The sequence below is a fragment of the Campylobacter concisus genome (assembly GCF_002913545.1).
Classification (GTDB): Bacteria; Campylobacterota; Campylobacteria; order Campylobacterales; family Campylobacteraceae; genus Campylobacter_A; species Campylobacter_A concisus_AV.
In genome coordinates, this window is sequence record NZ_PPBR01000001.1 from 1 (window position 1) to 42140 (window position 42140).

At 39.8% G+C, this 42140-nt stretch carries 41 protein-coding genes; 7 read left to right on the top strand and 34 right to left on the bottom strand.

The genetic code is table 11. The features are described 5' to 3' along the window. Positions 1-428: 428 nt before the first annotated feature. The 10 genes from mog to CYP05_RS00050 form a co-directional block, all read right to left on the bottom strand. Positions 429-968, bottom strand: a complete 540-nt coding sequence (gene mog, locus CYP05_RS00005; RefSeq protein ID WP_002940911.1) for a molybdopterin adenylyltransferase — start codon at positions 966-968, stop codon at positions 429-431. Between the two features lie 13 nt (positions 969-981). Continuing rightward, positions 982-2634 carry an ATP-dependent metallopeptidase FtsH/Yme1/Tma family protein gene (locus tag CYP05_RS00010; RefSeq protein WP_103641639.1) on the bottom strand — a complete coding sequence of 551 codons (1653 nt, stop codon included), beginning with the start codon at positions 2632-2634 and terminating at the stop codon, positions 982-984. After that, positions 2621-3859 (bottom strand): tRNA (N(6)-L-threonylcarbamoyladenosine(37)-C(2))-methylthiotransferase MtaB, encoded by a 1239-nt coding sequence (gene mtaB, locus CYP05_RS00015; protein ID WP_103641615.1) that lies wholly within the window; start codon positions 3857-3859, stop codon positions 2621-2623. The genes CYP05_RS00010 and mtaB overlap by 14 nt, the downstream gene beginning before the upstream one ends. Beyond that, a complete protein-coding gene (locus tag CYP05_RS00020; RefSeq protein ID WP_103641616.1) occupies positions 3859-5448 on the bottom strand; it encodes a mechanosensitive ion channel domain-containing protein in 1590 nt (529 codons plus the stop codon). The genes mtaB and CYP05_RS00020 overlap by 1 nt, the downstream gene beginning before the upstream one ends. After that, complete coding sequence (gene aroB / locus CYP05_RS00025) at positions 5445-6482, bottom strand: 3-dehydroquinate synthase (protein ID WP_103641617.1); 1038 nt, start codon at positions 6480-6482, stop codon at positions 5445-5447. The genes CYP05_RS00020 and aroB overlap by 4 nt, the downstream gene beginning before the upstream one ends. A 3-nt stretch (positions 6483-6485) precedes the next feature. Beyond that, the gene (locus tag CYP05_RS00030) at positions 6486-7904 is read right to left on the bottom strand and encodes a COG3400 family protein (RefSeq protein WP_103641618.1); all 1419 of its coding nucleotides are present in this window, start codon (positions 7902-7904) and stop codon (positions 6486-6488) included. A 103-nt stretch (positions 7905-8007) separates the two neighbouring features. Continuing rightward, entirely contained in the window at positions 8008-8568 is a 561-nt protein-coding gene (locus CYP05_RS00035; protein WP_002940902.1) for an ABC-type transport auxiliary lipoprotein family protein, read from the bottom strand. Beyond that, a complete protein-coding gene (locus CYP05_RS00040) occupies positions 8565-9497 on the bottom strand; it encodes an MlaD family protein (RefSeq protein WP_103641619.1) in 933 nt (310 codons plus the stop codon). The genes CYP05_RS00035 and CYP05_RS00040 overlap by 4 nt, the downstream gene beginning before the upstream one ends. Then, complete coding sequence (locus tag CYP05_RS00045) at positions 9498-10238, bottom strand: ABC transporter ATP-binding protein (protein ID WP_103641620.1); 741 nt, start codon at positions 10236-10238, stop codon at positions 9498-9500. It lies immediately after the preceding gene. After that, complete coding sequence (locus CYP05_RS00050) at positions 10235-11341, bottom strand: MlaE family ABC transporter permease (protein ID WP_103641621.1); 1107 nt, start codon at positions 11339-11341, stop codon at positions 10235-10237. Before CYP05_RS00050 ends, CYP05_RS00045 begins: the two co-directional genes overlap by 4 nt. 79 nt (positions 11342-11420) lie before the next feature. Here CYP05_RS00050 and tgt point away from each other — a divergent pair, with 79 nt between their 5' ends. Together tgt and CYP05_RS00060 are read left to right on the top strand one after the other, a co-directional pair. Next, positions 11421-12551 carry a tRNA guanosine(34) transglycosylase Tgt gene (tgt, locus tag CYP05_RS00055; protein ID WP_103641622.1) on the top strand — a complete coding sequence of 377 codons (1131 nt, stop codon included), beginning with the start codon at positions 11421-11423 and terminating at the stop codon, positions 12549-12551. Continuing rightward, positions 12541-13239: a CorA family divalent cation transporter gene (locus CYP05_RS00060; RefSeq protein ID WP_103641623.1), complete on the top strand. Its 699-nt coding sequence runs from the start codon at positions 12541-12543 to the stop codon at positions 13237-13239. The genes tgt and CYP05_RS00060 overlap by 11 nt, the downstream gene beginning before the upstream one ends. A gap of 122 nt (positions 13240-13361) precedes the next feature. Here CYP05_RS00060 and lpxD read toward each other — a convergent pair whose 3' ends face one another. From lpxD to CYP05_RS00120, 12 genes are all read right to left on the bottom strand, one after another. Further along, positions 13362-14315 carry a UDP-3-O-(3-hydroxymyristoyl)glucosamine N-acyltransferase gene (gene lpxD, locus CYP05_RS00065; protein ID WP_103641624.1) on the bottom strand — a complete coding sequence of 318 codons (954 nt, stop codon included), beginning with the start codon at positions 14313-14315 and terminating at the stop codon, positions 13362-13364. After that, a complete protein-coding gene (gene ilvN / locus CYP05_RS00070; RefSeq protein WP_223227413.1) occupies positions 14315-14776 on the bottom strand; it encodes an acetolactate synthase small subunit in 462 nt (153 codons plus the stop codon). Before ilvN ends, lpxD begins: the two co-directional genes overlap by 1 nt. 2 nt (positions 14777-14778) lie before the next feature. Further along, on the bottom strand, positions 14779-16473 hold the full coding sequence (locus CYP05_RS00075; protein WP_258031479.1) for an acetolactate synthase large subunit: 1695 nt from the start codon (positions 16471-16473) through the stop codon (positions 14779-14781). 465 nt (positions 16474-16938) lie between these two features. After that, on the bottom strand, positions 16939-17946 hold the full coding sequence (gene mnmH, locus CYP05_RS00080; protein WP_103641626.1) for a tRNA 2-selenouridine(34) synthase MnmH: 1008 nt from the start codon (positions 17944-17946) through the stop codon (positions 16939-16941). Continuing rightward, positions 17933-18418 carry an HIT family protein gene (locus tag CYP05_RS00085; protein WP_103641640.1) on the bottom strand — a complete coding sequence of 162 codons (486 nt, stop codon included), beginning with the start codon at positions 18416-18418 and terminating at the stop codon, positions 17933-17935. The genes mnmH and CYP05_RS00085 overlap by 14 nt, the downstream gene beginning before the upstream one ends. Further along, positions 18418-19203, bottom strand: a complete 786-nt coding sequence (trpC, locus tag CYP05_RS00090; protein ID WP_103641627.1) for an indole-3-glycerol phosphate synthase TrpC — start codon at positions 19201-19203, stop codon at positions 18418-18420. The genes CYP05_RS00085 and trpC overlap by 1 nt, the downstream gene beginning before the upstream one ends. Continuing rightward, positions 19200-20462, bottom strand: a complete 1263-nt coding sequence (locus CYP05_RS00095; RefSeq protein ID WP_087582166.1) for a tetratricopeptide repeat protein — start codon at positions 20460-20462, stop codon at positions 19200-19202. The genes trpC and CYP05_RS00095 overlap by 4 nt, the downstream gene beginning before the upstream one ends. Then, entirely contained in the window at positions 20441-20806 is a 366-nt protein-coding gene (locus CYP05_RS00100) for a YkgJ family cysteine cluster protein (RefSeq protein WP_103571887.1), read from the bottom strand. Before CYP05_RS00100 ends, CYP05_RS00095 begins: the two co-directional genes overlap by 22 nt. Then, entirely contained in the window at positions 20803-21510 is a 708-nt protein-coding gene (locus CYP05_RS00105; RefSeq protein ID WP_103641628.1) for a tRNA1(Val) (adenine(37)-N6)-methyltransferase, read from the bottom strand. Before CYP05_RS00105 ends, CYP05_RS00100 begins: the two co-directional genes overlap by 4 nt. Then, the gene (locus tag CYP05_RS00110) at positions 21507-23759 is read right to left on the bottom strand and encodes a vesicular transport factor Uso1p (protein WP_103641629.1); all 2253 of its coding nucleotides are present in this window, start codon (positions 23757-23759) and stop codon (positions 21507-21509) included. The genes CYP05_RS00105 and CYP05_RS00110 overlap by 4 nt, the downstream gene beginning before the upstream one ends. Continuing rightward, positions 23756-24718, bottom strand: a complete 963-nt coding sequence (locus CYP05_RS00115) for an NAD(P)/FAD-dependent oxidoreductase (protein WP_103581023.1) — start codon at positions 24716-24718, stop codon at positions 23756-23758. The genes CYP05_RS00110 and CYP05_RS00115 overlap by 4 nt, the downstream gene beginning before the upstream one ends. Positions 24719-24742: 24 nt before the next feature. After that, a complete protein-coding gene (locus CYP05_RS00120) occupies positions 24743-26083 on the bottom strand; it encodes a class II 3-deoxy-7-phosphoheptulonate synthase (RefSeq protein WP_103641630.1) in 1341 nt (446 codons plus the stop codon). Between the two features lie 143 nt (positions 26084-26226). Between CYP05_RS00120 and rarD (CYP05_RS00125) the strand changes: the two genes are divergently transcribed. Genes rarD (CYP05_RS00125) through CYP05_RS00145 form a run of 5 tightly spaced genes read left to right on the top strand, consistent with a single transcriptional unit; the run spans position 26227 to position 31383 of the window. Then, a complete protein-coding gene (rarD, locus tag CYP05_RS00125) occupies positions 26227-27114 on the top strand; it encodes an EamA family transporter RarD (protein WP_103602710.1) in 888 nt (295 codons plus the stop codon). A 16-nt stretch (positions 27115-27130) separates the two neighbouring features. Continuing rightward, positions 27131-27985, top strand: a complete 855-nt coding sequence (rarD, locus tag CYP05_RS00130; protein ID WP_258031480.1) for an EamA family transporter RarD — start codon at positions 27131-27133, stop codon at positions 27983-27985. Further along, complete coding sequence (locus CYP05_RS00135; RefSeq protein WP_103641632.1) at positions 27978-28430, top strand: aryl-sulfate sulfotransferase; 453 nt, start codon at positions 27978-27980, stop codon at positions 28428-28430. Before rarD (CYP05_RS00130) ends, CYP05_RS00135 begins: the two co-directional genes overlap by 8 nt. A 39-nt stretch (positions 28431-28469) precedes the next feature. Then, entirely contained in the window at positions 28470-30218 is a 1749-nt protein-coding gene (locus tag CYP05_RS10080) for an AAA family ATPase (RefSeq protein ID WP_258031478.1), read from the top strand. Further along, positions 30190-31383: an McrC family protein gene (locus CYP05_RS00145; RefSeq protein ID WP_103641633.1), complete on the top strand. Its 1194-nt coding sequence runs from the start codon at positions 30190-30192 to the stop codon at positions 31381-31383. Before CYP05_RS10080 ends, CYP05_RS00145 begins: the two co-directional genes overlap by 29 nt. Before the next feature lie 17 nt (positions 31384-31400). On the opposite strand, the gene CYP05_RS00150 is transcribed toward CYP05_RS00145, so the two are convergent. The 12 genes from CYP05_RS00150 to CYP05_RS00205 form a co-directional block, all read right to left on the bottom strand. After that, positions 31401-32456 (bottom strand): glycoside hydrolase family 3 N-terminal domain-containing protein, encoded by a 1056-nt coding sequence (locus tag CYP05_RS00150; RefSeq protein ID WP_103641634.1) that lies wholly within the window; start codon positions 32454-32456, stop codon positions 31401-31403. Beyond that, positions 32453-33343: an NAD(P)H-dependent glycerol-3-phosphate dehydrogenase gene (locus CYP05_RS00155; protein ID WP_103641635.1), complete on the bottom strand. Its 891-nt coding sequence runs from the start codon at positions 33341-33343 to the stop codon at positions 32453-32455. Before CYP05_RS00155 ends, CYP05_RS00150 begins: the two co-directional genes overlap by 4 nt. Before the next feature lie 12 nt (positions 33344-33355). Further along, positions 33356-34777, bottom strand: a complete 1422-nt coding sequence (gene gatB / locus CYP05_RS00160) for an Asp-tRNA(Asn)/Glu-tRNA(Gln) amidotransferase subunit GatB (RefSeq protein ID WP_103641636.1) — start codon at positions 34775-34777, stop codon at positions 33356-33358. A 163-nt stretch (positions 34778-34940) separates the two neighbouring features. Beyond that, the gene (locus CYP05_RS00165) at positions 34941-35624 is read right to left on the bottom strand and encodes a F0F1 ATP synthase subunit A (RefSeq protein WP_002942300.1); all 684 of its coding nucleotides are present in this window, start codon (positions 35622-35624) and stop codon (positions 34941-34943) included. A gap of 65 nt (positions 35625-35689) precedes the next feature. After that, positions 35690-36451 carry a TSUP family transporter gene (locus CYP05_RS00170; RefSeq protein WP_103641637.1) on the bottom strand — a complete coding sequence of 254 codons (762 nt, stop codon included), beginning with the start codon at positions 36449-36451 and terminating at the stop codon, positions 35690-35692. 145 nt (positions 36452-36596) lie between these two features. Next, a complete protein-coding gene (locus tag CYP05_RS00175; RefSeq protein ID WP_002942317.1) occupies positions 36597-37133 on the bottom strand; it encodes a superoxide dismutase family protein in 537 nt (178 codons plus the stop codon). A 66-nt stretch (positions 37134-37199) separates the two neighbouring features. Next, a complete protein-coding gene (locus CYP05_RS00180; protein WP_103641638.1) occupies positions 37200-37967 on the bottom strand; it encodes a TIGR02757 family protein in 768 nt (255 codons plus the stop codon). Then, on the bottom strand, positions 37964-39835 hold the full coding sequence (gene flgK, locus CYP05_RS00185) for a flagellar hook-associated protein FlgK (RefSeq protein WP_002942291.1): 1872 nt from the start codon (positions 39833-39835) through the stop codon (positions 37964-37966). The genes CYP05_RS00180 and flgK overlap by 4 nt, the downstream gene beginning before the upstream one ends. 3 nt (positions 39836-39838) lie before the next feature. Continuing rightward, positions 39839-40270 carry a flagellar export chaperone FlgN gene (locus tag CYP05_RS00190; protein WP_012001657.1) on the bottom strand — a complete coding sequence of 144 codons (432 nt, stop codon included), beginning with the start codon at positions 40268-40270 and terminating at the stop codon, positions 39839-39841. A 16-nt stretch (positions 40271-40286) separates the two neighbouring features. After that, on the bottom strand, positions 40287-40490 hold the full coding sequence (locus CYP05_RS00195; RefSeq protein WP_035142939.1) for a flagellar biosynthesis anti-sigma factor FlgM: 204 nt from the start codon (positions 40488-40490) through the stop codon (positions 40287-40289). 58 nt (positions 40491-40548) lie between these two features. Continuing rightward, positions 40549-40848, bottom strand: coding sequence for a rod-binding protein (locus tag CYP05_RS00200; RefSeq protein ID WP_002942304.1), 300 nt, complete (start codon positions 40846-40848; stop codon positions 40549-40551). Continuing rightward, entirely contained in the window at positions 40848-41900 is a 1053-nt protein-coding gene (locus CYP05_RS00205; protein ID WP_002942326.1) for a flagellar basal body P-ring protein FlgI, read from the bottom strand. Before CYP05_RS00205 ends, CYP05_RS00200 begins: the two co-directional genes overlap by 1 nt. Positions 41901-42140 lie beyond the last annotated feature (240 nt).

The window sequence follows — 42140 nt, forward strand, 5'->3', positions numbered from 1 at the left end:
TTATTAAGTTTATAAAGCATTGTTTTCCTAGCTCTAGCTTATTTCATCATCTTTTTTGTATAAATTTTAGAGTTTAAATTTACTCTGAAATTTTATAACTTTTGCCACAAAAAACCTGCCTTATTTTGCAAAATTTGACATTATCCAAAGGGCAAATAGCAAATTAAGATACATATATTATTTGCCAAATTTGATTTTTGTGTGGCACGATCTATTTTGTTAAAAACACTTATATAAAATTTACTAATAAAATATAGCTTTTACCACTCGGTGCGCCAGCCAACCAAACATCGGTTATTATAAAATTACTAAATTTTATTGATTGCAGTCAAATTTAAATATATAAATTTAAAATAGTAAGCAAAAACCTAAATTTAGCCGCCACCAAAGATGGCTAGCTTAAATTTAGGCTCTATCGTGAATTAAATTTAAGAAATTTTCTTTTGTTTTGGGCGGAAAACTTTCATCACGTTTTCATCAGTCTCGATAAATGCACCCTCTATAAGATCGATGCAGTATGGCACTGCTGGAAATACCGGCTCTAAGCACTCTTTTATCGCTTTTGGCTGACCTGGTAAATTTATGATTAGCGCATGGCCTCTTATGCCTGCTGTTTGGCGTGATAGGATCGCTGTTGGGACGTATTGCAAGCTTGCAGCTCTCATTAGCTCACCAAAGCCTGGCATCATCTTCTCGCAAACTGCCTCAGTAGCCTCTGGGGTGACATCTCTCACTGCTGGTCCTGTGCCTCCAGTAGTTAGCACAAGGTCGCATCCTAGCACATCTATCATGTGCACGAGCCTCTCTTTTATGAGATCAAGCTCATCAGGGATCACCTCGTAAAAATACTCTCTCTCGCTTACTATCCAGCCGTCAAGCACCTCTTTAATCGCTGGTCCTGATTTATCCTCGTATGTGCCTTCGCTTGCGCGATCTGACATAGTTAGAATTCCTATTTTTGCTTTCATTTTTTCTCCTTTATTAGTAGTTTTCATTTAAAATTTTAGCAAGCGTCTCTTTATCTACGCTCTCATAAGCAAGCAGATATGAGCTTATCCTTGCGATCTGCTCGTTCGTGCCCTTTAAAAATGAGATTATCTCATCTTTTGCTTGTTTTAAAATTTCTTCCACATCGTTTGGATTTGGCACGAAAGAATTTCCCATGCCATACTCATAAACCATCTTTGAAGCGATCTCTTTTGCTAAATTTAGATCGTTGCTTGAGTTTGAAAAGATGTCGTTCTCATCTATCTCGAGCTTACACATGCCAGAGATTAAAACCTTTATGCGTGAGAGCATCTGTGACTTTGACTCGATCTCTTGCTCAGTCGCCATAAAGCGGTCTTCAATGAGCGAAATTTTTTCAAATTTCACATCAAACCAGTAAGCACTTAGCGCCTTTGCGCCTTGATAGATGGCTTGAATTTTCTTCTCGCTCTCGCTGTAGCTTAGCACCTTTTTCTTGCCGAGCAAGACCTTGTTTAAAACAGCCTCAAAGTCCCTCATCCTAAGCACGCTTTCGCCGTTTCTCAGGGCATTTATCGCTGCTTCATTTACAAGCGTGCTAAGTGCCGCACCAGAAAAGCCAACACTCATCCTAGCGATATCCTCGGCTGACACTTCGCAGTTTTTATCTCTTAGATATGTGTTTAGGATCGCCACCCTGTCGTTAAAATCAGGCATTGATAAAAATATACGCCTATCAAAGCGCCCTGATCTAAGCAGCGCCTCGTCGATCATCTCGATCCTGTTTGTTGCAGCTATGACGATGACGCCTGAGTTATCTTCAAAGCCGTCCATCTCGGTTAGCAGCTGATTAAGCGTGGCTTCTCGCTCGTCGTTTCTAGTGCCACCCCTGCTCTTGCCAACGGCGTCTATCTCGTCGATAAAGATGATTGAAGGTGCGTAGGATTTGGCTCTGCTAAAGAGCTCTCTAACTCTTTTTGCGCCCATGCCGACGTAAATTTGCACAAAACTTGCGCCATTTTGGTAAAAAAACGGCACATTTGCCTCGCCAGCGACTGCCTTTGCCACAAGCGTCTTACCAACGCCTGGAGGGCCGATCATTAGCACGCCTTTTGGCATTTTGATACCAAAATTTCTATATTTTTGCGGATTTTTAAGAAAATCAACTATCTCACTAAGCTCGCTTTTGACCTCGCTAATGCCCGCTACATCGCTAAATCTCACATTCGAGATGACTGGCATCGCATTTTGATTTAGCACGCTTTCTATCTCAAAAGCGCCGTCTTTTTTGCTTAAAAGGCTCTCCTCTTTTTTCTTGATAGCCCGAAAAATATATGCATACCAAAGTACAAGACAAACAAAGATAATGCTTCCCCAAACCATGCCTGGCGTGATATACTGCACGCTTCGCTCGACTGGGACCTTTTTGATGAGCTCTTTTATGTCTATGCCCTCTTTTATGATGGCAAAGCGGTTATTTTGCGCATAGAGGATGACCTCATCTTCGTCGATGACCGCTTTATCGATGAAATTTCCATCCATTAGCTGCATATATTGCGAGTAGGTGATGTTTCGTGGCTCTTTGCTCACAGCAAAAAGTAGCGCTATTATCAGAGCCATAGCGGCTATTATCAGGATATTTTTCTTGTTAAATTTAAATTTTTGCATAATTGGCATCTGGCTTAATTTCATATTCGCTTACCTCCAACCACTCTTTTGTTATGTCATTTTGACTAGAAATTTTAGCTTTGTTGTAAAACTGATCAAAGCCCTCGTAAAAGTCGCCATTTTTTTGCTCGACTAAAATTTTTAAAGCACCGTTGTGTTTTTTTCTAAAATTTTCATTATTTTTAAAAGCAATGCCTTGTAAAACTTTCAGCCTTTCCTTTGCCACGTCGCCACTTACGTCGCTTTTTAGCGTCGCTGAGTGCGTATCTCGCCTTGGCGAATAGACAAAAGCGTGTAGATGTGTGATAGGAAATTTCTTGAAATTTTCCACCGCCTCTGCCCAAATTTCTTCACTCTCACCTGGATGACCCACGATATAGTCAGTCCCCAAAGCAAAGCCAAGTGAGCTTAGCTCATTAAAAAGCTCTAAGTCGCTAAATGCGTTGTTTCGCCTGCGCATGATCTTTAGCATCGCCTCGCTCGTATGCTGAAGTGCGATGTGAAGATGACGCTCCAGCCACTCCTCTTTTAAAATTTCTCTAAAGCTCTCATCTATCTGGCTTGGCTCGATACTGCCAAGTCTTATGCGTCTGATGCCTGAAATTTTGCCTAAATTTGCTAGCAATTTGCCAAGAGAGCTATTTGTATCCTTGCCGTAACTGCCTATGTTTGTGCCAGTTAGAACGAGCTCATTATAGCCATTTTGAGCTAAAATTCTAGCTTCTTTTAGTATCATCGCCTCATCCATACTCCTAGCTTTGCCACGCACTGATGGGATGATGCAGTAGCTGCAGTTAAAGTTGCAACCTTCTTGAATTTTTATAAAGGCCTTTGTGTGATTTTCGTAGTTTGTGACGATATTTTTATCGACTGAGTTTAAATTTCCAAGCTCAAAAAATGGCTTCTCTTGCTTTAAAAGCTCGTTTAGATCACTCTTTTTACTAGCTCCTAGCACGCCAAAGACGCCGCTATTAAACAGCTCTTTGCCCTTACTAACCGCGCCACATCCTGTTAGTATGACCTTTGCGCCACGTCTTTTTACGCCGTTTATATAGTTTCTAACGCCACTATCAGCCGAATTTGTCACGGTGCATGAGTTTATCACGACGATATCAGCGACCTCTTCGTCATTTGTGATCTCATAGTCTTTGATGTAGCTCTTTAAAAGCTCGGTGTCATAGATGTTTGTGCGGCATCCAAATGTCTTAAAAAATATCTTTTGCATTAGATATTTTCGCCCTCTTGCTCAGCGTGAGCTACGTGATCGCTTGGCGTTTCTTTCTTGCCTATAAACATAGTTTGTGTTGGGTAAGCTATCTTTATATCATCGTGAGCCAAAAATGCCTCTATGATCTCAGCGCTTATCGTGCTTCTAAGAGCGAGCGTGGCGTATGAGTTTGACATAAACCAGCATGAGATATTTATGCCGTAAGGCTCAAAAAATGTATAAATTCTTGGCTCTACGTTTGGATTTTTGATGCTGTACTGGCTTCTTAGCTTGTTCATCTGGCGTTTTGCGATGTCAGTGTAGCCTTTTGAATATTTTTTTACTATATTTTTTGCTAGATAGGCGGCTTTTTTGTGGTTACTATCAAAGCTTATCACGACATCTATGCCGTCCCAAACGGTCTTCATGCCGTAGTGCGAGTAGTTTGCGATGAGATCTGTAAAGATGTAGTTATTTGGCACAAAGATGATCCTACCTGCACGGCGGTTTGTCTTATAGGTCGAGTAGCTAACGTCTTCAAAGACGGTTAAGCGAAGCAGCGAAATGTCTATCACATCACCCACAAATTCGCTACCGTCGTGATAGACCCTGACGCGGTCGCCCACGTGGATCGTGCCACCAAACATGATAACCATCCAGCCAAGCATGCTCATAAACATATCTTTCATCGCGATGGCGATACCAGCTGAGGCAAAACCTAGCACGGTTACTAGATATGTGACGTTTTCGATGTATGAAAAGAGCAAAATTATGATGATAACGGTGATGTTTAGCACGTTTAAGAATTTATTGACCGTGTAAAATCTCTCGTTATCCGTGATCGTTCTTTTAACGATAAATTTAGCGATAAACGTTAGTCCGATCGTCAAAAGGATGACGATGGCTGTGTAGCCCATGCTTAAAAACTGAGCCTTGATGTCAGAAGTCGTCATATTTACCGCTTCATCTGCTCTTTTTTCATAGACGCTATAAGTAGTATCAGCAATCTGTTTTGCCGCTTTGAAGTCGCCTATCTCTTGCTTTGCAAGATTTAGACTTGCTCTATTTTGCTCGCTGTCATCTACTAAATTTAGTCTATTTAGCAAATTTTCTTTTGCTTCAAGCTTCTCAAGCAAGGAGTCAAGCTCTTTGATGTGCCTTTGGTACTCGATCTTGTCGCTTCTTATCTTTTTGATATATGAAAAGCCAGACACCAGCGCCACTGGGCTATTTATCCTAGGTGGTGTCTCCATTTCTGGGGCTGCTAGCATATTTGAAAATGGCGTTTTCTCATACTCTTTTAGCAAATTTATCTGCTCTTTTAGAGTTTGACTTCTCTTAATGAGATCGCCACCTCTTTTTGAGCCTTTATCGAGCTTTTTAAGCTCATTTTCATTTTGCTCTAGCTCATCAAGAAGCTTTTGATAGGTGTTGTAGTTGGCGTATCTTGTGATCCAGATGTTGTTTTTTAGGGAGTTATCTAGATTTGAAATTTCTTTTATAAGCTCGCTATTTTGTAAATTTTGTGAGACATTTTGCTCAAGTGTCGCGTTTTCTTCAGCGTAAAGCGCAAAGCAAAAAAGTAGAAAAATTAGGATCTTTTTCATTTAAATTCTCTCAAAGTTTCTAAAACGTCCTCTTTTTTGACGTCATTTTTGATGAACGCACTGCCGATTTTATCTGCGATTATGAAATTTATCTTATCACCTTTTGTCTTTTTATCCATAAAAAACGCCTCGTAAAATGCATATTCATTTTCTATTTTATAGCTTACAGGCAGATCAAATTTCACTAAGACCTGCTTGATCTCCTCTGCCTGCGCCTCGCTCATGAGACCCAGTCTAACACTTAGTCGATTTGCCATATTCATACCTATCGCCACCGCTTCGCCGTGTAAAAATTCTTTGTAGTTTGTCTCGTTTTCGATGACGTGAGCAAAGGTGTGTCCGTAGTTTAGGATAGCTCTTAGCCCCTTTTCTTTCTCATCTTGCTCGACCACTCTAGCCTTTAAATTTATCGACTTTTCAACTAGCTTTGCTAAATTTTCATCGTCTAAATTTACGCTCTTTAACCAGTCAAACATCTCTTTATCAAAGGTTATCGCCATCTTTAAAGCCTCGGCCACACCAGCTGCAAATTCTCTCTTTGGCAGTGTTTTTAAGAAATTTATCTCACAAAAAACTGCCTTTGGCTGATAAAATGAGCCAATTAAATTTTTTCCAAATTTGTTATTTACCCCAGTTTTTCCGCCCACACTAGCATCAACCTGCGCTAAAAGCGTGGTTGGGATATTAATAAAGCTTATCCCTCTTTCATATATGCTTGCCGCAAAGCCAGTCATATCGCTGATGACGCCACCACCAAGGGCTATGAGCGTAGATGAGCGGTCAAATTTACTAACAAAAAGCTGCTCTAAAATTTGCTCTATCGTCTCAAGGTTTTTATACTCTTCGCCGTCTGGCACGCTTATGATAAATTTCTCATCGCACTTTAAAACGCTAAGTAGCTTTTCAAGGTGAAGCCCCGCCACTTTGGCGTTTGTGACGATGCCAACCTTGCCCTTTAGCTCTAATCTCTCAAGCTCATTTATATAAATTTTATAACTTGACGCCTTTTCCTTAAGGTTTAAATTTATCTGCATTTTCTACTCACTTACTGGCACAAAAAGCTGTGCGTTTTGACTTAGTTTTTTATAAAGTCTATTTAAATTTGTCGATAAAAAGGCAAAAGCGCTGCCATTTGCCACGTTTTTAGTAAACATCACAAAATGAAGCAGATCATTTGTGCCCTTTAGCTTCACTAGCGGGTTTTTGAGGCTGTGATTTTCTATCTTTATGCGCTTTGAAAAGAGCGTGCTAATGCTCTCAAAGTGCTCTTTTAACGCCTCATCGTCGCTATGTTTGTTATCAAAATAGTAAAATCTCATCTCCAAATCAAGCTGCGCGCAGCAGTCTGTAATGACGGCTGATTGATTTTCTACTTCTTGGCTTTGATCGCCCAGTATCACGCCCTCTTTTATATTTGAGAGTAAAATTTTACCCGTTTTTAGCACTGGTATTTTCAGCTCGTAAAATAGCTTTTGAAATTTAAAAAAGTATCTATCGTCGCTTATGATCAGTCCGATATCGTGTTTTAAAACGTCATCTTTTATCGATTTATTGTCGCTGTTAAAATAATCCATCAAAACAAGGATATTTTTCTCTTTTATCGCCTTTAGCGTCTCTAAATTTTCGCCCAAAGTTGGGTTTATCACTCTAAAGATAAGGCGTTTGTTATTTAGCTTTGAATGCACATATAAGCTATCTTTTATGAGCTTGCTAACTCGCTCTTTGCTCATTGATCTCATATCAATTAGCGTGTAGATGTTGCTGCCAAACGGACTTGGAAACTGCCCACTTTCGCGTTTTATCGAGCGATAAACGTTTTGAAGCACGTTTGGATCGCCAACGATTAGCAAGATATCGCTTGGCTGGATCATTGTGTTTGGCTTTGGCAAGATGATCTCAGCGCCTCTATAAATAAGCGCTATCCGCCATCTTTTTTGAGCGATCGAGCTTACATGGCGATACATATATGAGCTGCCAATAGGCACCTTAACCTCCATGATCTCGCCCTCGCTAAAGCCGATATTATCAGCATATACAGGCATATCTGGCAGATAGTCCATAAGCCTTGAAGCTGCGATATCTCTTATATCAACTACGCTTAGATGCTTGTCGCTCGCGAAAGTCTCCTTGCACTTTTCATCTAGCTCCCACGAATTCATGAAAATGGTCTCAGTTTTTGTGCTGATCTGTCTTAAATTTTCATAAACAGCAACCGCTTCATTTTTGTTCTCACTCACGATACAAAACTGGCTAAAATAGCCATCACTTATGCTCTTTAGCTTTGAAAGACTGGTTGGATCAAACTGATAAAATGTGAAATTTTCGTAATTTGCCTTTTGGCTGTGATCTTCGTTTGAAACAACGATGTAGTGGTGTAAATTTGACTTTGCTCCAAGAAGTCTATCTAAAAAATTTCTTGCAAAAGCTCCACCAGCTATTATTAAAATTTTCTTCATTAATTCTCCGTATTTTAAAGCCGCATTATAACAAAAGGTCTTTAAAATAAGCTATTTTTGGCTGTAAATTTAAGCTTTCACAGCCAAAAAATTTAAGAAAATTTTAGTAGATTATTTCAGAGATTAAAGTATCGATAGCTGAGTTTGCAGCCTTGTTTATCGTCTCAAAAATGGTGCTTGAGCTTGGGTCTGGGCAGAAAATTTCTTTTGTGATCATGCCTGATTTTAGCGAGGTGTTTGCGTTAAATAGCTCATACGCTAGCGAAACTTCGGCCTTATCGCCTCTTATTTGCAGTGAGATGATGCTAACTTTTAGCCTAAGATCCTTTGCATTTGGCGAAAATATCGGCTTTGCAGCGCAGTTTGAGTAAAGCCCTTTTACGAGTGATTTATAGATCATCTCGCTTGGTTCAGATACAAATTTGGCGTCTGTCAAATATCTTATCTTATTGTTTTCAGCGACAATTAAAATTTTTCTGGTATCGACCATATCAAGGGCACTTACGTTTTCTATAAAGACATTTTTTAGCTCTTTTTGCTTGTTTTCAGCCGAGCACTCTTTGTTTGAGTAGTGAATTTCATACATAGTTGCCATTGGCACGTCGGTCTTTAGCGAGCAGCCAAAAAATAAAAATGCAGCCGCTAGAAAGATTAAATTTCTCATTTTTTATCTCCTTTGTCATTTGGCACTGGATTTGTGAAGAAAAACTCGTAAGGATTGTCCTCAAGTCTTTGAAGCGCGCCTCTAAACTCACGTAGCGTCTTGTCAAATCCATTTAAAAACTCACTAGCCTCTCTAAGAAGCGGAGAGACCGTGTTTCTAAGGTCATACTCGCCGTTTTTTACCTTTTGAGTGATGATATCTTGAAGCGAGCTATATCCAGTGACAGCCGAATTTGCTGATTTGAAAACTGAATTTGCACTTGCGATTAGCGTGTTTAAATTTTTAGCAAGCTCTTTTGTGTCTGTTTTGTTTAGGCTGTCGGTGAAATTTTTTACATTTTTAACGATGCTATCAACCTCGCTTAAGCCATTTTCATCGGTTAAAACCTGAGTAAATTTATCGATATTTCTTAGGATTGATTTGATGTGAGAGATATTTTCAGCTGAGAAAAAGCCATCAACTTTATCAAGGGTTTGATTTATCTTTAAAGTGATGTTCTCAGCGTTGTTTCCAAGCTTTGAAAGAAGGCTCTCTTCAAGCTTTAAGATAGGCTTATCGCCTGGTTTAAAATCCTTCGTGCCTCGGCTTATATTGATACTAGCCACACCGCTAATAGCCTGAACTTCGATGCTAGCCACGCTATCAGCCTTGATAGGCAGATCCTCTCTTATCTTCATTGTGATGTTTATAAGAGCGTTTTTGTCATCGACAAAATTTATATCACTAACGCTTCCAGCTGGCACACCGATAAATTTAACCGTAGAATCAACCTTTAGCCCGCTTGGCAGCTCGCTTGTGTGGATGTAATACTCTTTAAAATCAACCTTTGTGTTATTTTTGCTAGTCATCCACCAGATAAATATGGCAAACGCTGTAAGGCAGGCTATGAAAAACATGCCGACAATGGTATAAGAATTTCTATTTTCCATCTACTTTTTCCTCATTTTAAATAGCTCTTCAAGCGGGTTGTTTTCAAGATGCTCAAGCTCTTTTATATCTCCCTCAAAGGCTATCTTTTTGTTATCTATTATCAAAAATCTATCCAAAATATCAAAAATACTATCCGCATCATGCGTCACCATGACGACAGTTACGCCGATACTATCACGAAGCTCTTTTATGAGCGCGTCCATCTGACGTGAGCTAACAGGATCAAGTCCGCTGTTTGGCTCATCTAAAAATAGCACCCTAGGGCTTAGCACCAAGGCTCTTGCAAGTGCGGCTCTTTTTTTCATACCGCCACTTAGCTCGCTTGGATAGAGCATTGAGACCTCTTTTTTAAGCCCCACCTTTTGTATCCAAAACATCGCTATCTCATCGATCTGGCGCTTGTTAAATTTAGAGTACTCATGAAGCAAAACGCCCACGTTATCAAGGATCGTCATCGAGCTATAAAGCGCTCCAAACTGAAACATCGTCCCACTTTTTAGCTTTATATCTTGTTGTTCTTGTTGGCTACTTTTCCACATATTGACGCCGTCAAACGTTATATCGCCCTTATTTGGCTTTTTTAGATATATCATCGTCTTCATTAGCGTCGTTTTACCAGTGCCACTGCCGCCTAAGAAGCCGTAAATTTCAGCCTCTTTGACGCTCCAGCTCACATTATCGTGCATTATCTTATCGCCATAACTTGTCGTTATGTTTTTTCCAACTATTATCTCGTTCATATCTTTAGCCACATAAAAATTATCGCGAAAAATGCATCAAGTGCAATGACCCAAAATATCGCATTTACAACGCTAACGGTTGTCATCGCTCCAAGACTTTGGGCGTTTTGACTAACGCCAAATCCTCTCATGCACCCAATGATCGCTATCACCGCGCCAAAAAACGGAGCCTTTATCATACCAACAGCAAAGTGCCTAAGCTCGACCATCTCGCGAAATCTATTGAGATAGTCGCTAAAGCTGATATCAAGTATCGTTTGGCAAATGATCATCTGCCCTAAGATACTTATGCTATCAGCTATAAAGATGATGACAGGCACGCAAAGCACCATGGCGATGATGCGCGGCAGCACCAAGAAGTTAAATGGCTCAAAGCCCATCGTCTTCATCGCGTCTATCTCCTCGGTTAGCTTCATAGCGCCTATTTGCGCGGTAAAGCTAGAGGCCGACCTGCCTGCCACAACGATAGCAGCGATGAGCGGAGCGACCTCTCTAAGTGTTAGCATGCCCATGATCTCTACTATAAATATACTTGCCCCAAAGCTTGCAAGCATCGCACTGCCAAGATAAGCAAGCACGACGCCTATCAAAAAAGCGGTGAGCGATACGATGAAAACAGCATTTACGCCACCATCTTTTATGTAGTTGCTAAATTCTCTAAATCTTAAATTTGCAGGATTAAATAAAATCCTCACACTCTTTATCAAAAACTCGCCCAAAAACGAGCCAAACTCAAGCAAATTTACAAATCCCTCGCAAATTTTCTCACCAAGGCGCGAGAAGAAATTTAGGCTATTGTGCGGTGGCATGTAGTTAAAGTCGATCTTTTCGTCATTTAAAAGATCGCTCATCGCCTTTATCTTCTCATCATTTGTGATGATCTCAAATTTCTTGCCATTTAGCGTGTTTTTTAAAAGGATCAAAACAGCATAATCAATGCTCTTTAGCTCGCTAAAGTCAAATTTAACATTGCCGTTAAGCTTTTGGATTTTTTTAAAAATGCTTTGTAAATTTTTTGCGTCTTTGTAGCTAAACTCACCTGCAAATTTTATGGTCGCAGTGCCGTTTGCTTCGTTAAAAACGATGTCATTTCTCTTTTGCAAAAAGTTCCTTTGCCTTAAAATTTCTGGATTATATTATAAATTTTGTTAAAATAAAAAATCAAAAATTTTAAGGACTTAGATGAAATTTGAAGTTATAAAAAAAGATGGCAACGCAAGGCGCGGCGTCCTAACAACCGCTCACAGCGTGATACAAACGCCAGTCTTCATGCCAGTTGGCACGGTTGGCGCAGTTAAAAGCCTAGATGCCTTTGATATGAGTGAAATTTTAGACGCAAAGATAATCTTAGCAAACACCTATCACATGTATCTGCGCCCTGGCAGCAAGGTCGTGCGCGAGTTTGGCGGGCTTCACGGCTTTTCTAAATTTGATCGCTCGTTTTTAACTGATAGCGGCGGATTTCAGGCATTTTCGCTTAGGTCAAACACTAAAAACGACGATGGCGGGATAAAATTTAAAAGCCACATCGACGGCAGCACACACTACTTCACGCCAAGATCCGTCCTTGACACACAGTATGAGCTTGGCAGCGACATCATGATGATACTTGATGATTTGGTTGCCTTGCCAGCTGAGCCAAAAAGGATAGATATAAGCATAAAACGAACGATAAAATGGGCAAAAGAGGCGATTGATTATCACAAATTTATGCAAAGCAAGGGCGTTGGCTTGCAGCAAAATATCTTTGGCATCGTTCAAGGTGGCACCGACTATGAGGCACGTAAATTTTGCGCTGAAGCCTTAAACGAGATGCCATTTGACGGCCTTGCCATAGGTGGGCTAAGCGTTGGCGAGAGCAATGAGGCGATGTATGACACGGTTGAGGCGGTTATGCCATTTATGGATGAGCTAAGACCTCGCTATCTAATGGGCGTTGGCACGCCTGAAGATCTTGTTGAAAACGTTGAGCGAGGCGTTGATATGTTTGACTGCGTTATGCCAACAAGAAACGCAAGAAACGGCACGCTCTTTACTAGCTTTGGCAAGATAAATATAAAATCAGCCAAATTTATAAACGACAACGCGCCAATAGACCCAGCTTGCCAGTGCTACACCTGCAAGCGCTACTCCAGAGGCTATCTAAACCACCTTTTTAAGGCTAGAGAGCTAACATTTTTTAGACTAGCAAGCCTTCACAACCTACACTACTATCTAAATTTAATGAAAGAGATGAGAGAGGCGATAGAGCGAGGAGAATTTACTAAATTTAAGCGAAATTTCTACGCAAAAAGGAGCACAGATGAGCTATAAAAGCGCACTTTGTGGATATTTTTATGGAGATGCATTTGACTACATCACGCTCATCTCGCCGTCACAAAAGCAAGTTTTTAAATTTTTATTTAAAGATGACAAAATTTATAAAGAAGACTTTGATCATGAGTGTGATAAAAATATGTTTGAAGCTGCTCTTAAGGGGCTTTGCAATGAATTTGCAAATAAAATTTTAGAGCACCAAGACGAGCTAAATGAGTATGAGAAAATTTATGCTAGCCAAAAAAATTTTGAGAAATTTATAAAAAGACACCACTTTTTAAAGTATGAGATCAGAAAATTTCAAAATAGCATTTCGCACTTTTACGAAGCTCTTGCGATCTGCCAAAGCGAGCAGCAAGGTCTTAAAAAAGAGCTTAAAAACAGCATCCACGAAGCAAGTGTCTTTAAAACCATAGCCAACGAATACGCCTATAGAGTTGAGGACATCTATACATTTATACAAAGCGACAAAAACGACAAGATAAACAAAAATATCTACCTTTTAACGCTACTTTCGGCGTTATTTCTACCGATAAATTTCATCACTGGCTTTTTTGGGATGAATACAAATGGCATGTTTTTAAGCTCATTTAAAGATGGCACGTTGATAGTTTTTGCCTTTGTAGCGATGCTTTGTGTGCTATTTTTTATATTTTATTACAGACCAAATAAGGATATTAGTTAAATTTATGCGAAGCTTGGCAAGTTGATCCAACCTGCCAAGCAAATTTGAAGTTATTTTTTCTTAATAATAATCTCATCGCCACGTTATTGCAATTTAGAAAATTAAACCTACTAAATCCAATTTTAGTTTTTTCTAAAAAATCTAATCATCTTAGCCTGGATTTTAAACATCTCTGAAAGCTCCATTATCGGATAAGCTCCAGCGTATTTTTTGCCGCCAGGTAGGTCTTTGCTAACGCCGCCGCGTGCAGCGATCTGCGCAAAGTCGCCCACTTTTACATGACCAGCTGAGCCACTTTGTCCGCCCATGACGACGTTTCTGCCTAGCACTGTTGAGCCAGCAAGACCAGTTTGTGAGACGATGAGGCAGCCATTTCCAAGCTCGCAGTTATGGCCTATTTGAACGAGATTGTCTATCTTTGTGTAGTTTGCGATCATCGTGCTTTCAAAAACGCCACGATCTATCGTAGTGCAAGCGCCGATCTCGACAAAATCGCCCAAAACAACGTTGCCGTTGTGATAAATTTTTACATGCTCGCCAGTTTTTGTATGCGCATAGCCAAAGCCGTCGCTGCCGATGACGCAGTTTGCTAGCAGGTGGCACTCATTGCCAATGACGCAGTCATTATAGATGACGACGTTTGGATGGATGATGCAGTTTTTACCGATAGTTACGTTATCGCCCAAAAAAGCTCCAGCCATCACTATCGTATTTTCGCCCACGCTCACGTTTGAGCCGATATAGACATTTGGCATTATAGTGGCGCTCTGGGCGATATTTGATGGTTTTGGCTCGCAAAAAAGCGGCTTAGCGTAAATTTTGCTAAGGATGGCAAATGCAAGGTGCGGGTTGTCGCACACAAGCGCTACCATGCCAGCTGGCACTAAGTCCAAAAGCGATTTTGTCACCAAGATAGCTCCAGCGTTTGAAGTGCTTATAAATTTAGCATTTTTCTCGCCATCGCAGTATGTTAGCTCAGCTTTATTTGCATTTTTTAAAGAATTTAGAGCAAAAATTTCAAGATCTTCTCCACTAAAAGTAGCATCTACTTTTAAGGCTATTTCGCTTAGTTTCATCATATATCCATTATCACAGATCCGCCGCGCACGACATCAACTGGGTTAAATTTTTTTATCGATTTTAAAAAGCTCTCTACCCTGCTCGCATCATCAGCCACCATGACGACGATGTAGTTTTCGTTTGTATTTGTGACGATGCCATTGTATGTCTTTAGTATCGCCTCAAGACCAGCGAAATTTTCACCAAGCGGGATTTTCACAAGTGCCATCTCTTTTTCGACAAATTCGCCACTTTCTATGACTTTATATGTTGGGATGAGCTTGTGAAGCTGTTTTACGATCTGCTCTAAAACCCTCTCATCGCCGCTTGTGACGATGCTTAGCCTTGAGAAGTTGCTCTCAGGTATCGGAGCGACTGTGAGCGTGTCGATGTTGTAGCCCCTGCCCGCAAAAAGTCCAGAAATCCTAGCCAAAACGCCATGTTCATTTAAAACTATAACCGAAATCGTTCTTCTGATACTCATTTTTCTTCCTTGCTCTTTAATATCATATTATAAATTGCAGCCCCAGCTGGAACCATAGGAAGCACGTCCTCAAAGCGGTCGATCCTCACGTCAATAAGTGCTGATTTTTTACTCTTGATCGCCTCTTTTAAAGCCTTTTTAAACTCATCTTTGCTCTTGCATACAAAGCCAACGCCGCCAAATCCCTCAGCGATCTTTACAAAATCAGGCTGCAAGCTAAGATCAGTCGATGAGTAGCGCTTTTCATAGAAAAATGTCTGCCACTGGCGCACCATGCCTAAGAAGTTGTTGTTTAAGATGATGTTTATGACAGGGACATTTGTCTCATAAGCAGTCATAAGCTCTTGGATATTCATAAGTATCGAGCCATCGCCTGTGAAATTTACAACCAAATGCTCAGGCATCGCGCACTTTGCGCCGATCGCTGCTGGCAGGCCATATCCCATCGTACCAAGGCCGCCACTTGTGATAAGCTGCCTTGCGCGGTTAAATGGATAAAACTGCGCCACCCACATCTGGTGCTGACCGACGTCAGTTGCGATGATAGCCTCAGGGCCAACTATCTTTGCGGTCTCTTCAACGACCCATTGAGGCTTTAAGACCTTGTCGCTATCTGTGTAGCCAAGTGGGTTTAGTTTTTGATATCTATCTAAAATTTCTCTCCAAGGCGCATAGTTTTTAGGCTCACCTTTCACCTCTTCATAAAGCTCGCTTAGCACGTTTGTAAGGTCGCCAACTATCGGATAGTGAGCGTTTATGATCTTTGAGATAGAGCTTGGATCGATGTCGATGTGGATGATCTTAGCATGTTTGGCAAACTCGTCAGTTTTGCCTGTAACCCTATCGCAAAATCTAGCGCCAAGCGAGATGAGAAGGTCGCACTCGCTAAGAGCCATATTTGAAGCGTAGCTGCCGTGCATGCCCGCCATGCCTAAATTTAGCTCATCTTTTGCATCAAGCACGCCAAGAGCCATAAGCGTCTCGACCGCTGGGATGCCAGTTTTTTTCATAAATTTACGTATGATCTCGCTAGCATTTGACGCGACCGCACCGCCACCGATGTAAAGAAGCGGTCTTTTTGCTTCATTTATCGCAGCTGCGGCTTTTTTGATCTGCTTAGAGTTGCCTTTATATGTCGGCTTGTAGCTTGGGATGGAAATTTCTTTTGGATAGACAAAGTCGCCAAGCCTTGAAGTGACGTTTTTTGGGATATCGATATGAACTGGTCCTGGGCGGCCTGATCTTGCGATGTAAAACGCCTCTTTTATGATGCGAGGTAGCTCCTCGACGCTATTTACTAAAAAGTTATGTTTGACACAGGGGCGTGAAATACCGACTGCATCGATCTCTTGAAAGGCATCTGTGCCGATCATAAAGGTTGGTACTTGACCGCTTATAAGCACAACTGGGATGCTGTCGCTGTAAGCTGTGGCAAGACCAGTGACCGCGTTTGTAAAGCCAGGACCGCTTGTCACAAAAGCCACGCCAACTTTGCCGCTAACCCTAGCGTATCCGTCTGCTGCGTGAACGGCTGCTTGCTCGTGGCGAACCAAGACGTGCTTGAAATAAGTTTGTTTATATGTCTCGTCGTAGATATTTAAAGCTGCACCGCCAGGATAGCCAAAAACTATCTCAACGCCCTCTTCGTGCAAGGCTTCGCTTATCATCTGTGAACCAGAAATTTGTTTTATCATCACTTTAGCCTTTTGATAAATTTATCGCAAATTATATCCCAAAGCATTTTAAATCCATTTTAACTTTTTAGCGAAATTTGGGCGTTATCTTAAAATTTTTGAAAAAAATTTGAGTTAAAAAAGCAAAAAATACAAAATATTTTACATATATTTATGCATATTATTTTTAGTATTTCGATAAATTTGGCAAATTTAGCGCAAAATTTTAGAAAAAGGGAGAGCCAACCAAGCCAACCAAGCCAACCAAGCCAACCAAGCAAGATAAACAGATAAATTTAACTAGAAATTTTCACAAAAATAGCAAGAAATTTATGTCGAAGTATAAAAATCGCCTTAAAATAAGCTTTTTTTAAGTGCAAAAAAATCGATCTATATTAAATTTAAAAGTAAATTTGACCTAGCAAAAGAGAGCATATTTAAATTTGTAGATAAATTTTACCCCAAACAATGTGTCAAAAGGATTTAAAATTTAGCCTCAGCTCTTATCAAATTTAGCTTTTTTACAGCCTCTTCAAAGTCGTCAGAACTTACAAAAACATCAATGTTTTCATTTTTCTTATAGACCTTGTCGTAGTATTTTGTGAGTAAAATTTCAGCCACTTTGGCGATGTCGTTTTCGTTAAATTTAGCCACCGCCTCATCTCTGGCCTCTTTGTCGATAAAGGGTGAAATTTTCTTTATGCACTCATCAAAAAAAGCTTTATCAACGCTTTTATAGTCGCTTGTGATGCAAGAAATTCTATTTTCTAAACTTGCGCTAACCTCAACACAGATGCCACAACGCATCGCCTCATAAAGACTTTTTGGAAGTGTTAGCGAGCCGATCCTTCTGCTCTCACCCTCGATAAAGCAAATTTGATCTTTTAGTGTGATGAGCTTTTCAAAGAGCGCATCTTCAAAGCTTTTTTGGCTAGGCTGTGCGCCATTTATCGCGCCAAAAACGGATCCTAGGTGATTTGCCATCGCTTCAAGGTCGATTGACGGCGAGAGTGCCCTTATCAGCTTACTTTTATAGCAGCCAGTGTTGCCAAAAAGAGTGATAAATTTCGTGCTTAAAGGACGCTCTAAAAACTCCAAAACGTGATTTCTATAAGCCTTGTAGCCGCCATTTAGTCTATAAATTCTATATCCGATCATGCTTAGCACATAGGCAACCGAGCTTGATCTAAGTCCGCCCTTTGCGCAGTAGATGCCAACTGCTGAGCCAACCTTAGCCCTTTTATAGACCTCATCTATGATACTTTGTAAATTTTTGCAGATATATTTTGCTCCAAGGCTCTTGGCTAGGGCTCTGTCGCTTTTGTAGATCGTGCCTACCTCTTTGTGCTCAGCGTCATCAAGTGCGTATAAATTTAGAGCATCTTTTATATGCGAGTAGGCATACTCATGCGGCGATCTAGCGTCTATCAGGACTTCAAACTCGCCTCTTTTTTCAAGCCATCGATCGATATCAATCTCAAATAACGCCACTAAAAGCCTTTTTTAACTTTTGATAAAGCGGATGAAACGGCGTGCCATTTACCCTGACATCGGCGATCGTTGTGATGAAATTTGTATCCCCGCTCCACCTTGGCACAAGGTGATAATGCACGTGCTCAGCTATGCCAGCGCCTGCTGCCTTGCCTAAATTCATACCGATATTTACGCCTTGCGCGTGAAGCTCGCGCTTTAAAATTTCAACCCCAAGCCTTACAAATTTACTCATCTCAAACCAAGTCTGCTCGTCAAGCTCCTCGATCTTGTCGGTGTGGTGGTTTGGTATGATCATAAAATGACCTGGCGAATACGGGTATAAATTCATGATCCCAAAGCAGTGCTTAGCACGAAAAAGCACGCCATTTTTCTCGTCGTCATCTTTTGAATTTATGATCTCGCAAAAGACGCAACTATCTTTTTTTGCGCTGAAATACTCGCTTCTCCAAGGGGCACAAAGGTGCTGCATCACTCGCCCTCCTTTATCTTTTTAACGGCATTTTTTATATCATCTTGCCTCATGAAATGCTCTCCTATCAAGAAGGCATCAACTCCGATCTTGTTTAGCTCGCGAAGCTGCTCATGCTCGTAAAGACCGCTTTCAGCAATTATTATCTTGCCGTTTGGCAAAAGTGGCACGAGCTTCTCGCAAAGGCTCATATCCATCGTAAAATCATCTAAATTTCTATGATTTATCCCTATTATATTTGCTCCTGCAAAGACCGCCTTTTTCACATCACTCGCGTCATGGGTCTCTACTAAGACCTCAAGCCCCAAGTGGTGCGCGTACTCAAGTAGCTCTTTTAGCTCGCCTTGAGTTAGCGCTTTGGCGATGAGCAGGATAAAGTCCGCTCCATAAACAAGCGCTTCTAAAATTTGATACTTATCAACGATAAAGTCTTTTCGCAGGATAGGCTTTGAGGCGTAGCGGCGAACTTGCGTGATGTATTCTATGTCGCCCTTAAACCAGTGAGGCTCTGTTAGGATACTAAAGGCATTTGCGTACTGCTCGTACTCCTGAGCGATCTTGATCGGCTCGAAGTCCTCTCTTATCACGCCCTTGCTTGGGCTTGCTTTTTTTATCTCGGCTATGATCTTTATGGGCTCATCTTTGCTTGATCTAAGTGCGCCCAAAACGTCTCTTGGCACGTATGGGTTGTATGCGAGCGAGCGACCTAGCCACTCTTGTGGATAGTCGGCCTTGCGTTTTTCTAGGTCCTCTTTTGTCTTTTTTATGATCTCATCAAGTATCATTTTTTAAGCCTTTTGTTTAAATTTATTATGCAGCGCTCGATTAGATGCAGGTGCTCTTTTGCCTCTTTTGAAGTCCTAAAATCAACATCTTTCATCGCGTGACTCATTATGCCCTTTGCCTTTTTGCACTCGCCAAGCTTGAAGTACCCCCACGCTAGCGAGTCCTCGTAGTAAGGCGAGTCTGGCGAGATCTCAAGTGCTTTTTGCACCATCTCCACACCCTTTCTAGGGTCTATCTCGTGATCAATGAGCAAGTAGCCGTAGTAGTTAAAAAACATATCGTTATTAAGCTTTGGCACGCTAGCTTCAAATTTATCTAAGATATCAGTGATCTTCTTTTCATCCAGGCTATCTTTGTTCATCTCATACTCGTAGATGGCGGCCTTTGCTAAGAAATTTAGATCCCTGCTATCGTTATAAATTTTAACCGCCAAAACGTATGCATCACCAAAATTTCCAGTAGCAGCGTAAAGATCCATAAGTGTGGCGTCGTTGTAGCCATATTTTTTCAAAATTTCAATAGCCGCTTTGTAATTTTTGGCATAGACAAAATACTGCACAATCTTGTCAAGATAAGAGGTGTCGTGAGTGATGTCGTAGATCTCTTCAAAAAGCTCGATCACCTTTGGGAAATTTCTTTGCTGAGAGTAAATTTCAGCCAAAAGCTCGCATGTCTTTTGAGTGCAGCCCTGCTCCTCGCGGAATTTCTCGAGGTATTTTGTCGCATCATTTACATTATCCATGCGGTTTAAAAGTATATCAACGATGCGGAGTAAATTCTCCTCTTCAGGCTTTAGCGAGTATGCCTCTTCAAAGTATTTTAGCGCCGTTACCGTATCATTTTGCATCATACAAATAGTGCCAAGCATGAGCAAATTTTGAGCGTTTGGCTCTTTTGTGGCAAGCTCTTGCATCAGCTCTTTTGCCTCGTTTAGTTTAGAGAGATTGACTAAATTTGCGACCTTGATTCTGATAAAATCGCTATCATCTTTTAAGCTCTTCTCGCCCTCAGCCATGAGGCTATCTAAATTTTCATTTTTTGTAGCAAAGGCTAGCTTGATCGCCTCTTTTAGATAGGTCTTTTGATTTGTCTCTTTAAAAAGCCCAAGATAGGTCTGGATGCTAGCATTTACATCGCCACTATCTTGCGAGATGAGAGCTTGCATTAGGCGTAAATTTACACTTTTGTTATCATCTGCAAGCAGATGCGTGCTAAAAAATACGCTTATAAAAATTATTAAAATTTTACGCCAATGCATTCTGCTCTTAGCTCCTTTAAATTTTTTTTAAAATAATCCCAAAACGGAAATGTCCTACACTGCTTAGGTCTTAACTCATAAACCGAGCAGTTTTTATTTTTCTCATCAAAAAATATGCAAGCAAAACCGTCATCATAAGGCTTTTCTTTGATGCTTCGCCTTACGCCCACTTTTATTAGAAATTTGCTCTCAAACTCATCTTTTGGCATATCAAAAGCGGCGCAAAATTTTAAAATTTCACCCTCATCTATCCAGATGTAGCCGCTCTCGCCAGTGCAGCATTTGCCTCCGCAACTCTCGCAAAAGCTAGGATCAAACTCATAGCTAAAACCATCAGCCCTCACGCTATCTCCTTGTAAGAGATGCTGTTTGTATCTGCTTTTTTAAAGATCTCACTTGCCTCTTTCGTGTGTGAGCCATCCTCGCTCATCACAAGAGGCGGCAGGACTTTTAGCTTTGAGTTTGAGTTGTTTCGCACTTCAAGTAAAGCCAAATTTGCTGGCTTATCCTTTTTGGTATGGATAAATTTTAAGCTCACCAAATTTAGTTTATACTCTTTTAAGCAAGCCGCTATCTCGCTAAGATCATCTGGTGCATAGCAAAAAAACGCCCTTTTATGTGGCTTTAAATTTACGCTTATGCCTCTTATAAAATCCTTTAAATTTAGCGAGCTTGCGTATCTACTAACTTTTATGTGCTCATTTTGGCTTTTTGTAACACCGTCATGATAAAAAGGTGGATTTGAGATGATCAGATCAAATTTCTCGCTATCTTTAAAATTTGCAAAATCAGCCGTTACAGCTCTAGCCTCTAAGCAGTTGCTCTTTGCGTTAAAGCTAGAAATTTCGCTATTTAGCTCCAAAAGATCAAGCATGCTTAGATCTATCTTTTGAAAATCACGCTTAAGCAAAAGTCCAAGTATCCCACACCCTGCTCCAACGTCCAAAACTCTGCCAGAAACTTCACCTACACTCGCGCAAATAAAATCATAAAGAACGAGCGTATCGCTGTTGTAGCGATAGCCATTTTCAAGCTGGGCTAAGATCATCTATAAACCTTGATGATAAAGCCGCGCGTCACATCTTTTACGATCACTTCGGAGCTAAAGCTGATCCTTGCAAAGTCGCCAAATTCCTCTTTTATAAGCTCAGCCGCTGCCTTTGCACGCTCTTTACCAACGCCGTAATTTACGTAGTTATTTAGCTTGCCGAGGTCATCTTTTTTGATATTTTGAGCGACATTTGATGGGATGACAAAATTTTTCTTATCCACGATCGGGATGATCTCATACATATAGTTTGAGTTAAATCTCTGCAAAAACTCGCTCACTCTGTTTTTGCACATTATGCTCACTTTGTCCTTTGAGTCCATATCGTCGCACTCGATGCTAGAGATGAGGACGAGCTTTGTTGGGGTCTCAGGCTTTGTCGTAGCTTGTAAGATATTTTTTAAATTTACATTTTCATTTTCAAGCTCGTCTTGTCTGTTTAAATTTTGCTCGATATCTTTTTGAAGTTCGATGATCTGGGCATTTACGGCTCCACCTTTATGACCGCTCGAGCTTAGCTCACTTATCTTTGAGTTTAGCCGTTCGATCGTCTTGTTGCTCTCGTTTAGCTTTTGCTTTGCGTTTTCTAGTTCATTTTGCAAGCTTAGTAAATTTTTGCCGCCACTTTTGTTGTTATCAGTTAAAAATGTTGAGGTATCAACTATCTTTTTTTGTAGCATATTTATCTGCTGGCGCAAAATTTCATAGTTTTGCATATCGATCTTTAGCGTTCTTTTTTGAGTTTCTAGCTCGCTTTGCTTGGCGAGGAGCATCTGACTTGTCTTTGTGACATTTTCTTCAAGCTCTTTTATCTTCGCATCTTTTAGATCAAGCTTTGCGCTTAAATTCTTTAGCTCACCCTCGTTTGAGCCAAGTTTTTGCGACTGCAAAGAGATGGTTTGGTTTTGATCAAATAGCGTTTTTATAAATTTAGTTGTCTTCGTATCAAGCGCTTTTAGCTCTTCTTGGCTCTTTTTAAAACTCTCTTCGCTCAAACTTAGCTTTTTGCTTAGCTCATTTAGAGTTGAGTTTGCGTCTAAATTTTGCTTTTCAAGCTTTTTATTTAGAGCATTTGTCCCCTCAAGCTCTTTTTTAAGCGAGCTTATATTTTCATTTGCAAGCTTATTCTCTTGCTCGCTTTTTAAACTCTTTTGTTTTAGATCGTCAAAACTCTTATGAAGTGCCGCAAGCGAGGCATTTAGCTCTAAATTTTTGCCATTATAGCTTTGCGCCATTAGATCTTTTGAGTTTAGGTTTTTCTTGATCTCTTCAAGCTCGTAAATTCTATCTTTTAGCGCAGTCTTGTTTGACTCAAGAGCCTCCTGCAGATCAATTATCTTATTTGCCTTTTTAGAAAGCTCATCCTCCATAACGCTCTTTTGCGTCTCAAAGCCATCATTTAGCGCATTTATCTCTTTTTCATAACTAAATTTTTGAGTGTCGGCGTCATTTTTAACTCGCTCGATCTCCTCTTTTAAAAGCAAAATTTCTTTTTTCTCGCCTCTATCTTTTTCACTTTGAGCTTTTTCATACTCTTTTATAAGAGCTTCTTTTTGCGCAAGTGTCGCATTTAGCTCGTTATTTTGCTCTTTTAAAGCGGTGTAGTTTGCCTCAAAACTCTCTTTAAATTTATTAAAGCTGGCCTTGGCATCTTTAAGTTTGCTCTCATCGCCATTTCTAGCGTCATTTATCGCATTTTCAAGGTCGATTATCTTTTTCTCGTAGGCCTTTGAGCTCTCTATCATATCAGCTTGCGCTTCATTTAGGCGCTTTGTCAAAGCTTGGATATTTTCAAAGTGTTGCGCCTCAAGCTCACCAAGAGCCTTTTGATTTTTTTCAACTATCTCGTTTTTTTCATTTTCGATATTTCTTTTCATCTCTGAAATTTTGCTTATGAAGTCTAAATTTTTCTCGCTCATATCGACATTATCAGCGGCTAAAATTTCATTTTTCTTGCTTAGCTCGCGCACTTGCTCTTGAAGCTCATTTACATTGTTTGATAAATTTAGATCCTTATCATCAACAAAATTTTGCATGTAGCTCTTTGGCGTGATGTAGCCGCCATACTCGTAAAGATCATCTTTGCTTACATATCTTTGCTTCTCTTCTTCTGGGAGATCATCAAAATTTATAGAGTAAATCGTTTGATTAGTATCTTTTGGCGTCTCGTCCTCTTTTTGAAATTTCAAAAACGAGAGAGAAAAGCCAGCTATCAGACAAACAATAGCTAGTGCGATTTTATTTATCAAGCTTGTGCCTTGCCTTTTAAGATATCTTTGATGACGCTATGAGCGTGATTTAGTCCGACTACGATCGAGCCACCATTTTTTAAAACGATGTCGCCTCCCACATATAGTCCTGGCACGCTACTTTGGTAATTGCTATCAACTATCGGAGTGCCTTTTTCATCAGTTTTTATCTGACATTTTTGTAAAAAATCAACCGGACTTGAGCCACCGATCGCATAGACAACCCTGTCATAGACACGGATTTTGCCATTTTCATAATGCACTCTTACCTTGCCTGATTCATTATCGATCTCGGTTATATCGTGATTTAGCCTTACTTTTATCTTATTGTGCTTCTCAAGCTCCCAAAGTGCGCTTAAATTTGTCTCATTTACACGGCTAAATTTATCTTTTCTGTAAGCGATCGTCGTTTTGTTATACTGACAAAGCTCGATAGCATACTCAACTGCAGAGTTGCCACCGCCCACAACTAGCACTTTTTCGCCGTTTGTGCAGTTATCAAGGTTAAAATTTACAACTGAATTTAGTGATGGCGGTATCTTATAGTCAGGTTTGTTTGGTCGCCCCATTTTGCCGATAGAGACCATCACGTTTTTGGCTTCATAGACAGCTTTTGAGGTAGTTACTTTAAAAATTTCTCCATCTTTTTTCACGCTTTCAACCTCAGAGTTAAAAAAAGCCTCGATATTCTCAGAGTCAAGTAGCTTGTCAAAATAATCAAGCGTGCTCTCTTTTGTGCCGTCTTCAAACGAAACTAGCCCATGGATCGTGCTATCTTGCCCTTTATACTCTTTATCTACGCGCTTATTGTCTTTATAAAATTTTCTGATCGTTTGGCTGTGGTTGTCGCCTTTTTCAAGGAGCAAAACATTACTTAAGCCATTTCTTTTAGCCTCTACTACGCTAGCTATACCACAAGGTCCGCCGCCAACTACTATTAGATCATAAATATTTGCCATATTTTTCTCCAAATTTTATAAATTTTAAGCTTTTTTAACTAGATCAGCCATCAAAAATGCAAGTTCAAGTGCCTGATCAGCATTTAGTCTTGGATCACACTGCGTCTCATATCTCTCTTTTAGCGAGCTTTCAGTGATGTTTAGCGCGCCACCAGTGCACTCTGTCACATCTTTGCCAGTCATCTCAAGATGCACGCCACCTGCTCTTGTGCCCTCAGCTTTATGAATTTCAAAAAAGCTTCTAACCTCGCTTAAAATTTTACTAAATTCACGAGTTTTGTAGTTGTTTGAGGTCTTAACGGTGTTGCCATGCATCGGATCGATGCTATAAACGATATTTAACCCCTCACGCTTTAGCTCTCTTAAAATTTTTGGTAAATTTTCGCCGATCTTGTCAGCGCCCATTCTGATTATCACATTTAGTCTGCCAGCTTCATTTTCTGGATTTAGCTTATTTGCAAGCGCGACGACGTCTTCTGCCTTTGCGCTTGGTCCGATCTTTACACCGATAGGATTTTTCACACCACTTAAAAAATGCACGTGAGCATCTTTTATACCGCGTGTTCTCTCGCCTATCCAAAGCATGTGAGCCGAGCAGTCATACCACTCGCCACTAAGGCTATCAATCCTAGTTAGCGCCTCTTCATAAGGCAAAAGCAGTGCCTCGTGAGATGTATAGACTGCTGTTTGATTTATCGCTGGGGTATTTGCCGAAGTGATGCCACAAGCTGCCATGAAAGATAGAGTTTTTGTTAGATCGTCAGCTAGTTTTGCGTATTTCTCACCGATCTCTGGCTTTTTAACAAAGCCTAAATTCCACTTATGCACCTGATGAAGGTCAGCCAAACCTCCTCTTGAAAAGGCTCTTAGTAAGTTCATCGTAGAAGCGCTTTGATAGTAGGCCTCTATCATGCGTTTTGGGTCGGCAACTCTAGCCTTTTCATCAAATTCAAAGCCATTTATGATGTCACCTCTATAGCTTGGTAACTTAACGCCATTTACCTCTTCATAATCACTACTTCTAGGCTTTGCAAACTGCCCTGCTACGCGGCCTACTTTGACCACTGGACAGCCACCACCAAAGGTTAAAACTATCGCCATTTGAAGCAGGACCTTAAACATATCTCTGATGTTGTTTGCATTAAAATTTGTAAAGCTCTCAGCGCAGTCGCCACCTTGAAGCAAAAAGGCCTCGCCGTTGCAAACTTTTGCAAGCTCATTTTTAAGACTTCTAGCCTCGCCAGCAAATACCAAAGGCGGAAGCGCTTTTAGTTTTTCTTCAGCCTCTTTTAGCTCTTTTAAATTTGGATAAGTTGGTTGTTGCAAGATGTTAAATTCTCTCCAACTATCTCTGTTCCAAGTCATAAATTTTTCCTATCTTTTTCCTTAATTTAGCGCTGATTATATCACGCAAAACTTAAAAAATAAAAGCCATTAATGGGTTATTAAAGATATTTTACATACAATCGCTACTTTAAATTTACCCAGAAAAAGAGAAGATTTTTTTCATGATAAAAGGCATTTTTTATTCGCTTTTGGCATCAGTTTTATTTAACTGCATTTACTACATGTCAGTGCTCATGAACCCCATCAGCACGCAAGCTCTTATTGGATACCGCATGATCTTTGCCATGCCTTTTGTCATCGCCGCCATTTTTTTGTTAAAACAGCAGCGAAATTTCAAATTTTTACTTCTAAAAATAAAGCTAAAACCTAAAATTTTGCTCATTTTATTAGCTACCTCGCTCATCGTCTCATTTCAGATGTGGCTCTATCTTTGGGCACCAAGCAATGGCGCAGCGCTAAAAGTCTCTATCGGCTACCTCATCATGCCAATAGTCATGGTCCTTTTTGGACGGATATTTTTCAAAGAGCACCTCTCAAAAACAAAGCTAGCATCGATCTTTTTCGCTGCCATTGGCGTCTTTAGCACAGCAGTCATTAGTGGTGGCATCTCGTGGGAGAGCGCTGTAGTTTTTTGCCTTTATCCAGTCTATTTTACCATTAGAAAGTACTACAACCTTGCAAATTTCTCAAGCTTTGTTATAGAGATAATTTTTATGTTTTTATTCTCATTTTATTTTGCGCTCACAGCCGATATGGACTACGTAATGAGCCAAAATCCAAACATCTACTATCTGCTCATCTTGCTTGGTGCTATCAGCGGCATAGCCCTCATCGCCCAGATCCTCTCAAGCACGCTCGTGCCGATAAACGTGCTAGGTCTGCTTACATATTTTGAGCCTATAATGATGCTTTTTGTCTCATTTGCCATCGGTGAGAGACTGGAGAAAAGCTCATACTTTTTGATGATCTGCCTAGCCATCTCGGTCACACTTTTGATGATAGATAGTATAAATTCCATAAAAGGCGACAAAAATACCAAGACTAAATGAGAGCCAAAAAGGCGTTATTTTAGCGCTTAGCGCCTTTTTTATGTGGGGGTTTTTGGCGGTTTATTTCAACCTATTTAGCAAAGATGTCGATGCTTATGAAATTTTAGCTCACAGGATCATCTGGTCATTTTTCTTGATGGCGGCAGTGCTTTGCATTAATGGCAAAATGGGCGAAATTTTTGCGCTTCTTAAAGATATCCGCTCGCTAAAGGCTCTATTTTTAAGCGGTATTTTTATCACCATAAACTGGGGCGTTTATGTCTATGCGGTGGGTAGCGGCAAAATTCTAGATACGAGTTTGGGATATTTTATAAACCCCTTGATAAGCATGCTCCTTGGCGTCATCATCTTTAAAGAGCGCCTAAGCAAAGCTAGCGCCATAGCCATTTGCATCGTCATCGCAGCCGTTTGCGTGCAAATTTACGCCAAAGGTGGCCTGCCACTTGTATCTATCATCTTGCCACTTTCGTTTGGATTTTACGCGGTGGTTAGAAAGATGGCGAAGATTAGCGCATTTAATGGGCTTTTTATCGAAACATTTTTTATGTTTCCATTTGTGCTTGGCTACGTTTTATGGCTGGTTTTTCACTCGCAAAGCCACTTTGGACTAAATAAAGACTCACTTTTAATGATCGCTTCAAGCATCGTAACCATCGTGCCACTTGTCGCATTTAACGCAGCTACGACAAGGATAAATTTAACGACGATCGGATACTTGCAATACATCTCACCAACCATTGCGATCCTTTGCGCGGTCTTCATTTATGGCGAAATTTTAGATGGCTACAAAGTCGTCTCATTTTGTATGATCTGGCTGGCTTTAGCGATAATTAGCGTGGATAAATTTAGAAAAAGGAGTAAAAATGAATAGCGTAACGATCTATTTGCTGCTTGCATTTTTTGCAGCGCTTATTTTATATTTTCAGATACAAAAACTAACCAAAAAGCTTGACGATGAGGGGGCGGTGCCTGCCTATCAAAAGGCTGTGCAAGAGGTTTTAGAAAATTTAAGCAACGCTGAGAAATACCCTAAATTTTGCAATGTCATCTTAAAAAAGATAAATGCTCTAAGGCAAGACATACTATTTGAAGATGCGCTAAACGAGGCTAGCGACAAGGACAAAGCTCTTGATCAGCTCGAGCAGACAAGAGATAAGCTAGAGGCACTTTTGAAACAAGAAAATGCAAACTGGGAGAGCGAACTTGTTGAAATTTTAGACGAGATCGATGGCTTTGTAAAGGTAAATTTAAAAAACGGCGAAGATAGAGCTGAAGAGCTAAGGGACGAACTAAAAAAAGAATTTGATGGGTTGTGAGAGTGGCTTTGGTAAATTTTAAAAATTAAAGGAGTAAGCGTGTTTGAATTTATAGATTACGATGGTTTTCAGGACTACTGCGATAAGAATAAATATATGGAGAATAGCTCTGTTAAAGCCTATCATTCTTACTTAAAAAACTTCATTAGTTTTTTAGAAGATAATAAAATTTATTCATTTACTGACTATGATAATGCGGATATAAAATATTTAGAACAAGAATTTACAAAAACGGGTAGAAACGAACAAACTTTTAATAAGTATATGCGTGCACTAAATTATTATAGAGATTTTAAAAAAGGTAAAGTAGAGACAATGCCAACAACAAACAAAGAAATACAAAAGAGACAAATAAATTTCTCACTAAATCAAATTTTATATGGTCCTCCAGGAACTGGAAAGACATATAAGCTTTCAAAGACCATGGATAAATTTACTCAAAATCTCAATGTAAAATCAAGTGGTGACACTGACGCGCTATATGAAATGTTAAAAATAGAAAACTACACTTGGTATCAAGTGGCAGCAGCCATACTGTATGATGCGGCTATCTCAAACACTAATGGCGGTTGGCTTAAACTAAATAACGGCATAGTAAATCACATTTTATTTAAATTAAAATCAATAAGATCAGGTTCAAAAACACCAATACAAACAATATCATCAGATTTGTTATTTCATACAAAAATGGATTGTGAATATGTAAAAACACAAGAAAGACGAGCGCCTTTTATCTTCGAGAAAAATGAGAAAAGCGAATGGCATGTAGATATAAAAATACTTAATGATGAGTGTCCTGAGGCCATAGAGCTTTATGAAAAATACAAAGAGATAAAAGATAAAAAGGTAGGCACAAGCTACACTAAAGAAAATTTTAAATTTATAACATTTCACCAAAGCTATGGATATGAGGAATTTGTTGAAGGTATAAAGCCTATATTTAATAGTGAAAACGAAGATGGCGATATAACTTATGAGATATCAAAAGGAATTTTTTATCAGTGCTGCGAAAATGCTTTACTTCTTAGTGATTACAAAGGCAAACTTAGGGATTTTTGCGATATGCCAAAATATGAGCGACAAAAGTTTTTTAATGAAAACACACCAAAATATGCCATCTTTATCGACGAGATAAACCGCGGAAATATCTCTAAAATTTTTGGTGAGCTCATAACTCTTATAGAGCCATCAAAAAGGCTAGGGGCAGATGATGAGATAATGGTCGAGCTGCCATACTCAAAAGAGAAATTTGGAGTGCCGTCAAATTTATACATAATAGGCACGATGAATACAGCGGATCGCAGCATAGCTCTTATGGATACGGCTCTTAGAAGAAGGTTTGAGTTTGTGGAGATGATGCCAGAATACGACACGCTAAATGAAACAATCATTGAAGGCATCAATGTAGGAGAAATGCTAAAAACGATAAATGAGCGCATAGAGTATCTTTACGATAGAGATCACACAATAGGGCATGCTTATTTCATAAATGTGTCAGACTTAAAAACACTTGCAAATGTCTTTAAAAACAAAATTTTACCACTACTACAAGAGTATTTTTACGACGACTGGGAGAAGATTAGGCTTGTTTTAGGCGATAGTCAAAAAGATGAAAATTTACAGCTTGTTAAAATCAAGAGAAATATGGCAGCAGAAAGACTATTTATAGGAAAAATCGACTATATAGACGATAAGATTTTATACGAGATAAATAGCGAAGCCTTTAATAATCCGCAAAGCTACATAGAAATTTATAAAAATGCAACAAAGTCAGATAACGCTAACTGAGTTCGAGCGTATATATCAGCACGATATATACAAAAAAGACTTTAAAGATATAGAAAATTTTATCCTTAAAAATAGCGATGAAAATGCACCGTTTTTAAGGATAGCAAGCGGGGTTGGCGGGAAATTTATACAGGCCAGAAACTATGTCGGCGTCTTGCAGACAAAAAGTGGCTTAACGATAGAGATTTTGCCAAAAATAGCAGACAAAAACGACGCCGAAAGATCGAAAGCGGTTTTTATAAAAATGCTAAGGGCGCTAAAAAATTTCCCATTTAAAAGCTCAAATTTAGCCAGTTTAAAAACGCAAAATTTACCGCTTTTGGAAATTTTCATCTCTATGTTTTTATGCGAGCTTGAAGCTCTTGTAAAAAAGGGGATAAAAAGCGACTATGTGGCGCTAGAAGAGAACCTAAATTTCCTAAAAGGAAAGCTAAACATAAACGAGCAGATAAAAATAAATAGCATCCACAAAGAGCGATTTTACGTAGAATACAACGAATTTTTAAGCGACATAAAGATAAATAGGATCATAAAAACAACTCTTAAATTTCTATACAAAAAGTCAAATTCTAGTAAAAATCAGCAAAAAATACGCGAGCTTTTGTTTATATTTGATGAGGTTTCAGAGTGTGAGGATTATAAAAATTTCTTTGCAAAGCTTGTCATAAACCGCCAAGTAAAGCACTATGAGCAAACTCTTTTATGGTGCAAGATCTTTTTGCTTGGCAACTCTTTTACACCACACAAGGGCGATGATCTAGCCCTTGCCTTGCTATTTGATATGAATGCACTCTTTGAAAGCTATGTTGGAAATTTTATAAAGAAAAGCTTTCCAGGCACAATATTACAACACTCAGAAAAACACCTCGTTGAAGATCCAAAGAGTTTTAAACTAAGACCTGATATATTTTTAAAAGACAAATTTATAGCCGACACAAAATGGAAGATCGTAAGTTCAAGAGATGATATTTCACAAGCTGACCTATACCAGCTATATGCTTACGGTAAAAAGCATCCGTGCGACGGCAAGCTACACCTCATCTATCCAAAAATAGATGACATAAGACAAAAAACTATGAAATTTAGATACGACGATGAAATGCTACTTGAAATTTTATATTTTGATCTTGAAAAAGACGAAAATAACACAAATTTACTAATCTAACTTTCTAAAAATCAAATTTACAGCTTCGCCTTTAGAGCCATTATCCTATTATATGAAGCGTCGATTCGCTCTTTGCTGATCTTTTTCTCATTTACAGCATCAATTATGATCTGAGTTACTAGATCAGCCGTTCTTTGGTTATTTATCTTAAACTCGCTAAAGAGCAAGATGTCGCCACCAGCGTTTATAAATTTCACCACCTTTTGCGCTAAAGCTTCGTCACCAACGCCTTTCATCAGCATATCATCACTGATAACTATACCATTAAATTTAAGCTCATTTCGCAAGAGGTCGGTTATTATTTTTTTAGAAAGTGTGGCTGGATTGTTCTCGTCGATACCCTTTACAAAAAGGTGTCCGACCATGATGATCTGCGCTCTACCCGTGCTTATGGCGTCTTTGTATGGCAGTAGCGCGTCTTTACTTAGCATGACCTCGCTCTTATTTTTATGTGAGTCCTCTTTTGAGCTACCATGTCCTGGGAAGTGCTTAAGTGTCGTTAAGATGCCCTGCTCTTTAAATGCATCCATAAAAGCATCAGCGTAGATCACAACCTTGCTTGCATACTCGCTAAATGCCCTTTGCTTAGCGGCGATGATCGGTGAGTTTTCATCATGCAGATCGACCACTGGGGCAAAATTTAAATTTATGCCGCACTCTTTTAAATTTATAGCCATTTTTGAGTAAAGATCATAAGCGCTTTTGATATCAAGCGTGCTTGCGACCTCGTATGCGCTAGGATATGGACCATCAAAGCTCTTATCCTTCATACGGCTTACGTTGCCGCCCTCTTCGTCGATAGCGATGAAAATTTTAGGACTTTTCTCTTTGATCGCTTTTATGCTAGCTTTTAGCTGGGCTTTGCTGGTGACATTTCTGCCAAGTAGCATCACTCCGCCAAATCTCTCGTATCCAGCGTCGCTTAACATCGCACGAAACGCAGCGTCTTTTGTGCTAGCTCCGTTAAAGCCAACCATTATCATCTGTGAGACCTTGGCTCTTAGGCTCACCTCTGCGCCGTTTAGCCCCAGAGCAAAAATAGCCACAAAAAGTATAAATTTAAAAGCTCTCATCTTCTTCCCAAAAGCGATTTAACGCTCTCAAAAACGTCTTTGCCATTTAGCATATTTTCAACCTCACTAGCTATGGGCACATATATGCCCTTTTCTTTAGCGATCTTGCTAATAGCCCTTGCAGTATCCACGCCCTCTGCCACCTCGCCAAGCTCATTTAAAATTTTCTCTAGTCTCTCGTGCCTTGCGATACCAAGACCTACGCGGTAGTTGCGCGAAAGTATCGATGAAGCGGTTAAAAACAGGTCCCCTGCGCCACTTGGCCCCATAAAAGTCTCATCTTTTGCGCCAAAAAATTTGCCAAATCTAGCCATCTCGACAAGCCCCCTCGAAATGAGGCTAGCTCTTGCGTTGTTGCCAAGACCAAGGCCATCGCAGATACCGCCAGCTATGGCGATCACGTTTTTATAGGCTCCACACACCTCAGCACCGATCACGTCATCAGAAGTGTAGGCTTTCATATAGCTTGGGAAAAATGAGGCAAATTTTGAAGCTAAATTTTGATTTTTAGAATTTACCACCAAGGCGCAAGGCAGCTTTTGCATGATCTCTTTTGCAAATGTTGGCCCAGAAAGAAATGCCAAATTTTCTCTATCAACAAAATCCTCGTAAATTTCATTTAAAAATTTGAGATTTGCCGTATCTATGCCTTTGCTGGCGACTAGGATCTTTTGACATTTGTTTTTGTAGTTTTGTTTTAGCCATAAATTTGTAGCTTGCGTTGGGATCGTGCAGACTAGATATTCGCACTCCAAAGCTTCATCTAAGCTTACAAAATTTGGCATCTCTCTTGGCGTTCTTGAGCTGATGACGCACTCGTTATTTTCACTAAATGCGTGAAAAAGCGCACTGCCCCACTTGCCAGCTCCGATGACTGCTATGCTCATTTTAGCCCTTTTTTAGCCTATTTTGGCCTTTAAAAGCTCATTGACCTTGCTTGGGTTAAAGGCACCCTTGCCCTCTTTCATCACCTGACCGACAAAGAAGCCAAACATCTTATCTTTGCCGCTTTTATACTCTTCGACTTTGTCGGCGTTTGCAGCTAAAATTTGATCTATAATTGCGATGATCGCTGAGTCGTCGCTCACTTGCTTCAAGCCAAGCTTTTCGATGACGCTATCGACGTCCGCGTCATGCTCCATTAGATAGTCTAGCACCTCTTTTGCGGCTTTGCCGCTTATCGTGCCATCTTCTATGCGTTTTAGTAAATTTATCATCTTGGCGCTGCTAACTGGGCTTGTCTCGATCGTTACGCCGTTATTTAAACGGCCAAGAAGCTCGACTATGAGCCATGTAGTAGCAAGCTTTGGTTGAATTCCAGCGGCGATCAGCTCTTCAAAATATCTAGCCATCTCAACGCTTTGGGTTAAATTTAGTGCATCGCTCTCTTTTACACCTAGCTCGCTAACATATCTTGCGACCTTTTGCTCGGCAAGCTCTGGAATTTTAATCGCTTCGTTATACATCTCTTCTGGCACTTCAACAGGGAGCAAGTCAGGGTCAGGAAAGTACCTATACTCCGCGCTATCCTCTTTGCCACGCATTGATCTTGTCACTAAATTTGTCGTGTCAAACAGCCTTGTCTCTTGATAGACCTCTTCGTCATATTTGCCATCTTCCCACGCTGCACTTTGGCGCTCTACCTCGTAGTCGATCGCCTTTTGGATAAATTTAAATGAGTTTAAGTTCTTTATCTCAACCCTTGTGTAAAGCTTTGTGTCACCTTTTGGACGGATAGAGACGTTTGCGTCGCAGCGGAAGCTACCTTCTTGCATATTTGCGTCGCTGATGTTTAAAAAGCGAAGGATTGAGTGCAGTTTTTTAAGATAAGCCACCGCCTCGTCGCTACTTCTAAGGTCTGGCTCACTAACTATCTCAAGAAGCGGCGTGCCGGCCCTATTTAGATCAACTAGGCTCTCGTTTTCTTCGTGGATGTTCTTGCCAGCGTCCTCTTCAAGGTGCGCTCTTGTTACGCCGATGCGTTTTTTAGTGCCGTTTACGTCGATGATGAGCTCGCCGCCTTCAACGATAGGTATCTCAAACTGTGAAATTTGATATGCCTTTGGAAGGTCTGGGTAGAAGTAGTTTTTTCTATTAAAGACTGATTTTTTATTTATCTTAGCGTTTATCGCTGTGCCAAAGCTGATCGCCTTTTTGACAGCCTCTTTGTTTAGCACAGGTAGCGCTCCAGGCAGAGCTAGGCAAGTCGGACAAACGTGAGTGTTCGCCTCGTCGCCAAAGCTAGTCGAGCAAGAGCAGAAAATTTTAGTTTTTGTATTAAGCTGGGTATGGACTTCTAAACCGATAACGACTTCAAACATATTTTTACCTTTAAATTTATGCAAATTTTTAGTGCGTATTTTAGCGATACTTTCTTTTAAAATATCTAAAGGGGAGCTTTAGCGATCTATTTATATAGGTTAAAAATGTTTTTGGAGAATAAATTTAAAAGAGAAAAGCCATATAAAAATATGGCTTTAAATTTTAATGCTCGTGCTCGCTAATAGCGACTGCACCAGCTAGATAAACGTAAGTTAGCATCATGAAAATAAATGTTTGCAAAACAGCCATAAGTGTTAGAAGTGCAAAGGCTGGAAGTGGAGCAAACCAAGGCGCAAGTGTAAGCATCGCAAGTAAGAACAAGTCATCGCCCTTGATGTTACCAAAAAGACGGAAAGATAGCGAAACTACACGTGAAAGATGTGAGATGACTTCGACTGGAAACATTATAGGAGCTAGAAATTTGTTTGGTCCCATGAAGTGTCCAAAGTATTTGAAAAAGCCATTTTCTCTAATGCCCTCAAAGTTGTAGTAAATAAATACAACCAAAGCCAAAACTAGAGTTAAATTTAAGCTTGAGCTTGGTGACTCAAAGCCAGGGATGATGCCGATGACGTTTGAGAAAAATACGATAAAGCCGATAGTTGCGACAAGTGGGAGGTATTTTCTAGCTAGCTTTTCGCTACCTAAAGTATCCTTGCCCATAGAGATAACGCCCTCTAAATAAGCCTCAACTATGTTTTGAAGGCCTCTTGGCACAAGCTGCATTTTACTCCTTGCGATGTAAGCAACGATAAGGATGATCAAAGCTACAAGGCAAAAGTGAAACGCATAGACAAAGGCATGTGAATGGTTTAGCAAATTTGAGAATAGAAACAAATCTTTCATTGATTTACCTTAGATTTAGAATTTTGCGTGATTGTAACAAAATTATTGTTAAAACATTTTTAATTTTAAGCCTTGAAGTAGTCAAAAAGCAGTTTGCAAATAGTCGCTGCAACAACTATTAAAAACATCGTTCTAATAAATTTAACCTCTTTTTTGATGACTAAATTTGAGCCAAAATATGCTCCTAAAATTTGCCCCACAGCCATCAAAAAGCCAACTAGCCAAAGTATCTGCCCGCCTGCTATAAAAACGCCAAGTGCTACGATGTTGCTGGTGAAATTTAAAGCTTTCGTGTGAGCGACCGCCTTTTTTAAATTTAGCCCAATTAAAGCCACCATCGCAAACATCCAAAACGAGCCTGCTCCTGGGCCAAAAAAGCCATCATAAAAGCCAAGAATTAGTCCAAAAACGACGTAAAATAGCCTCTCGTTCATCTTTGCAGCCCTGTCGTTCTCGCCTATTTTTGGCACAAAAAGCGTGTAGATGAAGATGGCGATTAGCAAAAATGGGATGATTATTTTTAAGAAATTTGCATTTAAAAATAAGATAAGCGTTGCGCCGATGAGGGCTCCAATAAATGTAAAAACTATGCCAATAAAGCACTCTTTGTAATTAATCAGCCCTTTTTTAGTGAAATTTAGCGTTGCCGTGAAGCTGCCAAATACGCCTTGAAGCTTGTTTGTGCCAAGGGCAAGATGAGGTGGTACGCCCATAGCCATGATGGCTGGCAAAGTTATCAGTCCACCGCCTCCTGCGATCGCATCGATAAAACCGCCCAAAAACGCGGCGACAAAAAAGACAGTGTAGCTAAGTAGGTCAAATTCCATTTTTGTTCTTTGTAAATTTAAGTTAAAAAGCGGATTGTAGTTTAAAATTTTGAAATTTCATCTTAGAAACGGGGGTTAAATTTGAGCGCAAAAATTTAAAAAAGCCTTTAAACATATAAATTTAAAGGCTTTTTGTGAGGCTTTATTACTTAATAACGCCGCAAAGCATTCTAGCGCCACCACCGCCAAGTGCTTTTGGCTGGTCGCTGTGGTTGTCGCCACCTACGTGAACCATTAGTGAGTGACCTTTTAGCTCGTCAAGATTTTTTATCTTTGGAGCTAGCACTGGGTAGTTTGCATTGCCCTCAGCATCTACGTAAAGCGCTGGTAGATCGCCTTTGTGACCCTTATCATCCCATGCAAATGAGTGCATCTTTGTCTCAGCTGGATCCCAGTGACCGCCTGCTTTCATACCAAGACCTTTTTCAGTCGCGCCACAATCAGCATTTTGATGAACGTGAAAGCCATGAAGTCCCGCAGGAAGACCTTTTAAATTTGGAAAAAACGCAACGCCGTAGTTTGTCTTAACAGCTACTACTTCGCCAACGCTCTTATCGCCCTTTTCGCTTAGCTCATTAACAGGTATGACTAGATGTTCGCCAGCCTTTGGATCAAAGTGATGACCCTCGTGAGCAAAAAGCAAAGTTCCTAAAACTGCACTTAGTAAAACGATTTTTTTCATACAAGCTCCTTATGGATAAAATTGTATGGTAAGTCTATCCTAAATTTAGAAATTTAGCAATAATTTTTATTTTTTGAGATTTTTTACGATAGTTTCTAGCTCTTTGCTCTGCCCTATCCTATAAAGCGCAAAGTCGTATTTTATCGGATCTAGCTCGTCAAATTCTCTAAGTTTTTTTGTAAGCTCCATAACCGCTTTGAAGTCGTAACTCTTTCTATTTATAAGTCCTAAATTTAACGAAACCCTATGTGTATGCACGTCAAGTGGCATCAAAAGTCTATCTTTTGGCAAATTTTTAAATAGTCCAAGGTCGATGTCGCTATCTCGCACCATCCAGCGAAGATACATGTTATAGCGCTTATATGGACTTTGTGGCTCTTTACTAAAGCTCTTGCCAAAGAAAAACTCATATCCGTCCGAGCGGTAAGAATTTAGCCCATAAATAAATTTAATAAGCTCATTTACGCCCTCTATCATCTCGCCGTTTTTTGCAAGACCTTGGCGCAAGATTTCTTCTATGTTAGCCTCTTTTTTCAGGCGTGAAAGCGTGATAAAAATTTCTTTTACGTCATTTTCATTTTGAAAGCGGTATTTGAAATTTGACAGATTTTTCTTGATATTTTGCTCGCTCTCATCAAGCAGACTAAATTCAAGCGAATTTAGAAATTTCACTATCATTTTTGCGTTGCCATAAGCAAATAACGCGCAAATGAGCGCTATGTTTGGCTCTTTAAATTTAGTGGCTACTTGAAGTGGGTCCGGGGCGTCAAATAGCCCCGAATTTGTATTTTTACTAAGTACGTGTGCGTCTAAAAGGTTCTTTAGTTCGCTCATTGTTTTAGTGAAAGAAGGGTGTCAAGCATCTGATCAACGGTCGTGATGATCTTTGCTGCTGCGCCGTAGCTTGCTTGAAAGCGGATCAAGTTTGTAAGCTCTTCGTTGGTATCTACGCCGCTTGTTGATTGAAATTCCTCTTCAGCAGTCCTTTGCAAAGATGTATTTGTGTCGTGGATAGTGTTGTTCGCCTCGGTATCGCTCGCCATATCGGTCGTAAAATAGCGGTAATATCCCTCAATCGTCTCATCTCTATCAAGCGCAGTGCCACTTGAGTAAAATGTCTGCTTTTGGTACTGAAGCTGTATCATCTTGTTTGCAACTTCGTTGTTTCCCACGACTGGCTTAGAGTAGGCACGAAGCTTTGTATGATCTTGGGTGAAATTTTGATTGATGCCTATTGTATTTGAGTTTGTGCCAGAAAAAAATCTGTTGATACCAACAACACCTGGGAAATTTGTGCCATGATCGACTATTGAGATGCTATAAAGCCCTTGAGCTTGCTTTGGTATGAGCGCAAATGTGCCTTGATGCGTGTTTTTATCATAAAAATAAGACGCCTCAAAGAAGTCATCGACGTCATTTAGCATGTTGTTGTCGTTGTTATCGTCCGAATTTGAGTTAAAATCCTGCACAACAGAGTTGCCGTATTTTGTATCATTCATCGTCGTTGTACCGTTTATCTCGATGGTCTTTTTGGCTACGACGTTACCTTTGTTGTCATAAACTATAGCATCAAAACTGCCATTTCTTATGCTGTTATCGTGGTTCATCAGCGTCTTGTCGTTTTCTAGGTAGCTGATCGGATCTGAGTTTGAAATTTCAACCGCAGACTCGGCATAGACGTTGTTTGTGCTAGTTATTAAAGTTTTTGAAAATGTATTTAGATTGTCGATATATTTTTGGATGATACCATCGCTAAATTTATCATTGTCTGGCTCGTAGTTGCGACCTCTAAGATCAAGTGCGGCGCCTATCTTGCCATTTGTGATCTTCTCCTCCATGGGGATGCGTCTGCCATCTTCTCTTTCATAATAAATTTTTGTGTATTGCCCGCTCTCGGTTGAGCTCATAGAAATTTCATGAAAATTTACACCATCAACGATGCTCACACCGCCGATATTTAGGTTGTAGTATCTTCCTTGATCGCTTATGCCTGTATCTATCCTTGACTCGCTTTTTAAATCGCTTTTATAAACAGCTGTATTTACCAGTTTTGACATAGCAAGCTCTAGCTCATCGCGCTTGTCACGAAGGTCGTTTGCATTTATCTTGATGCCAGCGTCTGCGCCAGATTCAACTCTTTGAATTTGTTTATTGATATTTGCTATTTGCTTACCAAGTGAGTTTATCTCGTTTATATTTATCTTTATAGTCTCATCTATCTGCGTGTGCATATCATAAAGCATCTTTGATGAGCGGTTGATGCTAGCTGTTAAAACGCTAGCTTTGTTTATCAAATTTACCTTTTGGGCGCCCTCGTCTGGATTTGAAGCAAAGTTATTCCACGCAGCAAAATACTCCTGTATATCTTTAACCATGCCGTTATCTTTTAGGTCTGGGAAGTATTTTGTCGCCTCTTGTAAAATTCTCTGTTTATAGCCTGTATTTTCTAAATTTGACGATGAGTACTTTAGTCTTGAGTAGGCAAACTCATCGTGAAGCCTTGTCACGGTATCTACTTGCGTACCTGTGCCAACGCCACCAGGGACTGTGTTCATCGCTGGAGATGCTGACTGGACCACACGCTGTCTTGTGTAGTAGTTACTATCGGCGTTTGTGATGTTGTTTCCAGTTGTGCTTATTTGCACCTGGGCTGCATTTAGCCCTGAAACGCCTGTGCCTAATGACATAAAGATATTAGCCATTTGTTAAACCCTTGATTTGTAAAAATTATTATCTGTGCCGCTGCCGTCTTGGCCGTATTCATTAGTCTGAGTACCAAAGACTTTTTTGCTAAGCGAGTCAAAAAACTCCTTAACAACAACGACGTGTCTTGCATATTCTTTATTTACTTTATGCAAAATTTCAAGCTTTGAACGCATAAGCACTAGCTTTGACTTCACTTCATCATCTAAAACATTTGCAAGTGTCGTAGTGCCACTCTCTTTTGAAACCCTTAATAGCTCTTTATCCAAAGCCCTTTTAGTATCTTCAAAAGCACGCACGAGAGCATTTTTCTTCTTCACGCTCTCATCAACGCTTGAGTGCTTCGCCTCTTTTATATTGGCGATATCTTGCATCGTTAAATTTATAAGCTCGTCTAGCTCGCCTATGGCCTCGTCCAAAAGCTTCTTTATCATTTAAATTCCTTTAAATTTAGAGCAACGCATCAGCCACAGCTTTTGCTGTTTTAGAGATATCTACCTGATAGGTGCCATTTGCTATTGCATCAGCTATCTCTTTTACCTTTGCGTTTTCGTTTGTTTTTACTTCTTTGTTTTCATTTTCAACTCTAGCATCGCTATTTTTATTTAGCGTATTTGCCTGGTAGTTTGGTCTTTGGTTCAAAGGAGTTATCATATCCATACCTCTTAAAATAAAATGTTTATATCACTACATCGGCAAAATATAAATTTACTTAAGAGTCTCTCTTCAAAAAATCGTATAAAAGTTCTGAAAAACCTAAATTTCCACTCAAAGCTTTGCTCATAGCATCGTTATACATAGACCTGTAAATGTCGCTGCCAGCGGCTTTTGGATAGAGTGAGTTCTTATCATCTTCTTTTAAAGCGATATCAAGAACAGCTTTTACCATAAATGCTTCAAAAGCATCAGTTTGCTCTTTTAAAAGTGCATCTTGTTTGGCATTTGCATTTTTTATCTTGTTTGCTGAGATGTCGTTATATGAATTTAGTGCTAAGGTGTTGTCTATTTGCATTATATTATCTCCAGATCGACTTGTATCGCGCCAACTCGTTTTAAATTTTCAAGTATCGAGATGATATCGCTTGGTGTTGCACCAAGTTTATTTAGCGCTCTTGTGACGTTTGCAACGGTTGTTTTCTCGCCTGAAATTTTAAGTAAATTTTGACTAGGAGCCACCGAGGTGTCGCTACCTATATTTACATCATTTTGTGCTGCCTCTTCGTAGCTGTTTGGCTCTATTTTTATTGTAATTGCGCCGTGAGTTATCACGACAGGACTAACTACCGCGTTTATACCGCTAACTATCGTGCCAGTTCTCTCATCAACTACGATCTTCTCATCTGGCTTATACTCCACATCAAGATCAAGCACAGCGCTTGCAAGCTCGATGATGCTAACATCATCTGGCTTTTTAACGATAACCGTTCTTGGATCGATCGCCTTTGCGGTATCGTCTGAGATGTTTGCATTTATGGCATTTTGGATATCAAGAGCGGTTTTAAAATTTGTATCTTTTAGGCTTAGTTTTATGCTATCTTGGTTGTAGATATCGTAAGTTACTTCACGCTCCACAAGAGCGCCATTTAAGATAGTGCCAACGGTTGGGTGATTGCCGCCACTTCTACCCGCACTCTTGCCACCGATACTTAGAGGCCCCTGGGCCAAAGCGTAGATATCGCCATCAACGCCTTTTAGTGGGGTCATAAGAAGGGTGCCACCTTGCAAGCTTTTTGCATCGCCGATAGATGAGATCTCGATATCAAGCTTGTCGCCATGCCTTGCAAATGCAGGCAATTTTGCTGTCACCATAACAGCGGCTGCGTTTTTAGACTTGATATCATCTGGATTTATCTTGACATTTACGCCTTGAAGCATGTTTGATAGCGACTGGATCGTAAATTTTGACGTTGAGCCGTCCCCTGTGCCGTTTAGTCCGACGACTAAACCATAGCCTATTAGCTGATTATCCCTTACACCAACGATATTTGCGAGCTCTTTTATCTGCGTAGCAAAGGCTGAAGTAGCTATCACTGAAGCTGCTACAAAAGATAAAAATTTATTCATATTTTTTCCTAAAATTTAGCTATTTTAGGTTTTTAAAGCAAAAGATGTTCCAAAAGTATTTAGGCTTAATAAAAAAATATAAAAAAATAAATACATAGTTTGTTTCATAATTTAAAAAAAATAAAGAAGTTTATAGCATTTCTCATATAGTATTAAAAACATAAAACAACAAATTTATTAAAATCTTAAAAATAATTAAATCAATCAAAGGCATTTATCAAAATATCATAGATTAAGTAC

What these genes read in the sequence shown, in the direction of transcription:
- mog (WP_002940911.1), bottom strand. Translation starts at nt 968, where the DNA reads ATGAAAGCAAAAATAGGAATTCTAACTATGTCAGATCGCGCAAGCGAA.
- CYP05_RS00010 (WP_103641639.1), bottom strand. Translation starts at nt 2,634, where the DNA reads ATGCAAAAATTTAAATTTAACAAGAAAAATATCCTGATAATAGCCGCT.
- mtaB (WP_103641615.1), bottom strand. Translation starts at nt 3,859, where the DNA reads ATGCAAAAGATATTTTTTAAGACATTTGGATGCCGCACAAACATCTAT.
- CYP05_RS00020 (WP_103641616.1), bottom strand. Translation starts at nt 5,448, where the DNA reads ATGAAAAAGATCCTAATTTTTCTACTTTTTTGCTTTGCGCTTTACGCT.
- aroB (WP_103641617.1), bottom strand. Translation starts at nt 6,482, where the DNA reads ATGCAGATAAATTTAAACCTTAAGGAAAAGGCGTCAAGTTATAAAATT.
- CYP05_RS00030 (WP_103641618.1), bottom strand. Translation starts at nt 7,904, where the DNA reads ATGAAGAAAATTTTAATAATAGCTGGTGGAGCTTTTGCAAGAAATTTT.
- CYP05_RS00035 (WP_002940902.1), bottom strand. Translation starts at nt 8,568, where the DNA reads ATGAGAAATTTAATCTTTCTAGCGGCTGCATTTTTATTTTTTGGCTGC.
- CYP05_RS00040 (WP_103641619.1), bottom strand. Translation starts at nt 9,497, where the DNA reads ATGGAAAATAGAAATTCTTATACCATTGTCGGCATGTTTTTCATAGCC.
- CYP05_RS00045 (WP_103641620.1), bottom strand. Translation starts at nt 10,238, where the DNA reads ATGAACGAGATAATAGTTGGAAAAAACATAACGACAAGTTATGGCGAT.
- tgt (WP_103641622.1), top strand. Translation starts at nt 11,421, where the DNA reads ATGAAATTTGAAGTTATAAAAAAAGATGGCAACGCAAGGCGCGGCGTC.
- CYP05_RS00060 (WP_103641623.1), top strand. Translation starts at nt 12,541, where the DNA reads ATGAGCTATAAAAGCGCACTTTGTGGATATTTTTATGGAGATGCATTT.
- lpxD (WP_103641624.1), bottom strand. Translation starts at nt 14,315, where the DNA reads ATGAAACTAAGCGAAATAGCCTTAAAAGTAGATGCTACTTTTAGTGGA.
- CYP05_RS00085 (WP_103641640.1), bottom strand. Translation starts at nt 18,418, where the DNA reads ATGCAGCACCTTTGTGCCCCTTGGAGAAGCGAGTATTTCAGCGCAAAA.
- trpC (WP_103641627.1), bottom strand. Translation starts at nt 19,203, where the DNA reads ATGATACTTGATGAGATCATAAAAAAGACAAAAGAGGACCTAGAAAAA.
- CYP05_RS00095 (WP_087582166.1), bottom strand. Translation starts at nt 20,462, where the DNA reads ATGCATTGGCGTAAAATTTTAATAATTTTTATAAGCGTATTTTTTAGC.
- CYP05_RS00105 (WP_103641628.1), bottom strand. Translation starts at nt 21,510, where the DNA reads ATGATCTTAGCCCAGCTTGAAAATGGCTATCGCTACAACAGCGATACG.
- CYP05_RS00115 (WP_103581023.1), bottom strand. Translation starts at nt 24,718, where the DNA reads ATGGCAAATATTTATGATCTAATAGTAGTTGGCGGCGGACCTTGTGGT.
- CYP05_RS00120 (WP_103641630.1), bottom strand. Translation starts at nt 26,083, where the DNA reads ATGACTTGGAACAGAGATAGTTGGAGAGAATTTAACATCTTGCAACAA.
- rarD (WP_103602710.1), top strand. Translation starts at nt 26,227, where the DNA reads ATGATAAAAGGCATTTTTTATTCGCTTTTGGCATCAGTTTTATTTAAC.
- CYP05_RS00135 (WP_103641632.1), top strand. Translation starts at nt 27,978, where the DNA reads ATGAATAGCGTAACGATCTATTTGCTGCTTGCATTTTTTGCAGCGCTT.
- CYP05_RS00145 (WP_103641633.1), top strand. Translation starts at nt 30,190, where the DNA reads ATGCAACAAAGTCAGATAACGCTAACTGAGTTCGAGCGTATATATCAG.
- CYP05_RS00150 (WP_103641634.1), bottom strand. Translation starts at nt 32,456, where the DNA reads ATGAGAGCTTTTAAATTTATACTTTTTGTGGCTATTTTTGCTCTGGGG.
- CYP05_RS00155 (WP_103641635.1), bottom strand. Translation starts at nt 33,343, where the DNA reads ATGAGCATAGCAGTCATCGGAGCTGGCAAGTGGGGCAGTGCGCTTTTT.
- gatB (WP_103641636.1), bottom strand. Translation starts at nt 34,777, where the DNA reads ATGTTTGAAGTCGTTATCGGTTTAGAAGTCCATACCCAGCTTAATACA.
- CYP05_RS00165 (WP_002942300.1), bottom strand. Translation starts at nt 35,624, where the DNA reads ATGAAAGATTTGTTTCTATTCTCAAATTTGCTAAACCATTCACATGCC.
- CYP05_RS00170 (WP_103641637.1), bottom strand. Translation starts at nt 36,451, where the DNA reads ATGGAATTTGACCTACTTAGCTACACTGTCTTTTTTGTCGCCGCGTTT.
- CYP05_RS00175 (WP_002942317.1), bottom strand. Translation starts at nt 37,133, where the DNA reads ATGAAAAAAATCGTTTTACTAAGTGCAGTTTTAGGAACTTTGCTTTTT.
- CYP05_RS00180 (WP_103641638.1), bottom strand. Translation starts at nt 37,967, where the DNA reads ATGAGCGAACTAAAGAACCTTTTAGACGCACACGTACTTAGTAAAAAT.
- flgK (WP_002942291.1), bottom strand. Translation starts at nt 39,835, where the DNA reads ATGGCTAATATCTTTATGTCATTAGGCACAGGCGTTTCAGGGCTAAAT.
- CYP05_RS00190 (WP_012001657.1), bottom strand. Translation starts at nt 40,270, where the DNA reads ATGATAAAGAAGCTTTTGGACGAGGCCATAGGCGAGCTAGACGAGCTT.
- CYP05_RS00195 (WP_035142939.1), bottom strand. Translation starts at nt 40,490, where the DNA reads ATGATAACTCCTTTGAACCAAAGACCAAACTACCAGGCAAATACGCTA.
- CYP05_RS00200 (WP_002942304.1), bottom strand. Translation starts at nt 40,848, where the DNA reads ATGCAAATAGACAACACCTTAGCACTAAATTCATATAACGACATCTCA.
- CYP05_RS00205 (WP_002942326.1), bottom strand. Translation starts at nt 41,900, where the DNA reads ATGAATAAATTTTTATCTTTTGTAGCAGCTTCAGTGATAGCTACTTCA.